This is a genomic window from Thalassococcus arenae (assembly GCF_019104745.1).
Taxonomy (GTDB): domain Bacteria; phylum Pseudomonadota; class Alphaproteobacteria; order Rhodobacterales; family Rhodobacteraceae; genus Thalassococcus_B; species Thalassococcus_B arenae.
On record NZ_JAHRWL010000001.1, the window covers coordinates 1,764,585 to 1,820,371 of the forward strand.

55 protein-coding genes and 1 tRNA gene (2 of these 56 cut by a window edge) are annotated in these 55,787 nt (G+C 65.2%); 32 read left to right on the forward strand and 24 right to left on the reverse strand.

The genetic code is table 11. From position 1 onward, the window contains the following. The 9 genes from secY to KUH32_RS08795 all read left to right on the forward strand — a co-directional run. Window positions 1-1,026, forward strand: partial view of a preprotein translocase subunit SecY gene (gene secY / locus KUH32_RS08755; protein WP_217777652.1) — the 3' portion only. Its footprint begins 342 nt before the window's first position; the window shows 1,026 of its 1,368 coding nt (coding positions 343-1,368); the start codon falls outside the window, past its left edge; its stop codon occupies window positions 1,024-1,026. Next, the gene (locus tag KUH32_RS08760) at window positions 1,023-1,667 is read left to right on the forward strand and encodes an adenylate kinase (protein ID WP_217777653.1); all 645 of its coding nucleotides are present in this window, start codon (window positions 1,023-1,025) and stop codon (window positions 1,665-1,667) included. The genes secY and KUH32_RS08760 overlap by 4 nt, the downstream gene beginning before the upstream one ends. Next, window positions 1,667-2,728 carry an alpha/beta hydrolase family protein gene (locus tag KUH32_RS08765; RefSeq protein WP_217777654.1) on the forward strand — a complete coding sequence of 354 codons (1,062 nt, stop codon included), beginning with the start codon at window positions 1,667-1,669 and terminating at the stop codon, window positions 2,726-2,728. The genes KUH32_RS08760 and KUH32_RS08765 overlap by 1 nt, the downstream gene beginning before the upstream one ends. Window positions 2,729-2,953: 225 nt before the next feature. Continuing rightward, complete coding sequence (rpsM, locus tag KUH32_RS08770; RefSeq protein ID WP_217777655.1) at window positions 2,954-3,322, forward strand: 30S ribosomal protein S13; 369 nt, start codon at window positions 2,954-2,956, stop codon at window positions 3,320-3,322. Between the two features lie 15 nt (window positions 3,323-3,337). Next, on the forward strand, window positions 3,338-3,730 hold the full coding sequence (gene rpsK / locus KUH32_RS08775) for a 30S ribosomal protein S11 (RefSeq protein ID WP_217777656.1): 393 nt from the start codon (window positions 3,338-3,340) through the stop codon (window positions 3,728-3,730). Window positions 3,731-3,848: 118 nt separating this feature from the next. After that, window positions 3,849-4,865 (forward strand): DNA-directed RNA polymerase subunit alpha, encoded by a 1,017-nt coding sequence (locus KUH32_RS08780; RefSeq protein WP_217777657.1) that lies wholly within the window; start codon window positions 3,849-3,851, stop codon window positions 4,863-4,865. A gap of 143 nt (window positions 4,866-5,008) precedes the next feature. Then, entirely contained in the window at window positions 5,009-5,428 is a 420-nt protein-coding gene (gene rplQ, locus KUH32_RS08785; RefSeq protein WP_217777658.1) for a 50S ribosomal protein L17, read from the forward strand. A 170-nt stretch (window positions 5,429-5,598) separates the two neighbouring features. Further along, window positions 5,599-6,975: a trypsin-like peptidase domain-containing protein gene (locus KUH32_RS08790; RefSeq protein ID WP_217777659.1), complete on the forward strand. Its 1,377-nt coding sequence runs from the start codon at window positions 5,599-5,601 to the stop codon at window positions 6,973-6,975. Beyond that, a complete protein-coding gene (locus KUH32_RS08795) occupies window positions 6,975-8,279 on the forward strand; it encodes a replication-associated recombination protein A (RefSeq protein ID WP_217777660.1) in 1,305 nt (434 codons plus the stop codon). The genes KUH32_RS08790 and KUH32_RS08795 overlap by 1 nt, the downstream gene beginning before the upstream one ends. A gap of 60 nt (window positions 8,280-8,339) precedes the next feature. Here the strand turns inward: KUH32_RS08795 and KUH32_RS08800 are convergent, their stop codons facing one another. Further along, a complete protein-coding gene (locus tag KUH32_RS08800; RefSeq protein WP_217777661.1) occupies window positions 8,340-9,716 on the reverse strand; it encodes a multicopper oxidase family protein in 1,377 nt (458 codons plus the stop codon). Window positions 9,717-9,810: 94 nt separating this feature from the next. Between KUH32_RS08800 and crcB the strand changes: the two genes are divergently transcribed. From crcB to KUH32_RS08840, 8 genes are all read left to right on the forward strand, one after another. Next, window positions 9,811-10,188 carry a fluoride efflux transporter CrcB gene (gene crcB / locus KUH32_RS08805; protein WP_217777662.1) on the forward strand — a complete coding sequence of 126 codons (378 nt, stop codon included), beginning with the start codon at window positions 9,811-9,813 and terminating at the stop codon, window positions 10,186-10,188. Further along, window positions 10,185-11,228, forward strand: a complete 1,044-nt coding sequence (locus tag KUH32_RS08810) for an RluA family pseudouridine synthase (RefSeq protein ID WP_217777663.1) — start codon at window positions 10,185-10,187, stop codon at window positions 11,226-11,228. Before crcB ends, KUH32_RS08810 begins: the two co-directional genes overlap by 4 nt. Next, window positions 11,225-11,905 carry an HAD-IA family hydrolase gene (locus KUH32_RS08815; protein WP_217777664.1) on the forward strand — a complete coding sequence of 227 codons (681 nt, stop codon included), beginning with the start codon at window positions 11,225-11,227 and terminating at the stop codon, window positions 11,903-11,905. Before KUH32_RS08810 ends, KUH32_RS08815 begins: the two co-directional genes overlap by 4 nt. Next, complete coding sequence (locus tag KUH32_RS08820) at window positions 11,902-12,621, forward strand: ATP12 family chaperone protein (protein WP_217777665.1); 720 nt, start codon at window positions 11,902-11,904, stop codon at window positions 12,619-12,621. The genes KUH32_RS08815 and KUH32_RS08820 overlap by 4 nt, the downstream gene beginning before the upstream one ends. 210 nt (window positions 12,622-12,831) lie before the next feature. Further along, complete coding sequence (locus KUH32_RS08825) at window positions 12,832-13,848, forward strand: amino acid ABC transporter substrate-binding protein (protein ID WP_217777666.1); 1,017 nt, start codon at window positions 12,832-12,834, stop codon at window positions 13,846-13,848. 129 nt (window positions 13,849-13,977) lie between these two features. After that, entirely contained in the window at window positions 13,978-15,246 is a 1,269-nt protein-coding gene (locus tag KUH32_RS08830; protein WP_217777667.1) for an amino acid ABC transporter permease, read from the forward strand. A gap of 1 nt (window position 15,247) precedes the next feature. Then, on the forward strand, window positions 15,248-16,573 hold the full coding sequence (locus KUH32_RS08835) for an amino acid ABC transporter permease (RefSeq protein ID WP_217777668.1): 1,326 nt from the start codon (window positions 15,248-15,250) through the stop codon (window positions 16,571-16,573). Window positions 16,574-16,588: 15 nt separating this feature from the next. Continuing rightward, window positions 16,589-17,380 carry an amino acid ABC transporter ATP-binding protein gene (locus tag KUH32_RS08840; RefSeq protein WP_284438321.1) on the forward strand — a complete coding sequence of 264 codons (792 nt, stop codon included), beginning with the start codon at window positions 16,589-16,591 and terminating at the stop codon, window positions 17,378-17,380. Window positions 17,381-17,404: 24 nt separating this feature from the next. Here the strand turns inward: KUH32_RS08840 and KUH32_RS08845 are convergent, their stop codons facing one another. The 8 genes from KUH32_RS08845 to ttcA form a co-directional block, all read right to left on the reverse strand. Further along, entirely contained in the window at window positions 17,405-17,896 is a 492-nt protein-coding gene (locus tag KUH32_RS08845) for a SixA phosphatase family protein (protein WP_217777669.1), read from the reverse strand. Further along, the gene (locus KUH32_RS08850; protein WP_217777670.1) at window positions 17,893-18,546 is read right to left on the reverse strand and encodes a ferredoxin; all 654 of its coding nucleotides are present in this window, start codon (window positions 18,544-18,546) and stop codon (window positions 17,893-17,895) included. Before KUH32_RS08850 ends, KUH32_RS08845 begins: the two co-directional genes overlap by 4 nt. After that, window positions 18,543-19,433, reverse strand: coding sequence for an acetylglutamate kinase (argB, locus tag KUH32_RS08855; protein WP_217777671.1), 891 nt, complete (start codon window positions 19,431-19,433; stop codon window positions 18,543-18,545). Before argB ends, KUH32_RS08850 begins: the two co-directional genes overlap by 4 nt. Window positions 19,434-19,484: 51 nt before the next feature. Beyond that, entirely contained in the window at window positions 19,485-20,138 is a 654-nt protein-coding gene (gene yihA, locus KUH32_RS08860; RefSeq protein ID WP_217777672.1) for a ribosome biogenesis GTP-binding protein YihA/YsxC, read from the reverse strand. Then, window positions 20,135-20,878, reverse strand: a complete 744-nt coding sequence (locus KUH32_RS08865; RefSeq protein ID WP_217777673.1) for an MOSC domain-containing protein — start codon at window positions 20,876-20,878, stop codon at window positions 20,135-20,137. The genes yihA and KUH32_RS08865 overlap by 4 nt, the downstream gene beginning before the upstream one ends. After that, on the reverse strand, window positions 20,875-22,728 hold the full coding sequence (gene yidC / locus KUH32_RS08870; RefSeq protein WP_217777674.1) for a membrane protein insertase YidC: 1,854 nt from the start codon (window positions 22,726-22,728) through the stop codon (window positions 20,875-20,877). Before yidC ends, KUH32_RS08865 begins: the two co-directional genes overlap by 4 nt. Window positions 22,729-22,895: 167 nt before the next feature. Further along, a complete protein-coding gene (locus tag KUH32_RS08875) occupies window positions 22,896-24,437 on the reverse strand; it encodes a GGDEF domain-containing phosphodiesterase (protein WP_254899008.1) in 1,542 nt (513 codons plus the stop codon). Window positions 24,438-24,513: 76 nt separating this feature from the next. Then, window positions 24,514-25,365 (reverse strand): tRNA 2-thiocytidine(32) synthetase TtcA, encoded by an 852-nt coding sequence (gene ttcA, locus KUH32_RS08880; protein ID WP_217777675.1) that lies wholly within the window; start codon window positions 25,363-25,365, stop codon window positions 24,514-24,516. 87 nt (window positions 25,366-25,452) lie between these two features. On the opposite strand from ttcA, the gene KUH32_RS08885 reads away from it, so the two are divergent. Continuing rightward, entirely contained in the window at window positions 25,453-25,992 is a 540-nt protein-coding gene (locus tag KUH32_RS08885) for a DUF3833 domain-containing protein (protein ID WP_217777676.1), read from the forward strand. A 4-nt stretch (window positions 25,993-25,996) separates the two neighbouring features. Here KUH32_RS08885 and yidD read toward each other — a convergent pair whose 3' ends face one another. Genes yidD through rpmH form a run of 3 tightly spaced genes read right to left on the reverse strand, consistent with a single transcriptional unit; the run spans window position 25,997 to window position 26,789 of the window. Then, entirely contained in the window at window positions 25,997-26,251 is a 255-nt protein-coding gene (gene yidD, locus KUH32_RS08890) for a membrane protein insertion efficiency factor YidD (protein ID WP_217777677.1), read from the reverse strand. Further along, a complete protein-coding gene (rnpA, locus tag KUH32_RS08895) occupies window positions 26,248-26,637 on the reverse strand; it encodes a ribonuclease P protein component (protein WP_217777678.1) in 390 nt (129 codons plus the stop codon). The genes yidD and rnpA overlap by 4 nt, the downstream gene beginning before the upstream one ends. A gap of 17 nt (window positions 26,638-26,654) precedes the next feature. After that, window positions 26,655-26,789, reverse strand: coding sequence for a 50S ribosomal protein L34 (gene rpmH / locus KUH32_RS08900; RefSeq protein WP_012177012.1), 135 nt, complete (start codon window positions 26,787-26,789; stop codon window positions 26,655-26,657). Between the two features lie 286 nt (window positions 26,790-27,075). On the opposite strand from rpmH, the gene KUH32_RS08905 reads away from it, so the two are divergent. The 6 genes from KUH32_RS08905 to KUH32_RS08930 all read left to right on the forward strand — a co-directional run bounded on the left by KUH32_RS08905 (window position 27,076) and on the right by KUH32_RS08930 (window position 32,947). Then, a complete protein-coding gene (locus KUH32_RS08905; protein WP_217777679.1) occupies window positions 27,076-27,810 on the forward strand; it encodes a TVP38/TMEM64 family protein in 735 nt (244 codons plus the stop codon). 3 nt (window positions 27,811-27,813) lie between these two features. Then, complete coding sequence (locus tag KUH32_RS08910; protein WP_217777680.1) at window positions 27,814-29,232, forward strand: dihydrolipoyl dehydrogenase family protein; 1,419 nt, start codon at window positions 27,814-27,816, stop codon at window positions 29,230-29,232. 13 nt (window positions 29,233-29,245) lie between these two features. Further along, window positions 29,246-30,628 carry a sensor histidine kinase gene (locus tag KUH32_RS08915; protein ID WP_217777681.1) on the forward strand — a complete coding sequence of 461 codons (1,383 nt, stop codon included), beginning with the start codon at window positions 29,246-29,248 and terminating at the stop codon, window positions 30,626-30,628. Window positions 30,629-30,692: 64 nt separating this feature from the next. Further along, window positions 30,693-30,769, forward strand: a tRNA-Arg gene (locus tag KUH32_RS08920). Between the two features lie 241 nt (window positions 30,770-31,010). After that, on the forward strand, window positions 31,011-32,303 hold the full coding sequence (locus KUH32_RS08925; RefSeq protein WP_217777682.1) for an NADH:flavin oxidoreductase/NADH oxidase family protein: 1,293 nt from the start codon (window positions 31,011-31,013) through the stop codon (window positions 32,301-32,303). Window positions 32,304-32,479: 176 nt separating this feature from the next. Continuing rightward, complete coding sequence (locus KUH32_RS08930; RefSeq protein ID WP_217777683.1) at window positions 32,480-32,947, forward strand: NUDIX hydrolase; 468 nt, start codon at window positions 32,480-32,482, stop codon at window positions 32,945-32,947. Here the strand turns inward: KUH32_RS08930 and KUH32_RS08935 are convergent. Continuing rightward, window positions 32,944-34,212: a cytochrome-c peroxidase gene (locus tag KUH32_RS08935; RefSeq protein ID WP_217777684.1), complete on the reverse strand. Its 1,269-nt coding sequence runs from the start codon at window positions 34,210-34,212 to the stop codon at window positions 32,944-32,946. The two genes, KUH32_RS08930 and KUH32_RS08935, sit on opposite strands and share 4 nt — an antisense overlap. Before the next feature lie 135 nt (window positions 34,213-34,347). On the opposite strand from KUH32_RS08935, the gene KUH32_RS08940 reads away from it, so the two are divergent. Then, a complete protein-coding gene (locus KUH32_RS08940; RefSeq protein ID WP_431358189.1) occupies window positions 34,348-34,743 on the forward strand; it encodes a tetratricopeptide repeat protein in 396 nt (131 codons plus the stop codon). A gap of 197 nt (window positions 34,744-34,940) precedes the next feature. Here KUH32_RS08940 and dctP read toward each other — a convergent pair whose 3' ends face one another. The 6 genes from dctP to KUH32_RS08970 all read right to left on the reverse strand — a co-directional run bounded on the left by dctP (window position 34,941) and on the right by KUH32_RS08970 (window position 40,649). Then, complete coding sequence (gene dctP / locus KUH32_RS08945; protein ID WP_217777686.1) at window positions 34,941-35,999, reverse strand: TRAP transporter substrate-binding protein DctP; 1,059 nt, start codon at window positions 35,997-35,999, stop codon at window positions 34,941-34,943. A gap of 57 nt (window positions 36,000-36,056) precedes the next feature. Next, on the reverse strand, window positions 36,057-37,346 hold the full coding sequence (locus KUH32_RS08950) for a TRAP transporter large permease (RefSeq protein WP_217777687.1): 1,290 nt from the start codon (window positions 37,344-37,346) through the stop codon (window positions 36,057-36,059). Beyond that, window positions 37,346-37,930 (reverse strand): TRAP transporter small permease, encoded by a 585-nt coding sequence (locus KUH32_RS08955; RefSeq protein ID WP_217777688.1) that lies wholly within the window; start codon window positions 37,928-37,930, stop codon window positions 37,346-37,348. The genes KUH32_RS08950 and KUH32_RS08955 overlap by 1 nt, the downstream gene beginning before the upstream one ends. A gap of 59 nt (window positions 37,931-37,989) precedes the next feature. After that, the gene (locus KUH32_RS08960) at window positions 37,990-38,496 is read right to left on the reverse strand and encodes a flavin reductase family protein (RefSeq protein WP_217777689.1); all 507 of its coding nucleotides are present in this window, start codon (window positions 38,494-38,496) and stop codon (window positions 37,990-37,992) included. A gap of 3 nt (window positions 38,497-38,499) precedes the next feature. Continuing rightward, complete coding sequence (locus KUH32_RS08965) at window positions 38,500-39,387, reverse strand: aldo/keto reductase (protein WP_217777690.1); 888 nt, start codon at window positions 39,385-39,387, stop codon at window positions 38,500-38,502. A gap of 107 nt (window positions 39,388-39,494) precedes the next feature. Beyond that, a complete protein-coding gene (locus KUH32_RS08970; RefSeq protein WP_217777691.1) occupies window positions 39,495-40,649 on the reverse strand; it encodes an LLM class flavin-dependent oxidoreductase in 1,155 nt (384 codons plus the stop codon). 87 nt (window positions 40,650-40,736) lie between these two features. Here KUH32_RS08970 and KUH32_RS08975 point away from each other — a divergent pair, with 87 nt between their 5' ends. The 6 genes from KUH32_RS08975 (at window position 40,737) to KUH32_RS09000 (ending at window position 50,743) form a co-directional block, all read left to right on the forward strand. Further along, window positions 40,737-41,435, forward strand: coding sequence for a GntR family transcriptional regulator (locus tag KUH32_RS08975; RefSeq protein ID WP_217777692.1), 699 nt, complete (start codon window positions 40,737-40,739; stop codon window positions 41,433-41,435). After that, window positions 41,432-42,538: a Gfo/Idh/MocA family protein gene (locus KUH32_RS08980; protein WP_217777693.1), complete on the forward strand. Its 1,107-nt coding sequence runs from the start codon at window positions 41,432-41,434 to the stop codon at window positions 42,536-42,538. Before KUH32_RS08975 ends, KUH32_RS08980 begins: the two co-directional genes overlap by 4 nt. A gap of 196 nt (window positions 42,539-42,734) precedes the next feature. After that, window positions 42,735-45,932: a beta strand repeat-containing protein gene (locus KUH32_RS08985; protein WP_217777694.1), complete on the forward strand. Its 3,198-nt coding sequence runs from the start codon at window positions 42,735-42,737 to the stop codon at window positions 45,930-45,932. 95 nt (window positions 45,933-46,027) lie between these two features. Further along, window positions 46,028-47,344 (forward strand): TolC family protein, encoded by a 1,317-nt coding sequence (locus KUH32_RS08990; RefSeq protein WP_254899010.1) that lies wholly within the window; start codon window positions 46,028-46,030, stop codon window positions 47,342-47,344. 56 nt (window positions 47,345-47,400) lie between these two features. After that, a complete protein-coding gene (locus KUH32_RS08995) occupies window positions 47,401-49,560 on the forward strand; it encodes an ATP-binding cassette domain-containing protein (RefSeq protein ID WP_431358190.1) in 2,160 nt (719 codons plus the stop codon). Window position 49,561: 1 nt separating this feature from the next. Beyond that, window positions 49,562-50,743 carry a beta-barrel domain-containing protein gene (locus tag KUH32_RS09000; protein ID WP_217777695.1) on the forward strand — a complete coding sequence of 394 codons (1,182 nt, stop codon included), beginning with the start codon at window positions 49,562-49,564 and terminating at the stop codon, window positions 50,741-50,743. Window positions 50,744-50,855: 112 nt separating this feature from the next. Here the strand turns inward: KUH32_RS09000 and dtd are convergent, their stop codons facing one another. After that, window positions 50,856-51,299 carry a D-aminoacyl-tRNA deacylase gene (gene dtd, locus KUH32_RS09005; RefSeq protein ID WP_217777696.1) on the reverse strand — a complete coding sequence of 148 codons (444 nt, stop codon included), beginning with the start codon at window positions 51,297-51,299 and terminating at the stop codon, window positions 50,856-50,858. Beyond that, window positions 51,296-52,192, reverse strand: a complete 897-nt coding sequence (locus KUH32_RS09010) for a carbohydrate kinase family protein (protein ID WP_217777697.1) — start codon at window positions 52,190-52,192, stop codon at window positions 51,296-51,298. The genes dtd and KUH32_RS09010 overlap by 4 nt, the downstream gene beginning before the upstream one ends. Window positions 52,193-52,331: 139 nt before the next feature. Here KUH32_RS09010 and KUH32_RS09015 point away from each other — a divergent pair, with 139 nt between their 5' ends. Further along, a complete protein-coding gene (locus KUH32_RS09015; RefSeq protein WP_217777698.1) occupies window positions 52,332-52,745 on the forward strand; it encodes an Hsp20/alpha crystallin family protein in 414 nt (137 codons plus the stop codon). Between the two features lie 3 nt (window positions 52,746-52,748). Here the strand turns inward: KUH32_RS09015 and KUH32_RS09020 are convergent, their stop codons facing one another. From KUH32_RS09020 to KUH32_RS09030, 3 genes are all read right to left on the reverse strand, one after another. After that, window positions 52,749-53,861 carry a TFIIB-type zinc finger domain-containing protein gene (locus KUH32_RS09020; protein WP_217777699.1) on the reverse strand — a complete coding sequence of 371 codons (1,113 nt, stop codon included), beginning with the start codon at window positions 53,859-53,861 and terminating at the stop codon, window positions 52,749-52,751. 82 nt (window positions 53,862-53,943) lie between these two features. Continuing rightward, window positions 53,944-55,056, reverse strand: a complete 1,113-nt coding sequence (locus KUH32_RS09025; RefSeq protein ID WP_217777700.1) for an SPFH domain-containing protein — start codon at window positions 55,054-55,056, stop codon at window positions 53,944-53,946. A gap of 16 nt (window positions 55,057-55,072) precedes the next feature. Then, window positions 55,073-55,787, reverse strand: partial view of a DUF2927 domain-containing protein gene (locus KUH32_RS09030; protein WP_217777701.1) — the 3' portion only. Its footprint extends 272 nt past the window's final position; only the last 715 of its 987 coding nucleotides appear in the window; its start codon lies off the right edge, out of view — the gene reads right to left on this strand; it ends in the stop codon at window positions 55,073-55,075.

The window sequence follows — 55,787 nt, forward strand, 5'->3', positions numbered from 1 at the left end:
CAGGGCCGCAAGAAGATCAACCAGTATACCCGCTACGGCACGGTTCTGCTGGCCCTGTTCCAGGCCTACGGTCTGGCCGCCAGCCTCGAGGCCGGCGACCTGGCCCATGACCCGGGCTGGTATTTCCGGGCGTCTGTCGTGATCACGCTGGTCGGCGGCACGATGTTCCTGATGTGGCTGGGCGAACAGATCACCGCCCGCGGCATCGGCAACGGCATTTCGCTGATCATCTTCGTCGGCATCATCGCCGAAGTGCCCGCCGCGCTGGCGCAGTTCTTCGAATCCGGCCGGTCGGGCGCCATCAGCCCCGCGGTGATCGTCGGTGTCATGGTCATGGTCGTGGCGGTGATCGCCTTCGTGGTCTTCATGGAACGGGCGCTGCGCAAGATCTCGATCCAGTACCCCCGCCGCCAGGTGGGCATGAAGATGACCGAAGCTCAGCAAAGTCACTTGCCGGTCAAGGTCAACCCGTCGGGCGTGATCCCGGCGATCTTTGCCAGCTCGCTTCTACTGATGCCGACCACCATCGCGACTTTCAGCCAGGCCGGCCAGACCGGGCCGATCATGTCGACGATCCTGGCCTATTTCGGCCCCGGTCAGCCGCTGTATCTGTTGTTCTTCGCGGCGATGATCGTGTTCTTCGCGTATTTCTACACCTTCAACGTCAGCTTCAAACCCGACGAGGTGGCGGACAACCTCAAGAACCAGAACGGCTTTGTCCCCGGTATCCGCCCGGGCAAGAAGACCGCCGAATATCTGGAATACGTGGTCAACCGCGTTCTGGTGCTGGGTTCGGGCTATCTGGCGGCGGTCTGCCTTCTGCCCGAAGTCCTGCGCGCGCAATATGCCATCCCGTTCTATTTCGGGGGCACCTCGGTTCTGATCGTCGTCAGTGTGACAATGGACACGATCCAGCAGGTGCAAAGCCATCTTCTGGCCCACCAGTACGAAGGTCTGATTCAAAAGTCGCAGCTGCGCGGCAAGGGTAAGACCCGCAAGAAACGGGGAGCGCCGTCGCGGCGATGAACATCATACTTTTGGGCCCGCCGGGTGCGGGCAAGGGAACGCAGGCGCGGATCCTCGAGCAGGAACGCGGCCTCAAGCAACTGTCGACCGGCGACATGCTGCGTGCCGCGCGCAGCTCGGGTACCGAGATGGGCAACAAGGTTGCGGCGATCATGGATGCCGGTCAGCTGGTGACCGACGAGATCGTCATCGGGCTGATCCGCGAACAGCTCGAAGCGGGCGGTTCGGGCTTCATCTTCGACGGGTTCCCGCGCACGCTGGCCCAGGCCGATGCCCTGGGCGCGCTGCTGGACGAAATGGGCCAAAGCCTGGACGCCGTGATCGAGATGCGGGTGGATGACGAGGCACTGGTCGCGCGCATCACAGCCCGGTCGACCTGCGGCAATTGCGGCGAAGTCTACAACGACCTGACCAAGCCGATTCCCGCGGACGGCATCTGCACCGCGTGCGGCGAAAAGGCCGAATTCAAGCGCCGCGCCGACGACAATGAAGACAGCCTGAAGACCCGGCTGATGGAATATTACAAAAAGACCTCGCCGCTGCTCGGCTACTATTACGCCAAGGGTCAGCTATCAACGGTCGACGGGCTGGGCGAAATCGGCGACGTGAAGGCGGCGATCGCGGGTGTTCTGACCGCGTGATGAAAAAGTGGGTGATCCGCGTCGCGATCGGCGCCGTCTTTCTTGTCGGCGCTTTTTTCGTGGCGGTATCTTTGGCATCCACGCGCGAAAGGCCGTTGCCTTCGATCCTGCCGGGCTACCACCGCGCGACATTGGAGGTCGGGCATCGCGCCGACCCGATCGACCTGCACCTGTGGTACCCGGCCCAGCAGGGTGGCTCGGGGGAACTGCTGGCGCAGAACGCCCTGTTCTACGGTCACCACATCCTGCGCGATGCGCCGGCGCAGTCTGGAAGCTGGCCCGTGGTCGTGGTGTCGCACGGTTCGGGCGGCAACGCGCCCGCACTTGGATGGCTGATCTCCGATCTTGTCCGTTCGGGCATGATCGTCGTCGCCACCGATCACCCCGGCACGCGGTCCCGCGACAGCGACCCGTTCCAGACGATCAAGGTCTGGGAACGTCCGGCGGACATGTCCGCGTTGTTGGACCACCTTGCGGCGAATCCGCCGATGGGCGTGACGCCGGACATGACCCGGGTTGCGGCTTTGGGGTTTTCGTTGGGCGGCCATAGCGTGCTCAGCCTCGCGGGGTTGCGCGTATCGAAGTCGATGTTCATCGACTATTGCGAAGCCAATGCCGGCAAGATCGATTGCGGCTGGATGCAATCGGCCGGCGTCGATTTCGCCACCATCGACCAGGCGCGGTACGAACAGTCCAACCGCGATCCGCGCATCAAGGCCGTGGTGGCCGTTGACCCGGCCCTGCCGCAGGCCGTTCCCGACGCGGGGACAGCGGACATTTCGACCCGGACGCTGATCATCAACCTTGGGCAACCCGGCGATGTCCCGGCGGCGATGCGCGCCGACGCGTTGGCCGACCGCATCGACGGGGCGCAGTACCAAAGCATCGAAAACGCCTGGCACTTCTCGTTTCTGGCCGAATGCAGCGCCTTGGGGCGCGTGGCGATCGGCCTCGCCGGGGACGACAACATCTGCGCCGACCTGGAAGGCAGACCGCGTTCGGATATCCACCGGGAACTGCGTTCGGTCATCGGTGCATTTCTGGCCGAAACGCTGCTGTGACAGGCGTCAAAGCCGCCGCGATCGATAAGGGCGATACAGCCCTTGACCCTCGCGGCAATTGTTCCTAGTTACCGCCATCTCGACACGAGAATCACCCTTGTCGCGCGGGTCGCTCCCGCAAGGCAGATCACCTGATCAGCGCAGGCCCGCAGGCTCATCCGCCTCGGGCCTCATGTTGTGAAAAAAGGACCTGGTATCACGGGTCCGCAACGAAAGGAAACGCACGTGGCACGTATTGCCGGCGTCAACATCCCGACCAACAAGCGGGTGCCGATCGCACTCACCTATATCACCGGAATCGGACACACCACCGCCAAGCAGATCTGCGAGGCCGTGAAGATCGACCAGGCGCGCCGGGTCAACGAGCTGTCGGATGCCGAAGTGCTTGCCATCCGCGAGCATATCGATGCCAACCTGACCGTCGAAGGCGACCTGCGCCGCGACACGCAGATGAACATCAAGCGCCTGATGGACCTTGGCTGCTACCGTGGCCTGCGTCACCGCAGGAACCTGCCCGTGCGCGGACAGCGCACCCATACCAACGCACGCACGCGCAAGGGCCCCGCAAAGCCCATCGCCGGCAAGAAGAAGTAAGGGAGGCAGCGACCAATGGCACGTGATACTCGCCGTACAGGCAAGAAAAAGGTCTCCAAGAACATCGCCGCCGGTGTGGCGCATGTGAACAGCTCGTTCAACAACACCAAGGTCCTGATCTCGGACGTGCAGGGCAACGCAATCGCGTGGTCCTCGGCAGGAACGATGGGCTTCAAGGGTTCGCGCAAGTCGACCCCCTACGCTGCCCAGCTGGCCGCCGAAGATGCCGGCCGCAAGGCGCAGGAACATGGTGTGAAGACGCTGGAAGTCGAAGTGCAGGGCCCCGGTTCGGGCCGCGAGTCGGCGCTGCGCGCGCTGGCCGCCGTCGGTTTCAACATCACGTCGATCCGCGATGTGACGCCGATCGCGCATAACGGCTGCCGTCCGCCGAAGCGCCGCCGCGTCTGACGCGCGCAACCGCAATTCCCGCAGCCGGGCCTTGTTTGCCCGGCTGCGTTTCGTCGTTTGAAACCTCGGGCGTCCGCACCTTTGGACATGGGGCGCGGGCAAGTATGGAGGGACCTTCATGATCCACAAGAACTGGGCCGAACTGATCAAGCCGACACAGCTGGAAGTCAAGCCGGGCAACGATCCTGCGCGCATGGCGACCGTGGTCGCCGAACCGCTGGAACGTGGTTTCGGCCTGACGCTGGGCAACGCGCTACGGCGCGTGCTGCTGTCGAGCCTTCAGGGCGCGGCCATCACCTCCGTTCAGATCGACAACGTGCTGCACGAGTTCTCGTCGGTGGCCGGTGTCCGCGAGGACGTGACCGACATCGTTCTGAACCTCAAGGGCGTCAGCCTGAGCATGGAAGTCGAGGGCCCCAAGCGGCTGTCGATCAACGCCAAGGGCCCGGGCGTTGTCACCGCCGGCGATATCAGCGAAACCGCCGGTATCGAGGTTCTGAACCGCGAGCACGTGATCTGCCACCTCGACGAGGGCGCGGATCTCTACATGGAACTGACTGTCAACACCGGCAAGGGCTATGTCGCGGCCGACAAGAACAAGCCCGAGGATGCGCCGATCGGCCTGATTCCGATCGACGCGATCTATTCGCCGGTGAAGAAGGTCGCCTATGACGTCCAACCCACCCGCGAGGGCCAGGTGCTGGATTACGACAAGCTGACCATGAAGGTGGAAACCGACGGGTCGGTCACGCCCGAGGATGCCATCGCCTACGCCGCGCGCATCCTGCAGGACCAGCTGTCGATCTTCGTCAACTTCGACGAGCCCGAAGCGGCCCGCGCGCAGGACGACGAGGATGGCCTCGAGTTCAACCCGCTGCTGCTCAAGAAGGTCGACGAACTGGAACTGTCGGTGCGGTCGGCCAACTGCCTGAAGAACGACAACATCGTCTATATCGGCGACCTGATCCAGAAGACCGAAGCCGAGATGCTGCGCACCCCGAACTTCGGCCGCAAGTCGCTGAACGAGATCAAGGAAGTGCTGTCGGGCATGGGGCTGCACCTGGGCATGGATGTCGAGGATTGGCCGCCGGACAACATCGAGGACCTGGCGAAAAAGCTGGAAGACTCGTTTTAAGATGCGTGCAAGCACGCACCCCGCCACGATGTGGGGTGCGTGATTTCCCGCGTCACGGGCACATGCCCCAAGGAGAGCGATCCGCACGCATGGATCGCCGGACAAAGCAAAACCGCCCGTAGAGGGCAAACGGAGTAAGACACATGCGTCACGCAAAGGGCTATCGCCGCCTCAACCGCACCCACGAGCACCGCAAGGCTTTGTGGGCCAACATGGCCGGCTCGCTCATCGAACACGAACAGATCAAGACCACCCTGCCCAAGGCCAAGGAACTCAAGCGTGTCATCGACAAGCTGATCACCCTGGGCAAGCGCGGCGATCTGCACGCCCGCCGCCAGGCCGCGGCTCAGCTCAAGCAGGACATGCACGTCGCCAAGCTGTTCGACGTGCTGGGCCCGCGTTATGCCGAGCGCCAGGGCGGCTATTGCCGGGTTCTCAAGGCCGGGTTCCGCTATGGCGACATGGCGCCCATGGCGATCATCGAACTAGTCGATCGCGATGTCGACGCCAAGGGTGCGGCCGACAAGGCCCGCCTGGCCGAAGCCGAGGCTGCCGAGGAATAAGCGCGTCCGCGTATCGGATGTCGGGCCTCGCCGGAGACGGCGGGGCCTTTTTCTTTGGCCCTGCGCCAGCCGGACCGACGGCGCCTGCGTATTTGCAAAAGAGAAGAAGGGCTGGTTTTGTCCTTGTATCAATCGGGTCGCGCCGACATATCGCGGGCAAGGAGAAAGCCATGCTGCGGATCTTTCTGTTCCTCTGCTGCCTTCTGGCCGCGCCGCTGGCCGCCGATACAAGCGTGCCGCAAAGCCAGGCCGAGATTTCGCTGTCCTTCGCGCCACTTGTGAAGGAAGCGGCCCCGGCGGTTGTCAACATCTATGCTCGCCGCGTGGTTCAGGCGCGGTCGCCCTTTGCCGATGATCCGTTTTTCGGGAATTTCTTCCGCGACTTCGGCAGCCGACCTCAGGTCCAGAATTCGCTGGGGTCCGGCGTGATCCTGTCGGGCGATGGCATCGTGGTGTCGAACTATCACGTCGTCGGACAGGCGACCGATATCCGCGTCGTGCTGAACGACCGCCGCGAATTCGCGGCGCAGGTGTTGCTGGGCGACGAAGAGGCCGACCTCGCGATCCTGCAACTGGATGGTGCCGCCCACATGCCGCATCTGCCCCTGCGCGACAGCGATACGGTCGAGGTGGGCGAACTGGTTCTGGCGATCGGCAACCCGTTCGGCGTGGGCCAGACCGTCAGCAGCGGCATCGTCAGCGGGCTGGCGCGGTCGGGTACTGCGACCGGCAATGCGCGGGGTTATTTCATCCAGACCGATGCACCGATCAATCCCGGCAATTCCGGCGGCGCGTTGATCGATGTGGCCGGGCGGCTGATCGGGGTCAACACCTCGATCCTGACGCGCTCGGGCGGGTCGAACGGTATCGGCTTCGCGATCCCCTCGGCGTTGGTCAGCCAGTTCGTGGCGCAGGCCCGGGCCGGAAAAACCCGGTTCGAACGCCCCTGGGCCGGGCTGGTCGGTCAGCCGGTCGACGCCGATCTGTCCGACAGCCTGGGTCTCGGACGGCCCGGCGGCGTCTTGCTGGCCGCGGTGCACCCGGCCTCGGCCTTTGCCGCGGCTGGGCTGGTGGCGGGCGACGTCGTGCTCAGCGTTGACGGCCAGCCGGTCAACACCCCCGCCGAGATGCTGTTTCGCATGACGGTGCGCGGCATCGGCGCCGAAGCCGAGATCGCCTATGTCTCGCGCGGGGAAACGCGCGTGGCCCGTGTCGCGATGATCGCCCCGCCGGATGATCCGCCGCGCGAGGCGGTCACGCTCGATCGCGGCGCGGTTCTGCCGGGGTTGAGCCTGGCACGGGTGAACCCTGCCGTGGCGGCCGAGATGGGGATCGAGGGCGCGCCGCCCGACGGCGTCGTCGTCACCGATCCGGGCCCCTACGGCGCGCGGGCCGGGTTGCGGCCCGGCGACATTCTTCAGGCGATCAACGGCCGTACCGTCGACGCGCCCGGCAGGGTCGACGCGATGCTGCGTCGCGCCGCGCCCCGCATCGATCTCGACATCCTGCGCGGCAACCGCCGCGTCGCCCTGCGGTTCCGGGTCTGATGGCCGACCTGTTCGACCGCGACACACCCGTTCCGGACACCGCGCCGCGTCCTCTGGCCGACCGTCTGCGCCCGCGCGATCTGGACACGGTCATCGGTCAGGAGCAGGTTCTGGGCAAGGACGCCCCGCTGCGGGTGATGCTGGAGGCCGGCGCGCTCGGTTCGCTGATCCTGTGGGGGCCGCCGGGGGTGGGCAAGACCACCATCGCGCGGCTTCTGGCGGATGAGACCGACCTGCATTTCGTCCAGATCAGCGCGATCTTCACCGGCGTGCCCGAGCTGCGCAAGGTCTTCGAGGCCGCGCGCCTGCGCCGTCAGTCCGGCAGGGGCACGCTGCTTTTCGTCGACGAGATCCACCGCTTCAACAAGGCCCAGCAGGACGGGTTCCTGCCGCATATGGAGGACGGCACCATCGTCCTGGTCGGCGCCACGACGGAAAACCCGTCTTTCGAGCTGAACGCGGCACTGCTGAGCCGGGCGCAGGTGCTGGTGCTGGACCGACTGGACCTGGCCGATCTCGAACGGCTTGCCCAGCGGGCGGAAAAGGAACTGGGCCGTGCCCTGCCGCTTGACGGTCCGGCGCGCGAGGCGCTGCTGGAAATGGCGGATGGCGACGGGCGCGCGCTGCTGAACCTGGTCGAGCAGGTCATGGCCTGGACGGTCGCGGGCAAGCTTGACACCGACGCGTTGACAACGCGGCTGATGCGGCGTGCGGCGCAGTACGACAAGTCCGGCGATACGCATTACAACCTGATTTCGGCGCTGCACAAATCGGTGCGCGGTTCCGATCCCGACGCCGCGCTTTATTGGCTGGCGCGGATGCTGGACGCGGGCGAAGACCCGCGCTTCCTGGCGCGCCGCATCACCCGGATGGCGGTCGAGGATATCGGCCTGGCCGATCCACAGGCGCAGGCCGTCTGCCTGCAAGGCTGGCAGACCTATGAGAGGCTTGGATCGCCCGAGGGTGAGCTGGCGCTGGCCCAAGCGGTCGTCTACCTCGCGCTGGCGCCGAAATCGAACGCCACCTATGTCGCCTACAAGGCGTCGCGGAAGGCGGCGAAGAAGACCGGCTCGCTGATGCCGCCCAAGCATATCCTGAACGCACCGACGGGGTTGATGAAGGACCAGGGCTATGGTGCCGGATACGCCTATGACCACGATGCCGAAGACGGGTTTTCGGGCCAGGACTATTTCCCCGAAGCGATGGGGCGCGACAGCTATTACGCGCCGGTCGAACGCGGCTTCGAGCGTGAATTGAAAAAGCGCCTCGACTATTTCACACGGCTGAGAAAAGACCGGGGATGACTCTGCGCCTGGCCAGAAATATCCCGGGGGAACGCCGCGGGCGCGGGGGCAGAGCCCCCGTCACACCACGTTGATCCAGGTGCCCATGCCGGCGGCGTGATGCGACAGCATGTGGCAGTGGAACAGCCATTTTCCGGGATTGTGCGCCGCAAAGGCGATCTCGCGCACCTCGTTCGGCTGGATCAGGATCGTATCGCGCAGCGGGCCGAGCGACGCATCGGCAAGCACCTCGGCGAAATGCATGCCGTGCAGGTGCATGGCGTGCGGAAATGCCGTGTCATTCGCCAACCCGATCCGCACGCTTTCGCCCTGCGCAACCTCGACCAACGGGTCGCCGTGACCGTAGTCGCCCATCTGGTGCACCGCGCCGTTGAAGGCCCAAAAGACGTTCTCCATCGCCAGTTCGCGCATGCCGCGCCGTTCGCCCCGGAACATCGCGCCGCCCATGCCGCCCATGGCGCCGCCTTCCATCAAGAGGGTTGCGGGGCGCGCGGCGGCGAGGTCGATGGGGAACTCCGGATTGGGCGGCAGCGGGTTCGGTGCGCCGCGCCGGGCCTGCGCCGCGCCCGATACCGGAAACGCCGCCATGACATAGCCGCCGTCGCGTTCGAAGGTCAGCAACAGGGCTTCGGTTTCGTCGATGACGTCGACCAGCAGGTCGATGCGCTGTGCCGGGGCGAGCGTCAGCCTGTCGGTCACCGCTTGCGGCGTGGCCAGCGGCATCCCGTCCAGCGCTACCACGATCCCCTCGAACCCTTGCAGGCCCAGCGAGAACACGCGCGCATTCGCCGCCGAAATCAGCCGCAGCCGCAGGCGCTGGCCCTGGCGGACCGGGAATTCGGGGTCCATCGTTCCATTGGCGATCCACAGATTGCCGATCCGGCCGGCATGGCTGCGGTCGTGGCGGTTGTCGAAATCGGCGGTGATCTGGGCATCCTGATCGATGCGGATGTCGTCCAGCACCAGCGTGATGTCGTGATCCAAATCGGGCGCGCCCTCGGCCTCCTCGACGATCAGCGGGCCGTAAAGGCCGCGTTCCACCTGTTCGACGCTCTGGGCGTGGCTGTGATACCAGTAGGTTCCCGCGTCGGGCAGCGCGAAGTCGTAGTCGAACCGGTCGCCCGGCGCGATGGCTTCCTGCGTCAGCCCGGGCACACCGTCCATCGCGTTCGGCAGGCGCAAGCCGTGCCAGTGCACCGAGGTCGGTTGCGGCAGGTCGTTCTGCACGCCGATGCGCAGCCGTTCGCCCTGGCGATAGCGCAAGGACTGACCCGGCATCGACCCGTTGAACGTCCAGAGCGCGGTTTCGGCATAACCCTCGGGAGCGACCTGTTGGCGCGACGGGGCGGCGGTCAGGACCGTGCCGGTACTTGCCCAGGCCGGGCGGTACAGAACGGCGGCGGCAGAGGCGGCAAGGAATCGGCGGCGTGAGATCATGGCATGCTCCGTTTGAGCCAAGGATAGGCGCGGTGCACCCATGCGGAAAGGGGCATCGCTTGACATCCCGGTGATGCCGCGCAAAGCACCGGGCATGAGCATGTCCCTGTTGCAAGTGGCCCTTGGCGGCGCGATCGGCGCCAGCGCCCGGTATCTGACCGGCCATGCCGCCTTGCGCCTGCTTGGCCCCGGCTTTCCCTGGGGCACGCTGATCGTCAATGTCGTCGGATCATTCCTGATGGGGGTGGCGGTGGTCGCCTTGCTGCAGTTCTCGGCCAACCGCTTTGCGCCTCTGCTGGTCACCGGCGTGCTGGGTGGCTTCACCACGTTTTCGGCTTTTTCGCTGGACGCGGTGACGCTTTACGAACGCGGCCAGGTGTCTCTGGCGGCCGGCTATGTGACCGCATCGGTCGCCCTGTCCATCGCGGCCTTGTTCGCGGGGCTGTGGCTTGCACGGAGTGTCCTGACATGAGCCGCGTGCAGAATGTCATCGTGGGGCCGGGCGACGGCGACCAGCGGCTGGATCGCTGGCTGAAACGGCATTTCCCGCAATTGGCCCAGGGCCGGATCGAAAAGATGTGCCGCAAGGGCGAACTGCGCGTCGACGGGGGGCGGGTCAAGGCCTCGACCAAGGTGCAGGTCGGCCAAAGCGTGCGCATCCCGCCGCTGCCGGAACCGGGCGAGGTCACCTCTCAACCCAAGCCGCCGGTCAGCGACGCCGATGCGCAGATGATCCGCGACTGCGTGATCTATCGCGATGACCACATCATCGCGCTGAACAAGCCGCCGGGCCTGCCGACGCAAGGCGGCAGCAAGCAGACCCGCCATGTCGACGGGCTGGCCGAGGCGCTGCGCTTTGGATATGACGACAAGCCGCGCCTGGTGCACCGGCTGGACAAGGACACATCGGGCGTGCTGCTGCTGGCGCGCACCCGAGAGATGGCCAAGGCGCTGACCGCCGCGATCCGCCACCGCGAGACGCGCAAGATCTACTGGGCGCTGGTTGCGGGTGTGCCGACTCCCTATCTGGGCGAGATCCGCTATGGCCTGGTCAAGGCGCCGGGGCACGGCAAGGGCGGCGAGGGTGAAAAGATGCTGTGCGTCCATCCCCGTGACATGGACAAGACCCCGGATGCCAAGCGCGCGCATACGCTCTATGCCACGCTCTACCGTGTCGCCAGCCGTGCCGCCTGGGTGGCGATGGAGCCGATCACCGGCCGCACCCACCAGCTGCGCGCCCATATGGCCGAGATCGGCCACCCGATCATCGGCGACGGCAAATACGGTGGCTCGGGGCAAGAGAATCTGGGCGATGGCTGGGGCGCGCAACTGGGGGGCGCGATTTCCAAGAAATTGCACCTGCACGCCCGGTCGATGACTTTCGAACATCCAGTGACTCACCGGGCGCTGACGATTGCCGCACCGTTGCCGCCGCATATGGCGCAAAGCTGGGAAACCCTTGGCTGGGCCGAGGATTTCGCTGCGGACGACCCGTTCGAGGAACTGCGATGACCGATCTGCGGCTGGTGGTTTTCGACGTCGACGGCACGCTGGTCGACAGCCAGGCGGATATCCTTGCCGCGATGGCCGAGGCCTTTGGCGCCGTGGATCGCGCCGTGCCCGATCGCGAGACGGTTCTGGGCATTGTCGGGTTGTCACTGCCGCAGGCGATTCAGATGCTGGCCCCCGACCTGCCGAACCCGCAGCGGCGCGAGATGGTGGCGGCCTACAAGGACGCCTACATGCGGCTGCGCGCCGAAAGCGGCGTCGAAGTGTCGTCGCCGCTTTATCCGCATGTGCGCGCGGTACTGGACGCGCTGCATGGGGAACCGTCGACGCTGCTGGGCGTGGCGACCGGCAAGTCGCGGCGCGGGCTGGACAAGCTGGTGGATGGTCACGATCTGCGGCGGCTGTTCGTCACCCAGCAATGCGCCGACGACCACCCGTCCAAACCGCATCCCGCCATGCTGCGCGCGGCGCTCGGCGAAACCGGTGTCGCGCCGCATCGCGCGGTCATGGTGGGCGATACGAGTTACGACATGGACATGGCCCGCGCGGCGGGTCTATTGGCCATCGGGGTCAGCTGGGGCTACCACGCCCGCGAAAGGCTGAGCGCGGCCCATGTGGTCATCGACGACATCCGGCTGCTGCCGGGATTGCTGGCGCAGATCTGGGAGCAGAGCGCATGAGCGAATGGGCGGCACGGCGGTTCTGGAAAACGGCCAGCGTGGCCGAGGCCGAGGGCGGCCATACCGTGTTGCTTGACGGCCGCCCGGTGCGCACGCCCGCCAAGGCGCCGCTGATCGTGCCGACGCATGCGCTGGCCCGGGAAGTGGCCGCGGAATGGGATGCGCAGGACAGCCTGATCCAACCTCTGACGATGCCCTACACCCGGTCGGCCAATGCCGCCATCGACAAGGTCGCCGCACAGTTCGACGAAGTCGCCGACATGCTGGCCGCCTATGGCGACAGCGACCTGCTGTGCTATCGCGCCGACCATCCCGAGGAATTGCTTCGCCGGCAGCAGCAGGCTTGGGATCCCGTGCTGGATTGGGCGGACCGGGCGTTGAACGCGCGGCTGGTACCGCGCACGGGTGTGATCCATGCGCCGCAGGATCAAAACGCCCTCAAGCACCTGCGCGACGAGGTCCATGCGCTGGACCGATTCGCGCTGACTGCGCTGCACGATCTGGTCACGCTGTCCGGGTCGCTGGTTCTGGCACTGGCGGTCCTGCGGCAGGCGCTGAGCGCCGACGACGCCTGGCAGAAAAGCCGCATCGACGAAACCTGGCAGGCCGAACAATGGGGGCGCGACGACGAGGCCGAAGAAGCCGCCGAAGTAAAGCGAGAGGCGTTTCTGCATGCCGCCAAGTTGCACGAATTGTCGCGAAACCCGATCGGATAGGCTCTGCAGGCCGATTTCCTTTGCATGGCCTGTTAAAAAGCCATTCCGTTGGGTCATCTTGGCTTGACCTGCAGTTTTGAATCCGAACACACTCTCGGCACTGGAAAGGGGAGCCCCTGTTGCAGTATCACAGGGTCCTGACTGGGACCGGATACGGAACCAACAATGAGCCGTCTTGGGATGAGGCGGTCAAAACAGGAAGAGGTAACTATGAAAAAAACCGTGATTCTCGGCGCTCTGACCGTGACCGGCCTGTCGGCCGCTGCGGCTTCTGCGGCGACGCTGGACGACGTGAAGGCCCGCGGCAAACTCAACTGCGGCGTCACCACCGGCCTCGTCGGCTTTGCCGCGCCGGATGCGAACAACGAATGGACCGGCTTTGACGTCGGCGTCTGCCGCGCGGTTGCTGCCGCTGTGCTGGGCGACCCGACCGCGGTCGAATTCGTACCGACCACCGGCAAGACGCGCTTCACCGCGCTGGCCTCGGGCGAAATCGACATGCTGGCCCGGAACACCACCTGGACCTTCTCGCGCGACGTCGATCTCAAGTTCGAATTCGTCGGCATCAACTACTACGACGGCCAGGGCTTCATGGTGCCGAAGGCGCTTGGCGTGAGCTCGGCCAAGGAACTCGATGGCGCGACTGTCTGCATCCAGACCGGCACCACCACCGAACTGAACCTGGCGGATTTCTTCCGTACCAACAATATCAGCTACGAGCCGGTGCCGATCGAGACCAACGCCGAAGCGCAGCAGCAGTACCTGGCCGGCGCCTGTGACGTCTACACCACCGACGCATCCGGCCTTGCCGCGACCCGCGCCGCGTTCGAGAACCCGGGCGACCACGTGGTTCTGCCCGAGATCATCTCGAAGGAACCGCTGGGCCCGCTGGTGCGCCATGGCGACAACGATTGGGGCGACATCGTCCGCTGGACGCTGAACGCGCTGATCGCCGCCGAAGAAATGGGCATCACCTCGGCCAATCTCGAAGAGATGAAGTCGAACACCAACAACCCGGAAATCGCCCGTATCCTCGGCACCGAAGGCAACCTGGGCGAGATGCTGGGGCTTGACGCCGACTGGGCAGCCCGCGCCATCGCGGCCGGCGGCAACTACGGCGAACTGTTCGAGAAGAACATCGGCGAGAATACCCCGATCGGCCTGTCGCGCGGCCTCAACGCGCAGTGGACCGATGGCGGCCTGCTGTACGCGCCGCCCTTCCGGTAATCGCACCGAACAGGAAGGGCGCGGAGCAATCCGCGCCCTTCTCGCATTACAGAAATAATCACAAGCTTGGTGCACAGAGCGGCGAAAAACGCCGCCGGGAGAAGGCACCGGAGCGACGGGGAACCCGATATGTCCACCTTGACCGACCCTCCGAAGGAGTCGTTTCGGCTATCCATGCTGATCTACGACACCCGGTATCGTTCTGCGACGATTCAGGTCGTGGCGCTGATGGGGTTCATGCTGCTGGCGGCATGGCTCATCAACAACACGCTCACGAATCTGGCGACGCTTGGCAAACCGATCGATTTCGGCTTCTTCCGCGAACCCGCGGGCTACGACATCAACCAGCGACTGCTGGACTACAACAGCCGGGATTCGCACCTGCGTGCGTCCTTCCTGGGCTTGCTGAACACGCTTGTGGTCGCCGTTCTGGGATGCATCACCGCCACCATACTGGGTGTTCTCATCGGGGTGCTTCGGCTTAGCTCTAACTGGCTGGTCGCACGGATCATGACCGTTTACGTCGAGATGTTCCGCAACGTACCGGTGCTGCTGTGGATCGTGCTGGTCATGGCGGTTCTGATCGAAAGCCTGCCGGCCCCCAACGCCTTTCGCGGCGAAAACGCCACCGCCTCTATGTCCTTCATGGACAGCGTTGCGGTGACCAACCGCGGGGTCTACATCCCCGAACCGTTGTTCGACCGGTCGCTGGGAAATATCTCGCTTCTCGGCGAATCCAGCCTGCGCTTCGACGTCAGCGTCGATTTCCTGGTCATTGTCGCGGTGCTGATCATCGGTTTCTGGGCGGCCGCGCGCATCAAGGCCCGCGCCGACCGTATCCAGGAGGCCACCGGTCAACGACCGACGACATGGTATCTTCGGCTTGGGGTGGTGGTGCTGCCACTGATCGCGGTGCTCGTCGCACTCGGGTTCCATCTGGGTTACCCCGAACTGCGGGGCTTCAACTTTCAGGGCGGGATATACATGCGCAACTCGCTGATTGCGCTATGGCTGGCCCTGTCGCTTTATACCGCCGCCTTCATCGCCGAAATCGTGCGTGGCGGTATCCTGGCCATCGCCAAGGGCCAAAGCGAAGCCGCTGGCGCGCTTGGCCTGCGTCCCAACCGGATCATGTCGCTGGTCATCCTGCCGCAGGCACTGCGCGTCATCATCCCGCCGCTGATCTCGAACTACCTGAACCTGACCAAGAACTCGTCGCTGGCGATTGCCGTGGGGTATCTGGACATCACGGGTACGCTGGGCGGGATCACGATGAACCAGACCGGGCGGGAACTGGAATGCGTCCTGCTGCTGATGCTGGTCTACCTGGTCATCAGCCTGAGCATCTCGGCCGTGATGAACTGGTACAACAACCGCGTCAAACTGGTGGAGCGGTAAGATGAGCGATACACATTCCGAAACAACCCGCGCCGTCGCGTTCGTCCGCACCCAGATGCTGCCTGAAAAGGCACCTCCGGCCACGTCGGTCGGTATCATCGGCTGGTTGCGGGCCAACCTGTTCTCGAACGCTCTGAACACGGTGCTCACGATCGTCGCGCTGGCTTTCATCTTCTATATCCTTTCGGGACTGATCCCGTGGATGTTCCAGTCGGTCTGGAATGCCGACTCGCTCAGCGAATGCCGCGAAATCATTTCCGAGGCCTACGGCACCACGCATGGCCATGCCTGCTGGGCAGTCATCAACGAACGCTGGTTCCAGTTGACCTTCGGCTTCTACCCGCCGGAACTGGTCTGGCGGCCGATCCTCGCCTTCGTGCTGCTTCTGGTGGCGCTGGCGCCGGTGCTGTTCTCGGATCGCTTTCCGCGGCAATTGCTGGTGGTGACGGCGGCCTATCCTTTCGTCATGCCCTGGCTGATGTGGGGCGGTACGATCTGGGGGCCTATGGCGGCCGCGGCCGGGTTCGCCATCGGCTATTTTGGCGTCAGGGTCCTGTCGCCCATCCTGGGCCAGCTCGCGGCGATCATCATCGGTGTCGTGGCTGCGCTGATCTGGTGGGTCGTTCTGGCAGGGCCGGTGGCCGGTGCCATCGGATCGATCCTGCCTCTCGGCATCACCCCAGTGGAAAGCCGGCAGTTCGGCGGCTTCATGCTGTCGATCATGATCGGTGTCGTTGCCATCGGCGTGTCGCTGCCCATCGGCATCGTGCTGGCGCTAGGCCGCCAGTCCAATCTGCTGATCGTTCGGGCGCTGTGCGTGGGCTTCATCGAATTCATCCGCGGCGTGCCGCTGATCACACTTCTGTTCGTGGCTTCGACCCTGCTCAACATCTTCATGCCGCCCGGCACCAATTTCGACATCATCCTGCGGGTGATGATCATGGTGACGTTGTTCGCAGCGGCCTACATGGCCGAGGTGATCCGCGGCGGTCTGGCCGCATTGCCCAAGGGACAGTACGAAGGGGCCGACAGCCTGGGTCTGAACTACTGGCAGGCGCAGCGGCTGATCATCATGCCACAGGCGCTGAAGATCTCGATCCCCGGGATCGTCAGCACCTTCATCGGCATCTTCAAGGACACCGTCCTTGTGTCGATCATCGGCCTGCTCGACCCGCTGGGTCTGTCCAACGCCATCCGTGCGGACGCAGCCTGGAACGGAATCTACTGGGAACTCTTCGCCTTCATCGGCGCGATGTTCTTCATCTTCTGTTTCGGCATGTCCCGTTACTCGATGTATCTTGAGCGCAAGCTCAAGACGTCTCATTAAACAGGAGGCTCGCACATGTCTGAGCTTGCAATCGACCGCGAAATCGACCGCTCCAAGATGCAGGTGAGCGACGAGATCGCCATCCAGATCATGAACATGAACAAGTGGTACGGAACGTTCCACGTGTTGCGCGACATCGACCTGACGGTGAACAACGGCGAACGGATCGTTATCGCCGGGCCGTCCGGGTCCGGCAAATCCACGCTGATCCGCTGCATCAACCGGCTGGAGGAACACCAGCAGGGGCAGATCATCGTGGACGGGATCGAACTGACCTCGGACCTCAAGAACATCGACAAGGTGCGGTCCGAAGTCGGAATGGTGTTCCAGCACTTCAACCTGTTCCCGCATCTGACGGTGTTGGAAAACTGCACGCTGGCGCCGATCTGGGTGCGCAAGACGCCCCGCAAGGAGGCCGAGGAAACGGCGATGCATTTCCTGGAAAAGGTCAAGATCCCCGAACAGGCGCTGAAATATCCCGGTCAACTGTCGGGCGGTCAACAGCAGCGCGTGGCCATCGCGCGGTCGCTGTGCATGAAGCCGCGCATCATGCTGTTCGACGAACCGACCTCGGCACTGGACCCCGAGATGATCAAAGAAGTGCTCGACACGATGATCGAGCTGGCCGAGGAAGGCATGACGATGCTCTGCGTCACCCACGAGATGGGTTTCGCCCGCCAGGTCGCGAACCGGGTCATCTTCATGGACCAGGGTCAGATCGTGGAACAGAACGAACCCGAAGAGTTCTTCAACAATCCGCAGAACGATCGAACCAAGCTGTTCCTGAGCCAGATCCTGGGGCATTGACGGATGGCGGGGGCGAACCCCGTCCTACGACAGCAATTCCCTCGGAACGACGAAATCCAAAGCCCGGCCCGCGCCGGGCTTTGTGTCTTTCCAGCTGTCCTGGTCGAACGCAGCGACCAGCGTTGCACCTGTCGGATAGTGATCGAACCGGTCGTGTTCCGGCGGCGCGCTCAGCAGCGCCCCCGCGAAGAACGCGATGCCGGGGTTGTGCCCCAGCATCAGCACGCAGTCGCCGGTGGCGTCCTGCAGCACCTCCATCAGCGTCTCGGGGCCGGCGTGATACAACGCGCGGTCGAATTGGGCCGGCGCGTCCAGGTTCAGCAGGTCAAGCGTCTCGCGGGTGCGCTTGGCGGTCGAACACAAGACCTGGTCGGGAAGGTGGCCCTGCGCGCGCAGCCAATCGCCCAGGGCTTTCGCACTGCGCCGGCCGCGCTTGTTCAGAGGGCGTTCGTGATCTTGCAGGTCGAACGACCAGTCGGACTTGGCGTGTCGCATCAGGATCAGCTTCATCGTCATCGTCCCAGGAACGCTGCCATGTGAAACGCCGCCTGAGCGTCGGGTCGCTGCAGTGCGGCCGAAGCCGGGCAGGCGCGGCGGGCCAGGCAGCCGATTTCGCGGCACGCCCGGCCGGCGTCCGAGGCGACATGCGCCCGGCAGGCGCCGACATCGTAATTCTGACCCGGCGCCAGCGCGCCGACTGGGCAGGCGGTGGTACAGGGCTGCCCGGCGCAGCGGTCGCAGGGGCGGATGGCCGCGGGAATCTCGTGCCGGTCCGGCAGGGCCACGGCGCCGCGAAACGACACCCACAGACCGGCCTCGTGATGCACCAGCAGCCCGACAGGCGAGGCCCAGATGGTGGCACAGCCCTGCGCCCAGGCGATGAAGGGCGGGTAGGGCGGGCCGTCCGAGGGAAAGATCGCCGTGCCGCCCCATTCGCGCGCCAGCGTCCCGATCACGCGCTTGGACCAGCGGTCCAGCGGATCGGCGGCCCCATCCAGGAATTCCGGCGCACCCGAAAACATCGGCCAGAAACGCGGCTCGTCCGGCCCCAGCAGGATCAGCGTTCGCGTGTCGGCAGGCAGGGTCGCATCGGGCGGCGGATGCAGCGCGCCGCGCAACGTCAGCCCGTGCACGCGGGCTTCGGCGTCAAACGCCCCCAGTGTCATCGTTTCTCGCGCGGGGGCAGGTTCTCGGGCTTGATCAGCGATCCGGCGCCGTGTTCGGTGAACAGCTCCAGCAGGCAGGCATTGCGCACCCGGCCGTCCAGGATGACCACGGCGCGCACGCCCTCCTCGATCGCCTTCAGCGCGGTTTCGGTCTTGGGAATCATGCCGCCGGCGATCACGCCCTCGTCTGTCAGGCGGCGCACGTCTTGGGGGGTCAGCGCGGTCAGCACCTCGCCATCGGCGCCCTTGACGCCGGAGACGTCGGTCAGCAGCAACAGCCGGTCGGCCTTGAGCGCACCGGCGATCGCGCCCGCGGCGGTGTCGCCGTTGACGTTATAGGTTTCCAGCGGGTCCATGCCGGTGGCCACGGGAGCGACTACCGGGATGATTCCGGCAGTGAACAGGTCGCGCAGCACCTGCACGTTCATTTCGACCGGCCGGCCGACAAAGCCCAGTTCGGGGTCGTCGGGTTCGCAGACCATCAGGTCGTCATCCTTGCCCGACAGACCCACCGCGCGGCCGCCTTCATCCATGATCGCCTGCACGATGCGCTTGTTGACAAGACCGGTCAGCACCATCTCGACCACCTCGACAGTGGCCTGGTCGGTCACCCGCTTGCCGCGCACCCATTCCGATTCGATGCCCAACCGTTTCAGCAGGTCGTTGATCATCGGGCCGCCGCCATGCACGACGATCGGGTTTACCCCGACCTGTCGCATCAGTACGACGTCGCGGGCGAATTCGGCCATGGCTTCGGCATCGCCCATCGCGTTGCCGCCGAATTTCACCACCACGATGGCGCCGGAATAGCGTTGCAGATAGGGCAGTGCTTCGGACAGCGTGCGGGCGGTGGCGATCCAGTCGCGGTTCATGTTCTGGGCTCTCATTGCTGTTGTCCCCCGGGGCGCGATCTGCCCGTTATCGCAAGGTGGCCAAGATCACACAAGCGTGGCGATGACGGCGCGCAGGGTGGCAAGGCCGTCGCCCTTTTCAGAGCTGGTCAGGACCATCTCGGGAAACGCGGCAGGGTGTTTGGCAAGCGTTTTGCGCACCTGCGCAAGCATCGGTTCCATGTCCCGGGATTTGACCTTGTCGGCCTTGGTCAGGACGACCTGAAAGGGCACGGCGGACTGGTCCAGCAGCGCCATGATCTCTTCGTCCACAGACTTTGTGCCGTGGCGGGCGTCGATCAGCACGAAGGCGCGGCGCAGCGACGCGCGACCGGCCAGGTAGGCCTTGAGCAGGCGTTGCCATTTCTCGACCACCGCCACCGGCGCGTTGGCAAAGCCGTAGCCGGGCAGGTCGACCAGATAGCGGTCGTCGCCCAGCGTGAAGAAATTGATTTCCTGGGTGCGGCCCGGTGTGTTCGACGCCCGCGCCAGCCCCTTGCGGCCGGTCAGCGCGTTGATCAGGCTGGACTTGCCGACATTGGACCGCCCGGCAAAACAGACTTCGATCCGGTCGGCCGGCGGCAGCCCGTCCATGGCGACCACGCCCTTGAGGAACTGCACATCACCCGCGAACAGCTTTCGTCCGATCTCGGAGGTGGCGTCGTCGGGGGCTTCGGCCAGCGGAAAGGGCAGGGCGGTCACAGCCGCGCCACCTGGTCGCCGACAGCAATGCGGCCGCTGCGCACTACCTCGGCGAGGACCGAGAAATCGCGGTGCCCCCAGCTGTCCAGCGCCTCGAGCACGTTTGCATCGCGTTGACCGGTCTCGGGGTTGTTATGCGTGGCCAGGCAGCGGGCCGTGCGCTCGCGCACCAGCAGCACCGCCTCGCCGATCTGCACTTCGCGGTCGACCCAGTCGAACTCCTCCCACGGGGCCAGCCCGTCGAACCACAGGTTGCCACGCCAGCGATGAGCCGACAGCTTGTGGCCGATGCGTTGTTCCACCGCCCGGTGCGAAGACATGTTGCACAGCGTGACCGATGGAAAGTCGCTGTCGGTGAAGCCCCGCGTTTCGCCGCGCACCACGCGGGACGATTGCGCGCGGTTTTCCGGGATGAAGCCGCCCGCCCAGGCGATCAGCTTGTCACCCTCGGTGTCCGGGCGGAAAGTCAGATCCTCGCGCTCGGGATGGCTCAGCGTCACGGTCGCCGTTGCCTCGTCCAGTCGCGCTGTGATGGCGCCCAGCCCCGGCGCCTTGCTGCCGATCGAGAAGTTGCGGCACGACACCCATTGCGACCCGTCCGCGTCGCTCTGGTCATGCGCGACGGCCCAATGCCGGTCCCAGGGCAGGGTCTGGCCGGCGGTCAGCGTAACGGCGTCCAGCGCTTCGCGGCCGTGGCTTTTCACGGGGAAACGCCAGATCGCTGTCACGCGGCCGGTCATTTCTTGCCTTTGGGCTTGCTATCGGCATTGGCCGGCTTGTCGTCGACCTTCTGCCGTTTGATGCCCGACTTGATGTTGCCCAGGATGTCCGGCTTGAAGCCCTGGCTGCGCATGATCAGGTATTGCTGGGTGAAGGTGATGACGTTGTTGGCGATCCAGTAGATCACCAGGCCGCTGGCGAAACTGCCCAGCATGAACATGAACACCCAGGGCATCCAGGCAAAGATCATCGCCTGGGTCGGGTCGGTGGGTGCCGGGTTCAGCTTTTGCTGCAGCCACATCGAGATGCCCAGCAGCAGCGGCAGAATGCCGAGGAAGATCAGCGCCATGATCGATCCCGGTTCGGGCCCGGCAAAGGGCAGCAGGCCGAACAGGTTCATGATCGAGGTCGGGTCGGGCGCGCTGAGGTCCTGGAACGGGCCCAGCCAGGGCGCGTGGCGCAATTCCAGCGTGACGAAGATCACCTTGTAGAGCGAGAAGAAGATCGGGATCTGCAGAAGGATCGGCAGACAGCCCGAGGCCGGGTTGACCTTTTCCTTCTTGTAGAGCGCCATCATCTCTTGCTGGAGCTTCTGGCGGTCGTCGCCGGCGCGCTCCTTGATCTTTTCCATCTCCGGCTGAAGTTCCTTCATCTTCGCCATCGAGACGTAGGATTTGTAGGCCAGCGGAAACAGCAGCGCCTTGATCAGCAGGGTCAGGCCGATGATCGCCCAGCCCATGTTGCCGATCCAGGCATTGAGATAGTGCAGCACGGCGAAGATCGGCTTGGTCAGGAAAAAGAACCAGCCCCAGTCGATGCTGTCGAGAAAGCCCTCGACGCCGGATTTTTCGTAGTTGCGGATCGCTTCCCATTCCTTTGCGCCGGCGAACAGCTGGGTCGAAACCTGCGCGGTCCCGCCGGGGGCGAGGGATTGCGTCGGCAGCACCACTTCGGTCTGGTAGATGTTGCGCGCGTCGTCGAATTTGGCGACCTGCTTGAAGGCGCTGCCGGGTTGCGGGATCAGCGTCGTCATCCAGTAATGGTCGGTGAAGCCGATCCAGCCGTTTTCGGCCACCTGGGTGACTTCGGCGCGGGCACCTTCGCTGGGCACGACCGGGAAGTCAGGCATGTCGTCATAGTCGATTTCCGCCAGCGTGCCGTCGGCCATGGCGACAACGCCTTCGTGCAGGATGAAGAAGTTCTTGAGGTTCTGCGGTTCGCCGTGCCGCGCCAGGATACCGTAAGGCGCCATCGACACGGTTGCCTCCGAGCCGTTGGTGACGCCCTGGGTGACGGTGAACATGTAGTTCTCGTCGACCGAAATCGTGCGGGTAAAGGTCAATCCGGCGGGGCTTTGCCATTGCAGTGTCACCGGGCTGCCGATGCCCAGCGTCTCGCCCGAGGCGACCTGCCAGGGGGTGTTGGCCCCCGGAACGTCGTCCAGCGTCAGCCCGGTTCCCGGGGCCCAGCCGTAAAGCGCGTAGTAGGGCGCGACGTCGCCGACCGGGCGCAGCATCTGAACGATATCCGCGTTCTCGTCGATCGAGACCCTGTAATCCTTGAGCTTGAGCGTGTCGATGCGCCCGCCGGTCAGCGAGATCGACCCGCTCAGGCGTTCGGTCTCGATCGCGACGCGCGGCGCTTCGGGGGCGGCCGCGGTGGTCGCCTGCGTCGCCGGAGTGGTGCCGGGTGCGGCGCTCGGTGCGGTGGCGACGCCGCCGGTCGGCGGCAGATCGGCGGTGGCTTGCGCGGTGGCGGGATCGGCGGTGTCCACCGGCGGTTCCGGCGGCGGAAACAGGATGAACCAGACCAGGATCACCACAAAGCTGAGCGCGGTTGCGAGAAGCAGGTTCTTGTTCTGATCATCCATAGAGCCGGCCGCCTGTCGGGGAACATCACCGCAGCCTTCAAGCGCTCCGGCGCCCAAAGGTCAAGCCGATTCAGGTCACAGCTGCGCAACTGGCGCGCCGCCCGATGCCGCAGCCGTCGGCGAGCGGTGTTTCGGATTCGGCTCGATCAGCCGGTTTCCGGGGCCGATCAGCCGGTCTGCCGTCCCGCCCATTGCGCGTCGGCGATCCGCTCCGCGTGGGACCTGGCCCAGTCGACCATGGCTTCCGAGGTCATCGGCCGCGCGATCCCGAAGCCCTGCACGTGGTCGCATCCCAACTGGGCCAGCAAGGCGTGTTCGCCGACGCTTTCCACCCCTTCGGCGAGGGTCTCGAGTCCCAGCCTGCCGGCCAGGCCCAGCACCGCGGCCAGCATCCGGCGCTGATCCTCGTCGCGATCGACGCGGGTGACGAAGGACCGGTCGATCTTGAGCCGGTGCACCGAAAACCGCCGCAAGGCGGTGATCGAGGCGTGACCGGTGCCGAAATCGTCCAGGTCGATGTGGCAACCGAGATCGCCGAGGTCGCGGATGTTGCGCGCGACGATCCCTTCGGGCGCTTCCGAGATCACCGTTTCCAGTACTTCGACTCCCAGGCGCTGCGGCGTCAGGCCGAACCGGTCGAGTTCCCACTTGACGCGTTCGACCAGCTGGGGATTGCGCAGTTCGGTGCCGGAGAAGTTCACGCTGACACGGGGGATGTCGATGCCGGCCTGGTCCCAGGTGCGCAGGGCGGTCAGGCTGTGCTGCAGGATCACCTCGCCCAGCTTGTCCATCTGTCCCGCCTCTTCCAGGCATTGCAGGAATTGCAGCGGCGGCACGATCCCGCGTTCGGGATGCAGCCAGCGGGCCAGAGCCTCGACCCCGCTGATCCGGCCGGTCGAGGTGCACACCTGCGGTTGGAACCAGGGCTGGATCTGGCCCGAGACCAGCGCCCGCTCGACATCCGCCAGAAGCCCCCGGCGTTCGCTGCGCGACCGGACCATCGCGTCGGACCAGGCGCGGATGGCCGACGGGCCGTTGGCAAGCGCCTCGTCCAGCGCGGTCTGCGCGCAATCCACCAGAACGGCGCCCTGCGCCCCGGGTTTGAGCCGCGACGCCCCGCAAAACCCCACTGCGACGCTGAGATAGTGGGTGCCGTGGTCCAGGCCGATAGGTTCTTCCAGGCCCGTCTGCACGCGCTTGGCAAGCGACAACAGGATTTCCAGGTCGAGCCGGGGGGCGGGCGCCAGTACGACCGCAAGGCGCGCGTCGCCGATTCGAAACGCCTGATCCTCGTCGCGCAACATGCCGCGCAACCGTGCCAGCGAACGGTCGCGCACCGCTTCGGCGGCGTCCTCGCCCCAGCGTCTGACCAGCGGGACCATGTCCTCGATCTCGACCAGCAGGCAGGCGGTCGCCGCGTTGCGCCGCAATGCCGCTTCCAGCGCCTCGTCGGCCTTGCCCGGCAATGCGCTGGCTGCGATCACATCGGTTTCGTCCTGGTTGGCAAAGCGCGGCAAGGCGTCGTACATGCCGGCCAACAGGTAGATGGCCGGAAGCCCCAGAGCGACCAGGATCAGCAAGAGCTGGCCGCCGATCCAGAATGCACCGAGGACAGCCGCGGGCAGGAATGCCAGCATCTGCGGCCCCGTCAGCGCCGCGCGGATGGCGGATTTCGTGCGCCGCAGGCGCGCCAGCGTATCGGCCGTCATCGCAAGCCCCTGTGTCAAACCGTTCGGCAGGCACGCTAGGGCAGCGGTGTAACCGGGGGCTTAATGCGGCTGCGGTTTAGTCGGTCGAATTGTCCGGGTTGCGGGTATCGCGAACCAGGCCCGCGAAGTCGAACAGACTGGGGTCCAGCATGTGCGACGGCCGGATGTTCATCAGCGCGCGGAACATGACCTGCCGCCGGCCGGGGCTGTTCCTTTCCCATCCGTCGAGGATCTGCTTGACCTGCTGGCGCTGCAGCCCGTCCTGGCTGCCGCACAGGTCGCAGGGGATGATCGGGTAGTTCATGGCGCGGGCGAATTTCTCGCAATCGGCTTCGGCCACATGGGCAAGCGGGCGATAGACGAACAGATCGCCCTCTTCGTTGACCAGCTTGGGCGGCATGGTGGCCAGCCGGCCGCCGTGAAAGAGGTTCATGAAGAAGGTCTCGAGGATGTCGTCGCGGTGATGGCCCAGCACCACAGCGGAACAGCCCTCTTCGCGCGCGATGCGATAAAGGTTGCCACGACGCAGACGCGAACACAGCGCGCAATAGGTCCGGCCCTGCGGCACCTTGTCGGTGACGATGGAATAGGTGTCCTGGTATTCGATCCGGTGCGGCACCTGCATCCGGGTCAGGAATTCCGGCAGCACCGTCGCCGGGAATCCGGGCTGACCCTGGTCGAGGTTGCAGGCCAGCAGATCGACCGGCAGCAGCCCGCGCCACTTCAGCTCGTACAGCACTGCCAGAAGCGTGTAGCTGTCCTTGCCGCCGGACAGGCAGACCAGCCATTTGCCACCCTCTTCGACCATGCCGTATTGCTCCACCGCCTCGCGGACGTTCTGCACGATGCGCTTGCGCAGCTTCTTGAACTCGGTGCTTTTCGGAGCTCCGTGAAACAGCGGATGGATGTCGTCGGCGTTGTCGAACATGGGGTTGGGATACTCTTCGGTCCACGTTGCGACAAGAGGGTCGCGCGATCTGTGATCCTTTGTGGCGCGTGGCACGTAGACAACAACATGAAACACGTCGTTCTATGCGCCACACTGTTGCTCGCCGCCTGCACCGGCAAGCCGTCTCTCGACGACCCGAGCCTGAGCCAGCGCGAACTCGATCTCGAGGAATTCTTCGATGGCGAGTTGGTGGCCTATGGCCAGTTCCAGGATATCTTCGGAACCGTCCGACGGCAGTTTTCGGTGCGCATCGCAGGTGACTGGGACGGTCAGCGCCTGCGCCTGGTCGAGGATTTTCTCTACGAGGACGGCGCCACCGAACAACGCGTCTGGACCCTGACCAAGACCGGGCCGGAAACCTGGCAAGGCACCGCACCGGGGGTGATCGGCGTGGCCACCGGAGAAGAGCGCGGCGACCGTTTCAACTGGCGATACACGATCGACCTGCCGATCCCCGCCGCCGATGGCAGCGTCGACACGATGCGCGTCAGCTTCGACGATTGGATGTGGCTTTGGTCCGACACGCGCCTGTTCAATCGCGCCTACATGAAACGAGCCGGAATCGATATCGGCGACGTCTCGATCACTTTCGAAAAACTGCGCTGACCGGTCACGTGGGTGGTCCGTCCGACCGGTCGGCACGCTTGGGTGGAACGGGGTCATACCCGGATCTGCCCCAGGGGTGACACCGCCCGATGCGGCGTGCAGCCAGCCATGTGCCCTTGATCGCGCCGTGCTTTTCCAAAGCTTCCAGCGCATAGGCCGAGCAGGTGGGTTGGTAGCGGCAGTTATGCCCTACCCACGGCGAAAAGATCAGCCGATAGGCCCGAACCGGCAGGGCGACGATCTGGGCCAGCGGCGTCACGGGTGCACCTTGCGCAAGGCGCGCCGCAGATCGTCCTGCAGGGCGGTGAAATCGCGCCGCGCGGTGATCTCGTGCCGTCCGACCAGCACATAGTCAAATCCCGCGCGCCCGTGATGCGGAAGAACCAGCCGGGCGACCTCGCGCAGGCGGCGTTTGGCACGGTTGCGGGCAACCGCATTGCCGACCTTCCTGGAACAGGTGAATCCCACGCGGATCGCGCCGTCATCGCCCCGGTCCCAGGCCTGCAGCAGGAACCCGTCCACCGGCGCCTTGCGACCGCGCGCCGCGCGCAGGAAATCGGCGCGCCTGGTCAGGGTCTCCAGACGCAACAAAGCCGCCTCGGGCGATGCCGGGGCGGCTTGGGGTATCGTCAACGGCTCCGCCATGGGCAGAGCGGGCCGGGTTACGCGCTCAGCGACTTGCGGCCGCGGGCACGACGGGCGTTCAGGATCTTGCGGCCGGCCTTGGTGGCCATGCGGGCGCGGAAACCGTGGCGGCGCTTGCGAACCAGGTTCGACGGCTGAAAGGTGCGTTTCATCGCGTTTGCTCCGTGTCATTGGCCCCGCAAAGCGGATTCGCAGGGCCAGGGATGTCTGAAGCCCGTGCTATAGGGTGGGTGCGGGACGCTGTCAAACGGCAATTCCGGGTCTGAATGCAACAATCCGCAACGGAATTGCCGGGCAAATGTTTCACTCTGGTCATAATCGCGGCCTTTGCTCACGCTGGACCACACCGGCGATCAAGGGGGCGTGAAGATGCTGTTGCGCGGGCAGTCCGGACCGCATGTTTCAACCGACACCGCAACACACCGGACACCCCGACCCATGAGCGACATGACCACCGACACCCCGAAACAAGGCCTGCGCCGCCACCTTCCGCTGATCGCGATCCTGATCGTGGCGACGATCGGGTTTTTCACGCTGCGTGATCATCTCGGCTTCGAGGCGCTGCGCGACAACCGCGAGGCGCTGCTGGCCTTCCGCGACACGCATTACGCCGCGACCGTCGGGCTGTTCATCCTGGCCTACATCGCCATCGTCGCCTTTTCGCTGCCCGGTGCCACCATCGCCACGCTGACCGGCGGTTTCCTGTTCGCCACCTTTCCCGGGGCGCTGTTCAACATGATCGCGGCCACCATCGGCGCGACGGCAATCTTTCTGGCCGCCCGCTGGGGTCTTGGGGCACGCCTTGCCGAGCGGATGGAAAGCAGTGACGGCATGGTCAAGCGCATCAAGGACGGCATCGACGAAAACCAGTGGTCCATGCTGTTCCTGATCCGGCTGGTGCCCGCGGTGCCGTTCTTCGTGGCCAACCTCGTCCCTGCCTTCGTGGGCGTGCCGCTGTGGCGCTACGTGGTGACGACCTTCCTGGGCATCGCGCCCGGGGCGGTGGTCTATACCTCGGTCGGCGCCGGTCTGGGTGAGGTGTTCGAACGCGGTGAGACACCCGATCTGGGTATCATCTTCGCGCCGGAAATCCTGCTGCCGATCCTGGGTTTGTGCGCACTTGCCGCGCTGCCCATCCTCATCAAGGCCGTGCGCGGCAAGAAAGGCCTGTAAGCGATGCAGACGATCAAGACCGACCTGCTGGTCATCGGGGCAGGGTCCGGCGGGCTGTCGGTCGCGGCGGGTGCCGTCCAGATGGGCGCCGACGTGACCCTGCTCGAAGCGCACAAGATGGGCGGCGATTGCCTGAACTACGGTTGCGTGCCGTCCAAGGCGCTGATCGCCTCGGGCAAGACCGCCTATGCGATGTCGCACGCCGCGCCCTACGGCATCGCCGACGTCGCGCCCCAGGTCGATTACGCCGCCGCAAAGGACCACGTGGCCGACGTGATCGAGACCATCGCGCCGGTCGACAGCCAGGAACGGTTCGAAGGGCTGGGCGTGCGGGTGATCCGCGAACGCGGGCGGTTCGTCGATGAAAACACCGTCGAGGCAGGCGATCACCGCATCACCGCGCGACGCATCGTGATCGCGACCGGGTCTTCGCCGCTGGTGCCGCCGATTCCGGGGCTGGATGGCATGCCCTACATCACCAACGAAACGCTGTGGGAGCTGCGCGACCGGCCCGACCACCTGCTGGTGATCGGCGGCGGCCCCATCGGGATGGAGATGGCACAGGCCCATCGCAGGCTCGGGTCGCAAGTCACCGTCATCGAAGGTGCCAAGGCGCTTGGCAAGGACGATCCCGAAATGGCGCAGATCGTGCTGGAAGGCCTGCGCGCCGAGGGGATCGAGATCGCCGAGGATGCCATGGCAAGGGAAATCCGCGGCAAGGCCGGCGCCATCGAGGTCGAGGCCGAAGACGGCCGCGTCTTCAAGGGCACGCATCTGCTGGTGGCGGTCGGCCGCAAGGCCAATACCGACGGGCTGAACCTCGACGCCGCCGGGATCAAGACCACCCGCAGCGGCATCCAGGTGGATGACGGTCTCAAGACGACCAACCGCAAGGTCTATGCCATCGGCGATGTCGCGGGCGGTCTGCAATTCACCCATGTCGCGGGCTATCACGCCGGTATCGTCATCCGCTCGGCCCTGTTCGGCCTGCCCGCCAAGACCAGCACGAAACACATCCCCTGGGCCACCTACACCCAGCCGGAACTGGCGCAGGTGGGTCTGACCGAAGCGCAGGCCAAGAAGGAACACGGCATCAATCTGGAGGTCGTGCGCTTTCACTATTCCCACAACGACCGCGCCATCGCCGAGCGCAAGACCGCCGGGCTGATCAAGGTGATGGTGGTCAAGGGCAAGCCGGTCGGCGTGTCGATCGCCGGCTACCAGGCCGGCGAGCTTATCAACCTGTGGTCGTTGGTCATCGCCAACGGGCTGAAAATGAAGCACGTTTCCAACATGGTTGCGCCCTACCCGACCATCGGAGAGCTTAACAAACGTGCGGCCGGGGCCTATTTCACTCCCAGGCTGTTCGAAAACGACACGGTGAAAAAACTGGTGCGGCTGGTGCAACGCTGGCTGCCGTAACAAAGCGGACGCGATGATCAACTCGTTATCAGGGCGGTTTCTGATCCTGACCACGGTCTTCGTGATGCTGGCCGAGGTGCTGATCTTCGTGCCCTCGGTGGCGCGCTTTCGCGAGGATTACCTGCTGGCGCGGCTGGAACGGGCGCAGATCGCGTCGCTGGCGCTTTTGGCCGATGACATGATCGCGCCGGAACTCGAGGCCGAGCTGCTGGACAATGCCGGCGTCTACAACGTCGCGCTGCGGCGCGACAGCTCGAAACAGCTGGTCCTGTCCTCGCCGATGCCCTCCGAGGTGTATGCCAGCTTCGATCTGCGCGACGCGCCGGCATTGACGCTGATCCGCGACGCCATGGTGCGGCTGGTCGATCCGCAGGACCGGGTGATCCGTGTCATGGGCAACCCGCTGCGCGACGCCGGGCTGCTGATCGAGGTGACGATGAACACCGGCCCGCTGCGGGCGGCGATGATCGACTATGGTCTGCGAATCCTGGTGCTGTCGGCGGTGATCTCGATCATCACCGCGCTGCTTTTGTTCCTCGCTGTCCGGGTGCTGCTGGTCAAACCGATCAAGGGGGTGGTCGGCGCGATGCAGGCCTATGCCGAGGCGCCCGAGGACGCCCGCCGGGTGATCGTGCCCAAGGCCAGCGTACGCGAGCTGCGCGAGGCCGAAGAGGCGCTGCAATCGCTGCAGACACAGGTCACCCAATCGCTGAAACAGCGCGAACGCCTGGCGCAGTTGGGCGGAGCCGTGGCCCGGGTCAGCCATGACCTGCGCAACATCCTGACCTCGGCGCAATTGTTCACCGACCGCATCGAGATGTCCGAGGATCCCCTGGTGCGTCGGATGGCGCCCAAGCTGGTCAACTCGATCACCCGGGCGGTGTCGCTGTGCGAGGGCACGCTGGCCTTCGGCAAGGCCGAAGAGCCTTCGCCGACGCTGACGCTGTTCAACCTGAGTTCGCTGGTCAACGAGGTTTTCGAGGCCGAGAGGTTGGCCATCGGCGATGACCCGGTCAGCCTGTCGGCGGATGTCCCCGCCGGACTGGTGATCCGGGCCGACCCCGAACAGCTCTACCGCGCCCTGGCCAACCTTTTGCGCAATGCCCGTCAGGCCATCGTGGCCGCCAAGCGCGAGGGCGAGATCAGCGTTCAGGCGCGCGTCGAGAACGGCGATTGGGTGATCGATGTCGTCGATACGGGGCCCGGTCTGCCGCCCAAGGCGCGCGACCACCTGTTCCAGCCTTTCCAGGGCGGCGCCCGAAAGGGCGGGATCGGCCTGGGCCTGGCCATCGTCGCCGAACTGGTACGCGGTCATGGCGGCAGCCTGACGCTCAGGCACAGCGACGATACCGGCACCGCGTTCGAAATCCGCCTGCCGATGGGGGCCAGCGCCTGAGCGCCGGTTTTTTCGTCTTTGCCCCTTGCAAAGCGTTCTGTCAGCGAGTAACTCCACCCCCCACGGACCGATAGCTCAGCTGGATAGAGTACTTGACTACGAATCAAGGGGTCGGGGGTTCGAATCCTCCTCGGTCCGCCACTTGATCCGGGTTGTAAGGGACAGGTTCCGCATGGCGGAACGGACCCCGACCGGACACGATCCCGACCAGCGGTTTCCCTGAACGAACGGCGCGGCCGTCGATTGCCGTTCTCGGCAGTTCACGTCGGGCGACAGGGCAGGGTCCACCGGGCCGTATACTTGTGGCCGATACGCGTCTAAGCTCCGGTTCCCGCAGCCGATCGGGTCCCTCGGGACGAAACCCGGTCCATATGAACCAAGGGTGACGCCGTTGCCGCAATCCGGATTTGCCACCCCGCTTGACCTGCCATGCGGCAGTCGGCTGAAGAACCGGTTCGCCAAAAGCGCGATGACCGAGGCTTTGGCCGATGCGAGGGACGCGCCGACCGCGGCGCACCGGACATTGTACAAACGCTGGTCCGAGGGCGGGCTGGCGCTGCAGGTGACGGGCAATGTCATGATCGACCGGCGCTACCTGGAACGGCCCGGGAACGTGGTGGTCGAAGACGAAAGCGCGATGGGGCCGCTGCGGGATTGGGCCGGCGCTGCCAAGTCCGGCGGCAACCAGGTCTGGATGCAGATCAGCCATCCGGGCCGGCAATGTCCGATCGTGGTCAACACCCGACCCCTGGCGCCCTCGGACGAAAAACTGCGCATTCTCGGGCTGTTCGGCAGGCCGAGGGAAATGACCGCCGACGATATCTCGGACGCGATCCAGCGCTACGCCCGCACCGCCGCTATCGCGAGATCGGCCGGTTTCGACGGCGTGCAGATCCACGCCGCGCATGGCTACCTCATCAGTCAGTTCCTGTCGCCGATCACCAATCGGCGCCCGGATGAATGGGGCGGGTCGCTGGAAAACCGGGCGCGGTTCCTGCGCCGGGTCTATGCTGCGGTGCGCGCCGCCGTCGGGCCGGATTTCGCCGTGGCGGTCAAGCTCAACTCGGCCGATTTCCAGAAAGGCGGGTTCAGTTTCGAGGACTGCGCCCGGGTTGCGCAATGGCTGGAACAGGACGGCATCGACCTGATCGAGCTTTCCGGCGGAACCTACGAGCAGATGAGCTTTGTCAACGGTGCCGAAGACGAACAGCGCGAAAGCACCCGGCGCCGCGAGGCCTATTTTCTGGACTACGCGCGGATGATGCGCCGGGCGGTTTCCGTGCCGATCATGGTCACGGGCGGATTTCGCAGCGCCGATGCGATGCAGCGTGCCATTGCCGAAGACGGGATCGACATGGTGGGCCTGGCACGCCCCTTCTGCATCCAGCCCGACGCCGCGGCCGCCCTGCTGAACGGGACGAAAGACCGCGTCGGGATCGAAGAAGACGGGCTGACGATCGGGCGGGGGCAGCTGGGGCTGAACGCGCGGAACTGGCTGGTCGGGCTGATCAACACCGTGTCGCGCGTCGAATACCATGCCTGGCAGATGGCGCGGATGTCGCGCGGGCTGAACCCGCAAACCGACGCCCGGGCCAACGCGATCGGCTACTTCCTGTGGTACCTGAACCGGACGACCCTGCTTGCCCTGCGCCGCAAGATCGCGCAGGCGTTCTGAGCGGGCCGGGCGGTTCTTTGACCGCCGGGGCCGGAACCGACATGGACGCGGTCGCGCGGCCTGACGCAGGTCGGGTTCCGAAAGAGGCACCGGTTTGGCCGATTTGTTTGTGTCCCTCGGCAACGGACCTGCTAAGCTACGTGAACAGCCGTCAAAAGAACGGTGTGAGGAAAGAGATGCCAGAGGTCGGAGAGCAGATAGCCGCCTTGCCGATGAAATGGGACGACAAGGACAACCTGCGCGTCCTGATGGTCACGTCCCGTGATACCGGCCGCTGGGTCATGCCCAAGGGCTGGGAAATGGACGGCAAGAAACCTTGGGCCGCCGCCAAGATCGAGGCGCTCGAGGAAGCCGGCGCCAAGGGGTATATCGGCGAGGAATGCATCGGCACCTACCGCTATCCCAAGATCATGGACGATGGCCGCATCGTGCCGTGTGTGGTGCGCGTCTATCCGATGATCGTGGAAAAGCTGCTGCGCGACTGGAAAGAACGCGGGCAGCGGCGCCGCAAATGGTTCTCGCCCAAGGCGGCTTCAAAGCGGGTCGACGAACCCGACCTGGCCCAATTGCTTGTGGGTCTGGCCAGGAAACCTCACAAGCAACCGATCATCCGCAACCTGCTCGACAACACCGCGCAGGGCTAGTCCACGGGCAAGCCGCTGGGAACGCGGTCGGGACGGCCAAGCGGCCGATCGAACGCGGTGCGGCCGGTCAGGCAATTCAGAAAGGCCTCGATATCGTCGATCTGGGTTTCGGTCAGTGCCACCGGCGTGACCTGGACAGCAGCGATCTGGCGGGCCATCTCGCGGCCGTCCTGCCGGATGATGAAATCGGTGGCGGCCAACCAGGGTGCGTCGGGCAGATGCGCCATCTCCGGCGTCCAGGCCGCGGCGCTTGCTGCCGGGTCGGCCATGTGCCGGATCATGCTGCGCAGGTCCGGAAAGGCGCCGTTATGCCCATAAGGTGCGGTCAGCGCGACGTTGCGCAGGGGCAGGGTGCGGAACTTGTAGGCATCCTCCAGATCGTCTGTCGCACCCATCCTGCCGACATCGCGCGGGATCGGATCGAAAGGCCGTGTCCGGCCCGGACCAAAGCCCGGGATGCCCATGGCGTGGAATTGCTGGTCGGTGAACAGCGGGCCGGAATGACAGGTGGAACAGCCCGCCTGCCCGAAGAACAGCTGCCGCCCGCGCTCGGCCGCCTCGGGCAGGGGCGTGCCATCGCGCAACCAGTCATCGTAGGGGCTGTCGAAGTTTCGCCATTCGGTGCCGATAAAGGCGGCGATGGCGTTGCCGATCTCGACGATGGTGACGTCTTCGGGGCGTTCGACATGGTCGAAGGCGGCGACGAACATCTCGCCGTATTCCGGGATCGTGCGCACCCGCTTGGCGATGATCGGCCAGGCGCCGTCGATGCGTTTCTTCACGGCGCCGCCGATCTCGTTTTCCTCCGACGCGCCGGCCATCTCGGCATCCGACGTCATCGGGAACAGCGCCTGCGCGGCGATGATCGAGTTCAGACCTTTCGGCAACCGTTCCTCGGCCGGGCTGTCGAAGCCGTTGCCGTAGAGATCCGACACCGACAACCGCCCGTCATGGAACAGCACGGTCACGTCCTTGTGGCCCAGGTTCCAAAGTGCAGGCGCGTGCCGCGGGATACGCTTTTCGATGCGGTCCTTGCCGGTTCCGGCGGTGCGTTTCGGCCCCAGGCCGACACCGCCTTCGCCGATGCCCAGGCTCAGCCCGTCGGCGCCGCCAAGGTCGTGGTGATGGCAGGTGCCGCAGCTGATGTTGCGGTTGCCGCTGAGGATCTTGTCGTAGAACAGCAATTGCCCGATCCGGGCTTGCGCCGGGTCGAAGGGCAGGAAATCATCCTCGGACAGCGGGTTTGCCGACACCGGCAATGCCATGCCCAGAACCAGAAGCGAGGCCAGACCGAAATGAGCAATCTGTCCCGAAATGCCTTCGTTCGGGTCGTGTTGGTCACCCTGTCGCTGCTTGCGGCGGCGCCGACGTCCGCCGATATCGAAGAAGCGCGTGACCTGATGGAGGCCGGCCGTTTTGTCGAGGCGCGTGACGCGCTGTGGCCCGCGGCGCGGTCCGGGAATGCCGATGCCGAGGAGCTCATCGGGGTCATGTATGCCCTGGGCCTCGGCGTTGAGCAGGACTATGTCCGCGCTTTCGAGTGGTATCTGCGTAGCGCGATGAAGGGCCATCCCGGCGCGCAATCCGGCGTCGGGTGGTATTACGAGACCGGGCTCGGCCTGCCGGCCCCCGATCTGGTTCGCGCCTACCTTTGGTACAGGCTCAGCACCATCGGGGGCGACCCCGATGCCGCGATTTCGGTCGAAGAGGTGGCCAAGAAGATGACCCCCGAAGAGATTGAATACGCTCATGATCTAATCAACGATTATAAAATTTGGCTCTATCCGTTCCGCTAGTGTGCCGTTCACGGTCCCGTGAAGCAAGGATTCGCATTCGGAACAGGCGATATTTTCCAGATCAATTCCGGAATAGCCGACCTTTGCGGCATTGTTGCGGGATCCAGGACAATACCTGCTGTCCGCCACGCCTGAACACGCATGAAAAAAGCCGCGCCCGGTCGGGGCGCGGCTTTGGTATTCCGGTATCCTTCCGGTCAGTTCAGGTCCGACTCGTAGGCCTTGGCCAGCTCCGCTTCGGCCGCGGCTACCGCGGCGGTCAGCGCCTCGTAGATTTCGGGGCCGCCGGTCACGTTTTCCTGGAACCAGGCGAAAACCGGCTCGGCCGCGGCCTTGAACGCGGCCTTTTCTTCGGGCGAGGGGACATAGACGTCACCGCCAGCGGCGAGGAATTCCTGGTAGGCCTGGATCGACTTGCGCTTGGGCGAGGCAAAGGTGGCCTGCTGGAGCGCGGCGAAGCCGTCGACCACGACCTTGCGCATCTCTTCGGGCATGCCGAGGAACTTTTCGTTGTTCATCACCCAGATCGCGCCCATGTAGGCGTGACCGTCCAGTGTCAGGTATTTCAGGCCGGCTTCGGGGAACTTCATGTTCATGATGTCGGTGATGCCGTTCGCGGTGCCCTCGACCACCTTGGTCTGCAGCGACGTGAACAGCTCGGGCCATGAAATCGGGGTCGGTGATGCACCCATGGCCTTGACCAGTTCCTGCGGCAGGTCGGCGACCACCGTGCGCATCTTGAGACCGGTGAGGTCGGCCGGACCGGTGACCCGGCGCTCGGTATTGGCGAAGCCGCGCCAGCCGCCGGTGTTGCCGATGGTCATGATGCGGATGGTGTTGCCGGAATCGGCCAGTGCCATGTCGCGCATCTTGCGGGTGAAATCACCCGACAGCACCATCTCGGCCACGCGGTCGTCCGACATCAGGTAGGGCAGGTCCAGCACCTGAACGTACGGAAAGATGCCCGCCGCGCCACCCGAGGTGGTGACGAAGACGTCGATCGTGCCGTCGGCCACGCCCTGCAGGCATTCCGCGCCGCCCGAGCAAAGCTGCGTGCCGATGAACAGCTCGACCGCGATCGCGCCGTTCGATGCCTTTTCGACGTAATCCTTGAAGACGACCAGGCCGTCATAGTCTTCGTCGTTCTCGTTCGAGTTCGCGGTGGCGCGGATGGTGAAATCCTGCGCGGCGGCGATGGTCGCCCCGCCCGCCAGCAGCGCCGCAGTCAGCGTCGCCTTGATGAGACCGTTGATCATGGTTTTTCTCTCCCTGTTGGTCTTGGTCCGTATTGGGCCATGCGGCCCGGTTGATCGTCAATCCGCAAACCCCGTGAGCCTGGGGATCGTCATGGAAATCTCGGGGATGAAGGTGATCAGGAAGATCACCAGGATCTCGACGGCAAGGAAGGGCAAAATCGCCTTGGAAATCGTTTCGACCTTTTCGCCGCTGACCGACGAGGCGACGAACAGCACCAGCCCCATCGGCGGCGTGGCAAGGCCCACGGTCAGGTTGACGCTCATGATGATGGCGAAGTGGATCGGATCGATGCCAAGGTCGGTGAAGATCGGCGCCAGGATCGGGCCGAGGATGATGATCGCCGGGCCCGCGTCCAGGAACATGCCGACGACGAACAGCAGCAGGTTGATCAGGAACAGCAGGACCAGCGGATTTTCCGAAAGCGACAGGATGTAGGCGGCCAGGATTTCAGGGGTGTGGCTGAGGCTGACCACGGTCTTGAACGCCATCGCGGCGCCGACCAGCAGCAAAACCACGGCCGAGGTCATCGCGGCCTGGCTCAGGACGTCGGGCAGGTCGCGCAGGCGCAGCGTGCGCAGAACGAACATGCCGATGATGATCGCGTAGGCCACCGCCACGGCGGCGGCCTCGGTGGGTGTGAACACCCCGCCCAGGATGCCGCCCAGGATGATGACCGGGGTCATCAACGGGAAGAACGCCTTGAGGCTGGCCTGTCCGCGTTCGCCCCAGGTCGCCTTGTTGCGCGAGGCCGGAAAGTCGTAGCGGTCGGCCATGAACTTGACCATGACCATCAGGCCGACGCCCACCAGGATTCCCGGGACGATCCCGGCCAGGAACAGCGCGGCGACGGATTCGCCCATCACGTAGGCATAGATGATCATGATGCCCGAAGGCGGAATGATCGGCCCGATCACCGAAGATGCGGCGGTGATCGCGGCGGCGAAGCGGCGGGTATAGCCTTCCTTCTGCATCGCGGGGATCAGCATCGAGCCGAGCGCCGAGGTATCGGCGACCGCCGAACCGGAAAGACCCGCGAACAGCATCGAGGACAGCACGTTGACATGCGCCAGACCGCCGCGCAGGTGGCCCATCAGCGCCTGGCTGAATTCGACCAGCCGTTCGGTGATGCCGCCGCGATTCATCAACTCGCCCGCGAGCATGAAGAACGGGATCGCCATCAGCGGAAAGCTGTCCATGCCGTTGTAGACGTTGCGGTAGAGCAGGGCGAGATCGCGCTCCTGCCCGTTCAGCATCAGCAGGATGCCCGGTGCGGCGAGCATCCCGAAGAACACCGGCAGACCGATCATCAGGAACAGCAGGAAAAGGGGAAGGAACCAGACCAGCATCATTCCACCGTGAGATCAGCGTGCATTTGTGGGCGAAGGCGGTCTTCGCCGCCCAGAAGGGTCACGACCTGGCGCAGGATCAGTTCGATATTCACCGCCAGCAGCAGCCAGAGCCCGACATACAGCGACATGTACATCCAGGCGAGTTTCAGCTTGAACCCCTTCTGGCCGATCAATTCCATCGGCACGTAGAGCGAGGACGAGGCGAAGAGCCAGCCGGAGTTGACGTGCTTGATGCCGAATTGCAGACCCACGATCAGCACGAGGCCCGACAGGATCAGCAGCGCCAGCGCCAGCGTCGCGCCAAGCGCGCGCGGCAGCAGCGCCGTCAGCATGTCGATCGCCACGAACCCGCCGCGCCGATACGCGGTCGGCGCCATCAGGCCGGTCATCCACAGCATCAGGAAGCGGGCCAGTTCCTCGGGCCAGGGCTGGGCGTTGTTCAGCACGTAGCGGAAAAAGACCTGTGCCAGGATCGCGACCACCATCAGTGCGATGCAGGCGATGCCGATCCAGCGCCCGATCCGCAGGACATGGTCCAGTGCGAATTGCAGGGGGCGCAGGATCCCCAGCAATGCGGCCATAGGCCGTCCCTCCCTTGTGGCGGGCGCAAGCGGCTCCTCTCCGCCTGCATCCCTGTTGTTCACGACGGTTCGGTGAAACCGCCGTATTGGCCGCCGAAGAACAGCAGCGGGGTGCCGGCACGCGTGCTGACGCGGGTCACGCGGGCGACGACGATCGAGTGATCGCCGCCATCGTGCACCGCGTGCTGCGTGCATTCGAATCGCGACAGGCAATTGTTGATCAACGGCACGCCGTTCGGTCCGGTTTCCCAGTCCAGCCCGTCGAACGCGTCGCCCCGGCGGGCAAATCCGCTGCAGATATGGGCCTGTTCGGCGCCCATGACGTGCACGGCGAAATTGTCGGCGGCCATGAAGAAGGGGTAGCGCGTCGAACTTTTGGCCGGAGACCACAGCACAAGCGGCGGGTCCAGCGACACGCTGGCGAAGCTGTTGGCGGTAATACCCAGCGGACCGGCGCGCGTGGCACAGGTCACGACGGTCACGCCGGTACCGAACCGGCCCAGGGCATCGCGAAAGGCGCGGCTGTCCCTGGTGGACGGGTCGAAGCTGGAGGACAGCGCGTTCATCGTTCAGGCGACCTCGTGTCCGAGGGCGAGGGTGTATAGGTCAAACCATGTCTCCCGATCCATGCGGACCTTCGCAGCATCGCCGATGCGGGCGATCCGGTCCAGATTATTGGTGCCGAGGACAGGTAGGATGCGGGCTGGATGGGCCAAGAGCCAGGCGACCGCGACGGCGGCGTCGTCGGTGCCCTGTTCCGCGCCGATCTCGCTCAGGCGGGCACGCAGAGCGGTGTGCTTGCCGTCGAACAGGGCGCCGCCGCCCAGGGGCGACCAGGCCATGATCGGCTGGCCGTGGCGCTGGTGGAATGCGACATCGCCGTTGGTGAAGGGCGTGTGGTGCAGCAGGCTGATCTCGATCTGGTTGGTCACCAGGGGCGTTTTCATCGCCGATTGCAGCAATTCCCAGTCCCAGGGCCGGAAGTTCGACACCCCGACGGCGCGGACCTTGCCGGATTTCACAACTTCGTCCAGCGCGGCGCCGGTCTCGAAATGATCCATCATCGGATCGGGGCGATGGATCAGCAGCAGGTCGATATGGTCGATCTTCATCAGCCGCAGCGAATGGTCGACCGAGGCCAGGATATGCGCGCGCGAGGTGTCGTAGTGCTTGACGCGGGCATCGGCGTAACGCCCGACCGGCGCGACGATGTCGCATTTCGTGACGATCTCGATCCGGTGGCGCAGCTCGGGCGTCAGTGCGTTGCCCAGGATCTCCTCGGCCTCGTAGCCGCCATAGATGTCGGCCTGGTCCATCGTCGTGATGCCCTGGTCGAGACAGGCGGCGATCTTATTGCGGACGTGGTCGGCGGTGGTGTTGTCGTCATCGCCGAGGCGCCACATGCCGTAGACCAGGCGGCTCATCTCCAGCGCGTCGTTCAGTCTGATCCGGTCCATCTCGTGTCCATCGTCTTCGTCCTCCGAACACCCGGCCCCCAGCCGGGGCTTCGTGTCGGCGGCATTTGTTCCGTGATGTCCCGGATCAGGTCCGGGACTGCGGTATTCTATCGGCGCTCGCCGGCGCCCAGCGGCGTCAGCGGCGTTTGCTTGGGCACGCGCCCATAGGCCTCGGGCAGCGAGCAGGTTTTCAGCTGCGGCAGCACGCGGCTGCCGAAGTGCCGACATTCGTCCAGATGCGGGTAGCCCGAGAAGATGAAGGCGCGGATGCCCATCTTGCGGTATTGCTCGATCTCGCTCAGCACCTGGTCGGTGGACCCCACCAGCGCCGCGCCGCAGCCCGAGCGCGCCCGGCCGATCCCGGTCCAGAGATGCGGCTCGACATAGCCGAACTGGTCGGCCAGTTCCCGCGCGCGCGCCTGGTGGCTGACGCCAAGCGAACCGCTGTCCAGCGCCCGTTCGCGGATAAGCTTGCCGTATTCGTCGTTCAATTTGGACACGATGTAGTCGGCGTATTCCCGGGCCTCGGCCTCGGTGTCGCGGACGACCATGTGCACGCGCAGGCCGTAATCCAGCGTGCGGTCGGATTTCTCGGCCACCGCGTTCACCGCCTTCATCCGCTCGGCGATCTGGTCCTTGGGTTCTGGCCACATCAGGTAGACGTCGCAATGCTGGCCGCACAGGTCCAGCGCGTCGGGGGAATAGCCGCCGAAATAGAGCATTGGTCCCCCGGTCTGGTAGGGCTTGGCCGGATCGGTGGTCAGGCCATGGAACTGATAGACCTGGCCATCGTAGTTGATTTCATCCTGCGTCCAGGCCTGCTTGAGGATTTCCACCACCTCGCGCGACCGTTGATAGCGATACCTGCTTTCGGCCTTTTCGCCCGGGAAATCGGACGAAATGATGTTCACCGTCAACCGGCCTTGCAGCATGTGGTCCAGCGTGGCGATGGTTCGGGCCAGCATGATCGGCTGCATCTCGCCGCAACGAACGGCGGCCAGCAGGTTGATCCGGTCGGTGATCGGCGCGCAGCCTGCCACGAAGGACAGCGTGTCCTGCCCGACCTGGTAGGACGACGGGCAGAGGATGTTGCGAAAGCCCTGTGCCTCGGCCTCTTTCACGATGCCCGAGCAATGCGCCCAGGACGAGCGCAGGTTGCCGTCGGGCACGCCCAGGAACTGGTAGTCGTCCGAGCAGAGCGCGGCGAACCAAGACACTTCGGCGGCGTCGAGATCCGGAGAGGTGATGGGAACAACCGTCATAACATGCCTCTGACATGCGTCATTTTGTCTTGCGTAGCACTGGCGATGATGTAGATCAATAGTGTATCAATTTGCTGCCGACCAAAGATGGACCGTCACGCTCTTCCCCTGCACATCCAGATCAGCGAAATGCTGATCCGCGAAATCCAGTCGGGCCGGCTGGTGGATGGCGAACGGCTTCCGCCGGAACGGGCCTTTGCCGAACGGTTGGGGATTTCCGTGGGCACGTTGCGCAAGGCCTTGGCCGACCTGGCTGACAAGGGATTGTTGGAGCGCGTGCAAGGGTCGGGCAACTACGTGCGCGCACGGGCCGACGTCAAATCGGTCTACGCGTTCTTCCGTGTCGAACGTGTCGAAGGCGGCGGATTGCCGACTGCCGAGATCCTGTCCGTGGACCGTGTGCGCAAGGACGGTGTCCTGCCCGCATTCGGCACCAGCGCCGAGGCGCATCGCATCCGGCGATTGCGGCGGTTGGGCAACGTGCCGGCCGTTCTGGAAGAAATCTGGCTGGACGGGGATTATGCCCCGACGCTCACCCGTGACGACCTGTCGGAGTCGCTTTACCTGTTCTACCGCGAATCGCTGGGGCTGTGGATCACCCGGGCCGAGGACCGGCTGGGACTGGACGTCGTGCCCGACTGGTCGCCGCAATCCTTCGGCCCGCCGCGCGGTTCGCAGACGCTGATGGCGACGCGGATCAGCTGGGCGCAGGACGGTGCCCGGGCCGAGGTGTCTCGCAACTGGATCGATACGGAGGTCGCCCGGTACGTGGCGCGGATCGCATGAAGGACAACACAGTGACCCAGGACGTGGTGAATTACGGCATCATCGGCTGCGGCATGATGGGGCAGGAGCATCTGCGCAACATCGCCCTGTTGCCCGGTGCCCGCGCCGCGGCGATCTACGAGCCGAACGCGTTGATGGCGAACGCGGCCAAGGCGATCGCTCCGAACGCGCGGTTGTGCGAGTCGATCGAGGACCTGCTGTCGGACGACCTGCACTGCCTGCTGGTGGCCAGCCCCAACCACCTGCACGTCGCCCAACTCGAGGAAATCGCCGCGCGGCGCCCGCTGCCGTTGCTGATGGAAAAGCCGCTGTTCACGCACGAGACCGATGCGGACCGGATGGACCGGCTGGCGGCCAGCTACCCGGCGCCGATCTGGGTGGCGATGGAATACCGCTACATGCCGCCGATCCAGACCTTCCTGGACCAGTTGGACCGGGCCACTGGCCGCGTCACAATGTTCACGATCCGCGAACACCGCTTCCCTTTCCTGCCCAAGGTGGGCGACTGGAACCGGTTCAACCGAAACACCGGCGGTACGCTGGTCGAGAAATGCTGCCATTTCTTCGACCTGATGCGGCTGGTGCTGAGGTCCGATCCGGTGCGCGTCATGGCCAGCGCCGGGCAAGAGGTGAACCATCTCGACGAGGATTACGGCGGCGAGCGCCCCGACATCTGGGACAGCGCCTATGTGATCGTCGATTTCGCCAGCGGCGCGCGGGCAATGCTGGAGTTGTGCATGTATGCCGAAGGCGCGAAGTACCAGGAGGAGCTGTCGGCCGTGGGTCCGAATGGCAAGATCGAGGCCTTCGTGCCCGGCCCGGGCCGGTTCTGGCCCACCCATCTGGGAATCCCGCCCACCGCGCAGGTGGTGGTCAGCCCACGCCACCCCAAGGGTCCGCAGGCCGTCGATATCCCGGTGGAACCGGCCTTGCTCGATGCCGGTGACCACAATGGCTCGACCTTTTACCAGCACCAGCGCTTTCTCGATGTCGTGCGCGGCAAGATCGCGCCCGAAGTCAGTGCTTTGGATGGCGCCTGGGCGGTTCGGGTGGGTCTTGCGGCGCAAGAATCGGCGATGACCGGGCAGGCCGTGACGCTGTGATCGGCGCCGGCCGCACCGCCCGGAACATGCTGCAGCGCAGTGTGTCGCGACCACAATACTGCGTGCGCGATTGCAAACTTCCCCCCCAGATGCGCCAATTCGTTCTAGCGATTGTGGCGAAAATGCGTTAAGCACGCCTCAGAACAATATGCGGCCGCAGAAAAAAATGGCCGTGCAGAGGTAGAGCGGTGACATCATGAATGCGATTGATTTCGTAGTCCGCACCCCCGTGGGTGCGGTGCAACGTGGTACGGTTGGCGGAGAAGGCCAAGGTTTCGTGATCCCGGCGGGATCGGGCGACCATATCTCTCTGAAACTTCTTCCGGTCGATGTGCGCGGCTACGACCGCGCCGGCGCGGATCTGCTGGTGACGCTGGCCGATGGGCGCGTCGTCGTTTTGCAGAACTATTTCGCGGGCGGGATCGACGGCGACGCGCAGCTGTTCCTGAGCTCGCACGGGACGCTTGTCGCAGTCGATCTGAACGACGATGCCGGCACGCTGGTCGCGCAATACGCGGCCTCGGACAGTTGGGGTAAATGGAGCCCGAACGACGCGCTGATCTTTTACGACGATCCGACCGTCGTCGCGAACGCGGCCTATGCCGAAGACGAGGAAGTGTCGATGCTGGCCGCCGGTCTGCTGGGCACCGGGGCCTTGGGCCTGGGTGGCGCCGGCGCCGCGGCCTTGGGCGGCGCAGCCGCTCTGGGAGCGCTGCGCGGCGGCAATGGCGGCAACGGTGGAGGCAGCGGTGGCGGCGGTGGTGGCACCACGTGGACGCCGCCCACCGTCAACGATCCGGACGCCGAACTGGCGATCTCGGGATCCGACGATCCGTCGATCACCGTCACGGGCACCGGCAACGCGGGCTCGACCGTGTCGATCACGATCGGCGATACCACGGTCGAATCGACGGCCGGTGATGGCGACACCTGGGAGGTCGTCTTCGAGGGTGACGATTTTCCGGCCGACGGCGAATACGGAGACCTGACCGTCATCGTCACCGATCCCGACGGCACGGTCACCGAACTGGACGGTCCGAGCGTGGTCATCGATACCACACCGCCGATGATCGATATCCATGACGGCACGGTATCCACGGGCGATCTGTTCAACGCCGAAACCCATCCGGACGGTGTAACTGTCGCGGGTACGGGCGAAGCGGGCGCGACGCTGACCGCAACCGTCGGCGATCATTCCCAGACCGCGACGATCGGCGAGGATGGGACCTGGAGCTTCACCTTCGACGACAGCGTTCTGCCCGGCGGCGAATACGAGACCGAAATCCTGCTGTCCGCGACCGATGCGTTCGGCAACACCACGGTGGTGACCGACACCGTGCTGATCGATACGGTCCCGCATCCCATCAGCATCGACAGCGTCGGCCCCGACAACCTGGTCAATGGCGCGGAAGCCGCAGCGGGTTTCGTCATCACCGGATCGTCGACACCCGGCGCTTCGGTCATGGTGACCTTCGAAGGCCTGTCGCAGGAAGTCGTCGCGGATGCGGCGGGGGTCTGGACGTTGACTGTCGCAGCCGGCACCGTGGCTGACGGCGAGTATACCGCCACCATCACGGCCTCTACCGTTGACGCGGCGGGGAATGCCAGTTCGACCACGTCCGACGTCGGGATCGATACTTTCGGGGCGGTCGCCCTGACCAATGCGCCGCTGACCGGCGACGACGTTGTGAACGCGACCGAACATGGTGCAGGGGTCACCCTGGTCGGCACATCGCAGCCGGGGTCGTCTGTCGCAGTGATGATCGGCGGGGTTACCCTGCCGGCCGCGGTGGCCGCCGACGGCACCTGGAGCGTGACATTCGGATCGGACAACCTGGCGCCCGGCACCTATGCTGCGACGGCGCAGATCACCGCGACCGACAGCGCGGGCAACGTCACCGCCACGTCGCACGCATTCGCCGTCGACACCGAAAACGGCGTGACCGTGAACACCGCCGGCGTCGAAACCGACGGCATCGTCAACGCGGTCGAACGCAGCGACGGCGTGACCCTGACCGGCACGACCGAACCGGGATCCAGCGTGCAGGTCACGCTGGGCGGCGTGACCCTGCCCGCGACTGTCGCCGCGAATGGCAACTGGAGCGTCACCTATCCCGCGTCGCAGATCGCATCCGGGGAAACCCGTGTTCCGGTCACCGCGGTTTCGACCGACGCGGCCGGAAACACCGCCACCGCTTCGGGCGAGGTGCAGGTCGACACATTGGTGCGCAACTTCGCCATGAATGGCGGCGTGGGCGGCGCGGACAGCGTCGTCAACGCCATCGAGGCCGGCGCGGGCATCGCGCTGACCGGTACGACCGAACCGGGTGCATCGATCAGCGTCACCTTTGCCGGGGTCCCGGTCGCAGCCAGCGTCGACGCGACCGGCAACTGGACGGCCTCCGTGCCGACCGGCCTGATCCCCAGGGGCGAGACGACGGCGCGGGTGTCGGTCAGTTCGACCGATATCGCGGGCAATACCGCACAGACCAGCGCCGACATCCGCATCGACACGCTGGTCAACCGGCTGGACATGTCGGGCGCGCCGGTCACCCCGGACAACGTGGTCAACGCCGCCGAGGCGGCGGCAGGTCTGAGCCTGAACGGCACCGTCGAACAGGGGGCGTCGGTCACCGTCACCATCGGCGGAGTGGCCCACGCAGCGGCGGTCGGTGCCGGCGGCGCCTGGTCCGTCGCGATCCCCGGAACGTCGCTGGCCGGTCTCGACGGCGCGGTCGACGTGCTGATCCAGGCCACGGACGCGGCCGGAAACACAAGCAGCATCACCGAAACCATCGCCTTCGACACGACGGCGCCCGAAACACCGGGCTGGGTCGACTACACCCGGGGTCATTCCGGCATCACGTCGATCACCACGGACAGCACCGCGGACAACGTGTCGATCGGCCATGTCCAGAACGGGCTTTTCGGGCCGACGGTCCAGGAGGTCGGTATTTCGACGCAAGTCGATATCCCCGGGCGCGGCACCTATCACGCTTTCAGCGGCAGCGTGCCGGACGGATCGCACCTGGTGGTCACCGCTACCGACGCGGCGGGCAACAGCTCGGGCGCGTACCTGGTGACCGACGATCCCGCGACCTCGGACCTGACCTTCACCGACGCGATGGCGGGCGTCCTGGGCCGGTTCAACATCGAAACCATCGACCTGGAATTCGCCGAGGACACGAACCTGACCATCACCGAGGCGCAGCTGGTCGCCCTGTCGTCCAACTCTGACACGCTGGTCGTGCTTGGCGGGGCCGACGACAGCGTGACGATCACCGGCGCGACCCGCGCAGGCAGCGCGGTGCAGGACGGCCAGGGGTTCAACGTCTTCACGTTGGGCGACGCCACGGTGTTGATCGACGACGATGTCACCAACGTGGTGATCTGAGCCGTCCTGGCGTGACAAGTAACGTCCGGAGGCCCGGCCGAACCGGGCCCCGGATCCCGAGATAACCATAATTCTTGCCGGTCACGGGGGCAGAGATGACGTTGAGCAGGCGAAGCCTGGGCATGATCGCGGCGATCGTCGTCTTGCCCGGGTGCATCAAGGGGACCGGTGACGGTGTGGTGTCGCGCTTCATCGGCGGACCGCAGGTGGCGGCGCCGCAGGAAAGCGCGGCCCAGCCCGCTGTCGCACGCGCCGAAGACGCTTCGCCGATCATCGCGGCACTTCAGGTACGCCCGACGGCGCTGACACCCGGCACGGCCTATGCCCGCATCGCCGACGGCGTGATCGCCTCGGACGCACGGGTGGCCGAGGCCGAGTTGCGTGTCGCGCGGCTGCGCGCCGAGGCCGCCAGGCGCAACTGGCTGCCCCGGATCGGGCCGCGCGTGTCGCTGAATTCGCTGGGTGATTTCGTCGCCGAACTGCTGATCAACCAGGTGCTGTTCGACAACGGCCGCAAGCAGGCCGAGCGTGACCTTGCCAAGGCCGATGTCGAACTGGCGGCCGTGACGCTGGTCGAAGACGGCAACGCGCGGGTGTTCGAGGCGCTGTCGCTTTACCTGAAGGCCGAGGAAGGCCGGACGCGCCAGGCCCATTACGAGGTCGCGCTGCGGGACATGAGCCAGTTCGAATGGGTCATGCAGCAGCGGGTCGAGGGTGGCGTGTCGAACATGGCCGATCTGAACGTGATCCGGCAAAAGCTGGCGTCGATCCGCGCGCGGCAAGGCGAGGCGCAAGAGGCGGTGACAACCGCGATGGCCGAGTTGAACGCCATGTCGGCCGTGCCGCTCGACGATGTGCGCGGCCTGTCCGCGCTGCAACCGGTCGCGGCTGGCCGTGCGTTGGCCGTGCTGCGTGCCGAGGCGGAACGCGACCGCACCCTTGCGGAGGCGCGTATCGCACGGGCCGGTCATCTGCCGGGCCTGTCGGCCACAGGCACCCTTGGCAAGGACGGCCTGAGCGGCGGTTTGGAAGCCGGCTCGGACCAGTTGTTCGGGCTGGGCACGATGGCCGAGCTCAAGGCGCTCGAGGCGACCAAGCTGACGGCAGAGCGCCGGATCGGCGAGGCCGACGAAACCGCCCGCCGCCAGATCGCCTCGCAATCGCGCCAGTTGGAAGCTTTCGAGCGTCAAGCTGCCGAAGCGGCGGCGCTCACGGCGTCGGCAAAACAGAACCTCGACCTGTTCCAGCGTCAATACGAAGGCGGGCAGCGGCAGGTGATGGACGTGGTCAACGTCTACGAGACCTATGCCAGCGCGTTGGAAACCGAAATCGACCTGAAGTACCGGGCCGCCCGTGCCGCGCTGGAACTGGCGCGTCTGCGCGGCGCGCTGGCCGAAGGCGCGCGGATTTGACCGGCGGGCCGGTGATCTCGCTTGCCGGTCGCGCGCGCAACGCGGTTTTTCGCGCGGTGCCGGGTGGTGCGACAGCGGTCGACGGCCCGCGCCCCGCGCCGCGGCACAGCGACAAGGCGGCGAACCGCGCCAGACTGATCCGCATCCTGGCCGGGCGTCTTGGGATCGAGGCCAAGCTGCCCGACATCGTCGAGGCACTGACCCGCGACGCGACGCCCGATGGCCGTTTCGGTGCCGATGCGTTGCTGGGCGGTTTGCGGGCCGCCGGTCTGATCGCCGAAACGCACCGGGTGCAAGCGCTTTCGGCCGATTTCTGGCCCGCGCTGGCGCTGATGGCGAATGGCCAGGTGGTGCTGGTCCTGGGTCAGCAGGATCGCGATCTCGTGGTCTATGACGATACCGCCAAGGACAAGCAAAGCCTGGTTCCGATCGCGGAATTCGGCCCCTATTTCAGCGGGACGGTGCTGTGTGCCGAAGCACCGGTCGCCGCGCTGTCGGAAACCCACGCCAAGGTCGATCGCGACCGGCACTGGTTCTGGGGGCAGTTCAGCCGCTTTTCGCGACATTTCGGCGAAGTGGCGCTTGGCTCGTTCGTGGCCAATATCCTCGCGGTGTCCGTCGCCCTGTTTTCGTTGCAGGTCTACGACCGCGTGATCCCGCACCAAAGCACCGCGACGCTGTGGGTGTTGGCCATCGGTGCGGCATTGGCGCTGATGCTCGAGGGGTTTCTCAAGGTCGCACGGTCGCAATTGCTGGACGGGGCGGGGCGGCAGATCGAGATGGGCGTGCAATCGCTGCTGATGGGCCGGCTGATGGGCATGCGGTCGGACATGCCTGGCCGGTCGCCCGCGCAACTGTTCGCCGCGATGCGGGAATTCGGTTCGGTGCGCGAGTTCTTCACCGCCTCGACCGTCGGCGCGCTGGCCGATATCCCCTTCATCTTCATCTTTCTTGCACTGGTCTGGTCGATCGCGGGCAGCGTCGTCTGGGTGCTGATCGCGGGTGGCATCCTGATGGTGCTGCCGGGCTTTTTCCTGCAACGCCGCATGATCCGGCTGACCCAGGAAATGCAGGGCGCGTCGGCCAGGCAATCGCGGCTGCTGCAGGAAACGGTCTGCGAGCTGGACACGATCAAGACGCAGCGCGGCGAGGATCGCTTCGCACGTATCTGGGACGAATTGACCGCTGTTCAGGCACTGAAAAGCTCGCAGCAACGCAAGCTGTCCGCGGCGCTGAGTTTCTGGAGCCAGGGGGTGCAGCAGGCGACCTATGTCGCGGCGGTGATCGCGGGCACCTTCCTGGTTTTCGCCGGGCAGTTCACCGTGGGCTCGATCATCGCCGTGGGCATCCTGACCTCGCGCACGCTGGCGCCGCTGACCCAGATCTCGGGTATCCTCGCGCGGTGGGGCAACGTCAGGACGGCGCTTGACGGGCTGGATGCCATCGCCGAGGCCGAGCAGGATCGCAGCGTTGCGCGCACCTATCTGCGGCGGGACAATCTGCGGGGCCAGTACGAATTGCGATACGTGACCTTCCGCTACGATCCCGAAGGCGCCGCCGTGCTGGACCTGCCGGGGCTGGCGATCAAGCCGGCGCAGGTTGTGGCCGTTCTGGGTGCCAACGGATCGGGCAAGTCGACGCTGCTCAAGCTGTTGTCGGGTCTCTATGCGCCCGCGACGGGCAAGCTGATGCTGGACGGGGTCGAAATGGGCCAGATCGAGCCGCGCGACCTGCGCAGGCGCATCGGCTACCTGGGTCAGGATGTGCGATTGTTCCACGGGACGCTGCGGGACAACCTGAACCTGACCATGCTGGAACGCGACGACGACCGGCTGTTTTCGGCGCTGGATTTCGCGGGTCTTGGCCAATTCGTGAAAGCCCATCCCAAGGGACTGGACCTTGATATCCTCGATGGCGGGTCGGGCCTGTCCGTGGGCCAGCGCCAAAGCATCGGTTGGGCGCGGCTGTGGCTGCAGGACCCCGATATCTGCCTGCTCGACGAACCGACGGCGGCGCTGGACCAGACGCTGGAACAGACGTTGATCTCGCGGTTGGAACAGTGGCTGCAGGGCCGCACGGCGGTGATTGCCACCCATCGCGTGCCGATCCTGAAACTGGCGTCGCGCACATTGATCCTGGCGAACGGGCGGATGGCCGTGGATGGCCCGCGCGACCAGGTGCTGGAACATCTGCGCACCGCACAGGGGGTGGCGTGACATGGCGGTTTCGACGACCAATCTCCAGGCGCAACTGGCCGCCACCCTGCGCGGCCCGTCATTGACCATCTGGCTGTGCGCGGCGACGGTCTGGGTGTTCATCATCTGGGCGTCCTATGCCTGGATCGACGAAATCGTGCGCGCCGACGGCGAGATCATCTCGTCCTCGCGGCCGCAGATCATCCAGAACCTCGAAGGCGGTATCCTGGCGGAATTGCTGGTCAAGGAAGGCGACGAGGTGCTGCGCGGCGACGTGCTGGCCAAGCTGCACGGCACGCAATTCCGGTCTTCGGTGGATGACCTCCAGGACCAGATCACAGCGCTGGAAATCCGCAGGTTGCGGCTCGAGGCGGAACTGGCGGGCGAAAGCCGGTTCGCCGTTCCCGACGATCTGGCCGACCGTCTTCCCGACATGGTCGCCTCGGAGCGCGCATTGCTGGAGGCGCGGCAATCGGATTACGTCGCCCGCCGCGACGGCGCGCGGCAGGTGCTGACCCAGGCGGCGAACGAGTTGAAACTGCTGGAGGACCTGCTGGACAAGAAGGTGGTGGCGCTGATCGAGGTGACCCGGGCGCGCAAGGCCCATGCCGACGCCAAGAACAAGCATGACGAGATCGTCACCCAGACCGAACTGAAGCGCGCCGAGGAATATTCGGACACGTTGAAGGAACTGGCGACGCTAAGGCAGAATCTCAAGTCCAGCGAAGACCAGTTGAACCGCACCGTCCTGACCAGCCCGATGCATGGCGTGGTGAACAAGCTGCATGTCACGACGATCGGCGGGGTGGTGCGTCCGGGCGAGGAAATCCTGCAGATCACCCCGATGGATGAGGAACTGCATGTCGAGGCGCAGGTGGCGCCCGAGGATATCGCCAATATCCGCCCGGGGCAGGCCGCGACGATCAAGCTCACGTCGTATGATTACACCGTTTACGGTACGCTGAAGGCTCGGGTTGACGTGATTTCCGCCGACACGTTCAAGGACGATCGCCGCCCCGATGACCCACCGCATTACAAGGTTACGCTGCGGGTGGACATGGGATCGTTGACCGACCGGCAGGCGCGGATCGAAATCCGCCCGGGCATGCTGGCGCAGGTGGAATTGCACACCGGCGAGAAGACGGTTCTGCAATACCTGCTGAAGCCGCTCTACAAGTCGCGCGAAGCGCTGCGCGAGCCGTGATCCCGGAAGATGAGCGGCCATGCGGCCGCACGGGATGTCTCGCCGCCGCCTTTGGCGGTGGCTCGGAGAAGTGCGTATTTCTCAAAGAGAAGAAGGGGTGCGGTTTCGCCCGTCAGGTCTCGGTGTCCATCCAGATGGTGACCGGGCCGTCATTGGTCAGGCTGACGGCCATGTCGGCGCCGAAACGGCCCTTGGCGACCGGAATGCCCAGGGTGTCCAACTGTGCGGTGAAGTATTCGTAGAGACGCTCACCTTCGTCCGGCGGTGCGGCGGTGGAAAAGCCGGGACGGTTGCCGCGCGCGGTGTCGGCGGCCAGGGTGAACTGGCTGACCACCAGGGCCGAGCCGCCGATATCGCCGACAGCGCGATTCATCTTGCCGTCGCTGTCCTTGAAGATGCGCAACCTGGCGATCTTTGCGGCCAGCCTTTCGGCCTGCGCGTCGGTGTCGCCCTGCATCGCACAGACCAGGACCAGAAGACCCGGACCGATCTCGGCGAGCGTCGCGCCATCGACGGCGACCCGGGCCTGCGAAACGCGCTGGATGAGCGCCCTCACAATTCGCGGTCCCAGGGCGGGTTGGCACCTGCGCGGCTGACCGTCACAGCGGCCGCGCGAATGCCGAGATCGGCGGCGGCAAGCAGGGCGTCCGGATCGGCCCCCAACGACTTGCGGTCCAGCGCGCCTGCGCGGTGCAGGCCGGCGAGGAACCCGGCATTGAAGGTATCGCCTGCGCCCACGGTATCGACCACGGCGACCTTGCGCGCGGCGATCCGGTGTTCGCCCTGGTCCGTCACCAGATCGATCCCGTCGGCGCCGCGCGTGACCAGGACGATTCGCGCACCGGCTTGCAAAAGCTCGGCGGGCGAGGTGGCCAGCCAGTGCATGTCTTCGTCCGACACCTTGACGATATCGGCGCGGCCCAACATGGCGCCCAGCCGCGTGCGGTATTTCGCTTCGTCGGAGATGAAGCCGGGGCGGATATTGGGATCGATCATCACCACGCGGTCGTTGTCTCCGGTGCAAAGCGCGGCATAGGTGTTCGCCTGCGGTTCCGACACCAGGCTGATGCCACCGAAGAACAGCGCGGTGGTGCTGCCGTCGAGATCGGGCAGGTCCGATGCCTCGAACATTCGCCCGGCGGTGCCTTCGTCGTAGAAGGCGTATTGCGCTTGACCGTTCGTCAGCGTGACGAAGGCCAGCGTCGTGGGACGGGGCGAGCGCGGGCAGAGGCTGTGATCGACATGGCTGGCCCCCAAGGTGTCGCTGAGCAGCGTGCCGAACAGGTCCGTCGACAGGCCGCCAAGGTAGCCCGATGGCGCGCCCAGCCGGCCCAGTGCGATGGCGGTGTTGAAAACCGATCCGCCGGCATAGGGCGCAAAGGCCCGTTCGCCGCTGGCGGTTTCCCGCGGCAGCATGTCGATCAGCGCTTCTCCGCAGCATAGGATCATGGCGAGGGTCCTTTTCCCGTTTGCGCTAACATGCCGAAACCGACGGCGATCGGCAAGCCGCCGATTTGCGTCGGATCAAACCGGTGGCCGCGAGGCCGGTCATATTGGATCCGGGAACTTTAGAAAGGAGCACCAATCCATGGTCGAATCGAACCAGACCGGCTTGTGGCCGAACCTCTATGCACCGTTCCGCGGTCTGAGCAGCAAGCTGGGCGAATGGTTGTCGCCCGCTTCCGATGCCTCTTCGGACGACAAGGCGTATCGCATTTCGCTGGAATTGCCGGGCGTCGGAGAGGACGCGATCGAGTTGAACGTCGACCAGGGCGTACTGACCGTTTCCGGCGAGAAATCGGAAAGCCGCGAGGACAAGGGCGACACCTGGTATTTCAGCGAACGCCAGTATGGTGCGTTCCGGCGGTCGTTCCGGTTGCCCGGTGACGCGGATGCCGAAAAGGCCGAGGCGCATGTCAAGGACGGTGTGCTGGAGGTCACCGTGCCGCGTAAGGCGCCCGAACAGGGCTCCGGTACCAAGATCAAGGTCAAGAAGGGCTGAGGATCAGATGGCGCCCTGGTTCAGGGCGACGGCATAGCCGATGGCAGCGGCGAGACTCAGGCCGACGGCAACGGCAATGGCGATCTTCCAGGCGGACCATGGCCGTTCGCCCTGAACCCGGCCGGTACGGCCGTTGACGACAAAGCGATAGGTCTTGCCGCGATACTTGTAGGCGGCCAGCCAAACCGGCAGCAGGACATGCTTGAAGGTCACGTCGCTGACCCGGGTGTCGATGTGGTGGATGCGCTGGCGGTCACCGCCGATGTCGAATTTGACGTCGCGCTCGATCACGCGGTCCATGTGGGCGCGGGCCTCGTGATAGCCTTCGTCCAGGTCAACCTGATAACCTTCGGCGCGGAAGCCGGCGAGGAATTCCGGCCGGTAGGGTTCCAGTGCGGCCAGGTCCCAGGGTTCCAGCGCGTCGGTAAAGCGCTTGGGCAGGGACCGCGAGGCCAGCACCAGCACGTCGTCGAAGAACCGCGCCACGCGACCCGAGGCGGGGTTCCAGCGGATCTTCTGCACGCGAATCGTTTCGCGCTTGCCGTCGCGCATGACCGTGCGGCTCTCGTAGTAAACCGTGCCGCGTTCACCGCGATAGGCCGACTTGGTGTCGGCGTCGAAGGTCCAGTAGGGCACATAGATGCCCTGCATCCGCCGCCCCTTTCGCGCGTAGTCCTGCAGGCCGTTCGGCGCGAACCAGAGGCTGCCAAGCCAATCGGTCATGGCCGTTCGCGCGGCCGCTTCATCCAGCGCGAAGGGCAGCAGGCCGCGCGGCTTGATATGCCGGTGCGTGCCGGTATCGGTGACGACCGGCGTGGCGCAGAACGGGCATTCGGCGGCGTGCAGGTCCGGATCGAATTCCACCTGCGCGGCACAGTTCGGGCACTGCGAGACGCGGGTTTCCTCCATCTCCTGCAAGGGCAGCAGGTTGTCCATCGCGGTGCGGAAATCCAGCTCGGCGATGCCGCCTTCCCACGGGCCCACGGCGGCGATGTCCTGCGTGTCGCCGCAATGGTCGCAAACCAGGTGCGATTCGCCTGGAGCATAGCGGTAATCCGCGCCGCATTGCTGGCAGGGAAAGCGGTGTTCTTCGACGGTTTTCGTGCGCTCTTCCATGCCGGGCCCGCGTCCCTTGCTTCTTCTCTTTCACAAATACGCTCTGACGATACCGTCCGCGAACGATCGCGGGGTGGCGCGATCACGTTTCGGGTGGCGGCGGTGGCAGAACGGTGAAAAGCTGCGCCAGTTCCATTACTTCGCCCGCGCGTTTCCAGCCGTCCTGGCCGGCTGTCCACACCCAGCTGTCACGGGTCAGTTCGCCGCCGCTTGCCATCCGGCCAAGAGCCGCCTTGGAGAACGGGCCGGTCGTCTCGCCGCCGTTGGCGATGTGCCAGACATGCTCGACCGGCGGCGGAGGCGGCGCGATGGCGGCGGGTGCCGTTTCCGCCGGACGCGCGCCCCAGGGACCGGCCTGCGCCATCTGGGCGCCGATCTGCATGCCGAGGCCCGCGCCGACACCGGCCTGGATTACGCCGGCGCCCGCACCTTCGCGTCCGATACCTTCGGCGGCCTGAAAGTGCATGTATTCGTTGAGATTGCCGATCACGCCCATCGAGGTGCGCTTGTCCAGAACCTCCTCCACCTTCGGCGGCAGCGAGATGTTCTCGACATAGAGTTCGGGGATATCCAGTCCGTATTGCGCCAGGACCGGCGCGATCTCGCGCGCGACCAGCATGCCAAGTTCGCGGGTGTTTGCGGCCATGTCCAGCACCGGGATACCGGCGCGCGCCAACGTGCGCGAAAACTCCTGCACCAGGATGTTGCGGATGTGATAGCTGATCTCGTCCATGGTGAATTCGCCGTCGGTGCCGACGATTTCGACCAGGAACTTGGCCGGGTCGCTGACCCGCACCGAATACGATCCGTAGGCGCGCAGCCGCACCGGGCCGAATTCCGGATCGCGGCAGATGATCGGGTTCTTGGTGCCCCATTTCAGATCGTTGAACCGCGTCGTGTTGACGAAGTAGATCTCGGATTTGAAGGGGCTGCGGAAACCGTGATCCCAGTGATTGAGCGTCGTCAGGATCGGCATGTTGTTGGTCTCGAGCATGTAGAGCCCGGGTGTGAAGACATCCGCCAGTTGGCCCTCATGCACGAACACCGCGGCCTGACCTTCACGAACCGTCAACTTGGCGCCGTACTTGATCTCGTGCCCCTCGCGCTCGAAGCGCCAGACCATCGTGTCGCGAGTGTCGTCGGTCCAGTGGATGACGTCGATGAATTCGCCGGTCAGGAAATCGAAAATACCCATCGGGGCCTCCTTGGTGTCAGCTGGGTCCGCCCATAAGCTCGGCCACCTTCTGGCGGGCGATGGGCATGGCTTCTTCGGCGGTCATGCCGGGTCGCAGGCGGGGGTCGTAGAGAATGCGCAGCAGCAATTCGTCATGGCTTGTCAGCAGCGCGAATTCGTCGTCGTCGTTGAAGATCGACGGCCGGGCCGACGGATCGTCGTTGCCAAGGCCCAGGCCTTGGGCGACCTCTTCGTGGATGCAGGACAGGCGCAGCAGGTCGGGATGTTCCGACCGGATCAGCGCGATCGCGGTACCGTAGTCGTATCCCCCCGGCGTATCGGAAAAGGCAATGACGAGGCAGTGAATCGACCGCGGCAGGGTTTCGAAGACGCGCAGCGCTACCGGGTTCACGTCCGGCACGATCTGGCGAATGCGCGGAACGACCGAGGCGCGGTCGTCTTCGGTCATGAACAGAACGTAGAAGTTCGGATCGGCGTCGGACATCGCGATGGGATGGCCGGTGATGCGTGACAAACGCGAGACGAAGGCCGACAGTTGACGGCGGTCTGACGCGGCCTGCTCGGCGGGCACAGCCGCGCCGAATTCCGCCGAAACGCGAATCGGCTTGGTCCATTTCTTGATGGCGCTGTCGTCGTCGCGACCAGCCGGGGACAATCCGCTGCCCCGGCGATATTCGTCGGCCAGGGCGATTCGCTGGAAATTCCGCAGCAGCATCTCGTCGGTGTAGAGC

Excerpts from the sequence above, each read along its gene's own strand:
- KUH32_RS08905 (WP_217777679.1), top strand. The coding sequence starts at position 27,076 with ATGAGCGACATGACCACCGACACCCCGAAACAAGGCCTGCGCCGCCAC.
- dctP (WP_217777686.1), bottom strand. The coding sequence starts at position 35,999 with ATGATCAACGGTCTCATCAAGGCGACGCTGACTGCGGCGCTGCTGGCG.
- KUH32_RS08935 (WP_217777684.1), bottom strand. The coding sequence starts at position 34,212 with ATGGCATTGCCGGTGTCGGCAAACCCGCTGTCCGAGGATGATTTCCTG.
- ttcA (WP_217777675.1), bottom strand. The coding sequence starts at position 25,365 with ATGTTCGACAACGCCGACGACATCCATCCGCTGTTTCACGGAGCTCCG.
- rplQ (WP_217777658.1), top strand. The coding sequence starts at position 5,009 with ATGCGTCACGCAAAGGGCTATCGCCGCCTCAACCGCACCCACGAGCAC.
- KUH32_RS08990 (WP_254899010.1), top strand. The coding sequence starts at position 46,028 with ATGACGTTGAGCAGGCGAAGCCTGGGCATGATCGCGGCGATCGTCGTC.
- KUH32_RS08780 (WP_217777657.1), top strand. The coding sequence starts at position 3,849 with ATGATCCACAAGAACTGGGCCGAACTGATCAAGCCGACACAGCTGGAA.
- crcB (WP_217777662.1), top strand. The coding sequence starts at position 9,811 with ATGAGCATGTCCCTGTTGCAAGTGGCCCTTGGCGGCGCGATCGGCGCC.
- rnpA (WP_217777678.1), bottom strand. The coding sequence starts at position 26,637 with ATGGCGGAGCCGTTGACGATACCCCAAGCCGCCCCGGCATCGCCCGAG.
- KUH32_RS08820 (WP_217777665.1), top strand. The coding sequence starts at position 11,902 with ATGAGCGAATGGGCGGCACGGCGGTTCTGGAAAACGGCCAGCGTGGCC.
- KUH32_RS09010 (WP_217777697.1), bottom strand. The coding sequence starts at position 52,192 with ATGATCCTATGCTGCGGAGAAGCGCTGATCGACATGCTGCCGCGGGAA.
- KUH32_RS08815 (WP_217777664.1), top strand. The coding sequence starts at position 11,225 with ATGACCGATCTGCGGCTGGTGGTTTTCGACGTCGACGGCACGCTGGTC.
- KUH32_RS08865 (WP_217777673.1), bottom strand. The coding sequence starts at position 20,878 with ATGACCGGCCGCGTGACAGCGATCTGGCGTTTCCCCGTGAAAAGCCAC.
- KUH32_RS08885 (WP_217777676.1), top strand. The coding sequence starts at position 25,453 with ATGAAACACGTCGTTCTATGCGCCACACTGTTGCTCGCCGCCTGCACC.
- KUH32_RS08960 (WP_217777689.1), bottom strand. The coding sequence starts at position 38,496 with ATGAACGCGCTGTCCTCCAGCTTCGACCCGTCCACCAGGGACAGCCGC.
- KUH32_RS08840 (WP_284438321.1), top strand. The coding sequence starts at position 16,589 with ATGTCTGAGCTTGCAATCGACCGCGAAATCGACCGCTCCAAGATGCAG.
- KUH32_RS08810 (WP_217777663.1), top strand. The coding sequence starts at position 10,185 with ATGAGCCGCGTGCAGAATGTCATCGTGGGGCCGGGCGACGGCGACCAG.
- rpmH (WP_012177012.1), bottom strand. The coding sequence starts at position 26,789 with ATGAAACGCACCTTTCAGCCGTCGAACCTGGTTCGCAAGCGCCGCCAC.
- KUH32_RS08845 (WP_217777669.1), bottom strand. The coding sequence starts at position 17,896 with ATGACGATGAAGCTGATCCTGATGCGACACGCCAAGTCCGACTGGTCG.
- KUH32_RS08875 (WP_254899008.1), bottom strand. The coding sequence starts at position 24,437 with ATGACGGCCGATACGCTGGCGCGCCTGCGGCGCACGAAATCCGCCATC.
- KUH32_RS08965 (WP_217777690.1), bottom strand. The coding sequence starts at position 39,387 with ATGGACCGGATCAGACTGAACGACGCGCTGGAGATGAGCCGCCTGGTC.
- KUH32_RS08795 (WP_217777660.1), top strand. The coding sequence starts at position 6,975 with ATGGCCGACCTGTTCGACCGCGACACACCCGTTCCGGACACCGCGCCG.
- KUH32_RS08970 (WP_217777691.1), bottom strand. The coding sequence starts at position 40,649 with ATGACGGTTGTTCCCATCACCTCTCCGGATCTCGACGCCGCCGAAGTG.
- KUH32_RS08825 (WP_217777666.1), top strand. The coding sequence starts at position 12,832 with ATGAAAAAAACCGTGATTCTCGGCGCTCTGACCGTGACCGGCCTGTCG.
- KUH32_RS08985 (WP_217777694.1), top strand. The coding sequence starts at position 42,735 with ATGAATGCGATTGATTTCGTAGTCCGCACCCCCGTGGGTGCGGTGCAA.
- KUH32_RS08940 (WP_431358189.1), top strand. The coding sequence starts at position 34,348 with ATGGAGGCCGGCCGTTTTGTCGAGGCGCGTGACGCGCTGTGGCCCGCG.
- KUH32_RS08915 (WP_217777681.1), top strand. The coding sequence starts at position 29,246 with ATGATCAACTCGTTATCAGGGCGGTTTCTGATCCTGACCACGGTCTTC.
- KUH32_RS08910 (WP_217777680.1), top strand. The coding sequence starts at position 27,814 with ATGCAGACGATCAAGACCGACCTGCTGGTCATCGGGGCAGGGTCCGGC.
- KUH32_RS08975 (WP_217777692.1), top strand. The coding sequence starts at position 40,737 with ATGGACCGTCACGCTCTTCCCCTGCACATCCAGATCAGCGAAATGCTG.
- rpsK (WP_217777656.1), top strand. The coding sequence starts at position 3,338 with ATGGCACGTGATACTCGCCGTACAGGCAAGAAAAAGGTCTCCAAGAAC.
- KUH32_RS08760 (WP_217777653.1), top strand. The coding sequence starts at position 1,023 with ATGAACATCATACTTTTGGGCCCGCCGGGTGCGGGCAAGGGAACGCAG.
- argB (WP_217777671.1), bottom strand. The coding sequence starts at position 19,433 with ATGAGAGCCCAGAACATGAACCGCGACTGGATCGCCACCGCCCGCACG.
- KUH32_RS08830 (WP_217777667.1), top strand. The coding sequence starts at position 13,978 with ATGTCCACCTTGACCGACCCTCCGAAGGAGTCGTTTCGGCTATCCATG.
- KUH32_RS08835 (WP_217777668.1), top strand. The coding sequence starts at position 15,248 with ATGAGCGATACACATTCCGAAACAACCCGCGCCGTCGCGTTCGTCCGC.
- KUH32_RS08950 (WP_217777687.1), bottom strand. The coding sequence starts at position 37,346 with ATGCTGGTCTGGTTCCTTCCCCTTTTCCTGCTGTTCCTGATGATCGGT.
- KUH32_RS08955 (WP_217777688.1), bottom strand. The coding sequence starts at position 37,930 with ATGGCCGCATTGCTGGGGATCCTGCGCCCCCTGCAATTCGCACTGGAC.
- KUH32_RS08930 (WP_217777683.1), top strand. The coding sequence starts at position 32,480 with ATGCCAGAGGTCGGAGAGCAGATAGCCGCCTTGCCGATGAAATGGGAC.
- KUH32_RS08790 (WP_217777659.1), top strand. The coding sequence starts at position 5,599 with ATGCTGCGGATCTTTCTGTTCCTCTGCTGCCTTCTGGCCGCGCCGCTG.
- KUH32_RS09025 (WP_217777700.1), bottom strand. The coding sequence starts at position 55,056 with ATGGGTATTTTCGATTTCCTGACCGGCGAATTCATCGACGTCATCCAC.
- KUH32_RS08980 (WP_217777693.1), top strand. The coding sequence starts at position 41,432 with ATGAAGGACAACACAGTGACCCAGGACGTGGTGAATTACGGCATCATC.
- KUH32_RS08800 (WP_217777661.1), bottom strand. The coding sequence starts at position 9,716 with ATGATCTCACGCCGCCGATTCCTTGCCGCCTCTGCCGCCGCCGTTCTG.
- KUH32_RS09015 (WP_217777698.1), top strand. The coding sequence starts at position 52,332 with ATGGTCGAATCGAACCAGACCGGCTTGTGGCCGAACCTCTATGCACCG.
- KUH32_RS08850 (WP_217777670.1), bottom strand. The coding sequence starts at position 18,546 with ATGACACTGGGGGCGTTTGACGCCGAAGCCCGCGTGCACGGGCTGACG.
- KUH32_RS09000 (WP_217777695.1), top strand. The coding sequence starts at position 49,562 with ATGGCGGTTTCGACGACCAATCTCCAGGCGCAACTGGCCGCCACCCTG.
- KUH32_RS09020 (WP_217777699.1), bottom strand. The coding sequence starts at position 53,861 with ATGGAAGAGCGCACGAAAACCGTCGAAGAACACCGCTTTCCCTGCCAG.
- yidC (WP_217777674.1), bottom strand. The coding sequence starts at position 22,728 with ATGGATGATCAGAACAAGAACCTGCTTCTCGCAACCGCGCTCAGCTTT.
- KUH32_RS08765 (WP_217777654.1), top strand. The coding sequence starts at position 1,667 with ATGAAAAAGTGGGTGATCCGCGTCGCGATCGGCGCCGTCTTTCTTGTC.